This is a genomic window from Ignavibacteriales bacterium (assembly GCA_016709155.1).
Lineage (GTDB): Bacteria > Bacteroidota > Ignavibacteria > Ignavibacteriales > Ignavibacteriaceae > JADJEI01.
Map to the genome: position 1 here is coordinate 115,343 of JADJEI010000014.1, position 57,671 is coordinate 173,013.

Here is a 57,671-nt window from a genome sequence, read left to right on the forward strand (position 1 = left end):
AAATGGTTCAAATGTAGATTACTTTTTTGAGTATGGACTAACAACGAGTTATGGAAATGTTACCCCTACTCAATCAGGTGGTTCAGGAAATACAAATCTAATAGTATTGTCTAACATTAGTGGACTTCAGCAAAATACCCCCTATCATAATCGTCTTATAGCAGAGATGTGTGATGGAGCAAGGATATACGGTAACGATCTTCAATTTACAACCCTTCCCCTATCCAGCATTGAATTAACCTCACCAAATGGTGGTGAAAATTGGCAAGTTGGTAGTCAGGAAGATATTACCTGGTCAACCATCGGTATAGAAAATGTAAAAATTGAATATTCAATTGATGATGGAATATATTGGAATCCTGTAATCAATTCTACATCAGCAAATTCTGGTACCTATAGTTGGATGATCCCAAATACCCCTTCTACTCAATGTAAAGTAAGGATAAGTGATGTTTTAAATAGTTCGATTGCAGATACCAGTTCAAACACTTTCACTATTAGCGAAGCACCAATAATTACTGTTACAACACCTTCCACTGGTACAATTTGGGAAGCTCTCAGTCAACAAACTGTGACTTGGACTTCAGTAAATGTTTTGGGAAATGTTAATATAAAATTAGACACCGATGGAAGTTTAACATTTCCAATAACATTAAAAAGTAATACTACTAATGACAGTACTGAATTAATTACTGTCCCGGATAATCCTTCAAGTACTTGTAGAATTAGAGTAGAATCATTTGGCAATCCAACTAATATTTTTGGATTAAATAATGGCAACTTCACAATAACACCTCCAGTAGATGTTCATGACATATTAAATAATCAACCAACTGAATATTCTCTTCATCAGAATTTTCCAAACCCATTTAACCCAGTCACCAGGATCTACTATGCTGTTCCAACAGAAAGCCCGGTGACAATAAGACTTTATGATATTCTTGGAAAAGAGATCAAGTTATTGGTTGATGAAATAAAAACCACCGGTAATTATTGGATAGATTTGGATGCAAGCGAATTGCATAGTGGTGTTTACATTTATCAAATGAGATCGGTAAAATTTAATCAGAGTAAAAAACTGATACTAATGAAATGATTTTTGGCATCTTCAATTTTTAAAAATTATTATTCTCAAATACTTTTAAGGTGATCAAATGAAAATTAAAATTATTATGATTTTTGTTTTGTTGTTATCAGGATTTTCTTATTCACAATTACTTTTAACTTCATCGGAAGTATTAAACTCTCCAGATAAGTATGAAGGAAAATTTTTAGGTATGATTGGAACTGTCAGATATCTTGAGACCTTCATAAATGGCACAGGAAATAGAGCAATGAAATTTCAGTTGTCTGAAGATAACGGAGATTTTGTGACTGTCAGACTTGCATTTGAAGAAGCCTGGATTACAGAAGGTGAAAAAGTCCAGATTAGCGGAATATTTCATAAGGATTACGGGCTTGGCTTGGAACAAAATCTAGTAATAATAAATCAAGGTAATTACGGTGAAAGTATCATTCCATATGAGGAAGACAAAACAACAAAATTTTTAGATGGGCTATTGAGGAAACTAATAAAATAATCACCTCATTCTTGAAATACTGATTTATAGAATATTAACGAAGGAGTTAAAATGAGATATATTCACATTTGTATTTTTTTTGTACTTCTTGCCATACTTTTTAATGGGTGTGGTAGTCCATTAGCCCGTTTGTTAACCACTGGAAATCCAAGCATACCGGATTCTGAGATTATGGACGACGGCTACTATTTTGTAAGTGAGCATTACTACGGAATATTCGGTCCAGTTAAATATTACAAAAATACTCCATATGGCAAGATTCAAAGTAGTTATTTAAGTGCTGTGTATAATACTTATAGCTTGGAATTGTCCAGTAGTGTGGCTGTGGTAAATGGTCCTTATCTTAGTGAAGATTATGCTAATAGAGAAAGAAAGACTAAAATTGATTACATAAAATGGCAAGGTAGTGGGAATTACCGTGAAATCTCTTACCAGTAGATTTTATTCAGTTTTTATTCGTTTATTGTTGAAAGTGTTTAATTAGGATATTAGCATAATTTAATCACAGGTTTTGGATAGGATTAGTAGGCTGATCTTCTGTAATTACAATAACAGTTAGATCATCATAATTTATAAATGGATGAAAATTTAGGAATATAGGTTTTAACTAATTATAGAGGTCAAAAAATGAAGAATTATTTCATTGAGATTTTAATATTATTCTTAATGGGAATAACTTTCTTAAAAGCCCAAGATATTCAGGTTGGTATATCATCAGGCAGTAACTTTTATGGTTCAACTAGCTGGAGAAACTGGGATTTGAATTATGAGATTTATATTGCAGATATTAATGGCGATGGTAAAGCTGATTTCATTGGTAGAAATAGAAGAACTAGTATGATTAAAGTAGGAATTTCCAATGGAAATGGATTTTCAATTTCAAGCGGATCTTGGAATGAAAACTACTGGGACCTGAATTACGATATTCATATTGCCGACGTTAATGGAGACGGTATGGCAGATATAATCGGAAGGAGTGAAATCGATGGAGATATTCAGGTTGGTATATCATCAGGCAGTAACTTTTATGGTTCAACTAGCTGGAGAAACTGGGATTTGAATTATGAGATTTATATTGCAGATATTAATGGCGATGGTAAAGCTGATTTCATTGGTAGAAATAGAAGAACTAGTATGATTAAAGTAGGAATTTCCAATGGAAATGGATTTTCAATTTCAAGCGGATCTTGGAATGAAAACTACTGGGACCTGAATTACGATATTCATATTGCCGACGTTAATGGAGACGGTGTGGCAGATATAATCGGAAGGAGTGAAATCGATGGAGATATTCAGGTTGGTATATCATCAGGCAGTAACTTTTATGGTTCAACTAGCTGGGGAAACTGGGATTTGAATTACGATATTCATATTGCAGATGTTAATGGTGATGGTAAAGCTGATTTCATTGGTAGAAATAGAAGAACTAGTATGATTAAAGTAGGAATTTCCAATGGAAATGGATTATCAACTTCAAGAGGATCTTGGAATGAAAACTACTGGGACCTGAATTACGATATTCATATTGCTGACGTTAATGGAGACGGTATGGCAGATATAATCGGAAGGAAATAATTTTTTAACATTCATCTGGAGGCTGTCGCGGTGAAAACTGCGGCAGCTTTTATTATTAATCCAGTTCAGTTTGTTTAACCCGCTTGCCTTTCCTTCTACTTCCGTAAGGAAACAAATTTTTTCATTATGTCAAAGAACATTATGTCTTTTATTGTACTTTAAACATACAAGGTTTTTTACAATGCCTTATTGGATGGAAAGAGTTTTACCAAACACCACCAGCTAATATTATTTTGTTTCTGTATATGGAATGATTATGCTACCATATCGTAGATAAGTGGTTTTATTTGTAATTGTTTTAAGATATATTTACAAAAAAAAAGGAAAATGTTTGTGGAAATTCTAAATGCTGTTTATAAAAATGGCGTGCTTGTATTATTAGATAAGCCTGACATGGAAACTCTAAAGAGTAAAAGACTGAGCGTTAATATTGTTGATGAGGATCAGTATAGAAAATCACAATCAGATAAACTTAAAAGTATTTATAAGTATCTCCATAAGTCTAATCCATTTGCAGAAATTAAAGATGTTGTAAAATGGCAGAAGCAAATAAGGATTGATCGTGAAGTACTTAATTGATAGTAATATCATTATTTATTCATGCATACCTGATTACAAGTTTATTTCTGATTTTATAATCGAAAATCTTCCCGCTGTTTCTATAATATCCAAAATCGAAGTGCTTGGATACAGCAAAATTACTTCTAATGAAAAATTAAGAATTGAAAATATATTTAATATACTTGAGGTTATCGGATTTTCGGAAGAGATCGTTTCTAAAACTATTGAACTAAAGAGTAAGTATAATCTTAAACTGGCTGATGCAATTATTGCAGCAACATCAATCGTTAATGAACTTGTTTTATGTACAAGAAATTTAAAAGATTTTAATAAAATTAAAAAGATTAAACTCTATAATCCATTTGATGATTAGACTATATGTATGTCAGGATTTTTACTATTCATTCCATCTCTTCCTTCTTCACCCATATGCCATTTTTCCAATAAAGGATATTGTTCTTGAGGATATTTTCATATTCCTTTGTATCGGAATACGGTAGGTTAAGGATCCCTTTTGCTACAAGTGAATCTCTTTTAACACGGAATTGATTATCAACCGATATATTAAAATCAATAAGATTTTGGGTTAACTTATACCAAATACCTGAAAATGAATTCTTCATATCTGAGTCTATTATAAAAAAATATTCTTTTGTATTGCTTAAATAATTAAGAGTTCCCATATGAATTGATTGAAATCGATTTTGTACTGCAAAATCATAATCAGTCTTAGGTATTCTAATTAAACAAATAAAATCTGAGACTGGATAATTTTTTATTTGATAATTATCTGTTGTTGGTCTTATACAATTGACACCTGTTAAATTAAATCCAAAAAATATAGCATCTTCAAAACCATTGTCTAAACCAATACATAAAATATCCTTTTTACCATCATTGTTTATATCTCTAATTTTACCATCGTAAGTATGGCCTGAAGACCATAGAATACCAGTATTAATTTTCTGGGTAGTAAGATCAATTGCAAATACTGCGGAACTAAAAGAATTCCCATTATTAGCAAACAAAAAAAGTGAATTGTTCTTTCCGATCATAAGAGTATCAATCATATAAATTGTATACATTGATTCTAAATCCTCTCGCAAAGAACTTACTTTCTCTTGAAAAGAAAATTTCCAAAGCAAGTTCTGATATTTATCATAACATCTTAACGCGCAGGTAGTGTTAAATTCACCATTTTTCCCAATTTGTTCATTTGCAATTAATACTTCTGATGTACCATCAGAATTCACATCAATCAGTTTACTGAACTTGGATAAATAATTTTCATTTCCCACAGAAAGTTCATCCAATCTCAAATGTCTTTTCCAAAGCAACTTTCCATTATTGTTTTTAACAAAAATGTATTGTCCATCAGCTGAAACCGAAGCTGGGTTATCATCAAAATCAAGTACGAAGAAATAAGAAAGCAGCACTGTCAATAATATTGCAGTAAGAATTCCTGCCCAGTTGTGTTTTACAAATCTGCCGCTTCGCTGTACGGGTGTTAGTTTTTTAATCTCTACTATGTTCCTTCGGTTCAGTATGTCTTCAAGGTTTGTTACGGGAATTAGTTCTAAGTTTCGATTGGGATAAAGTGTTTTTAATTCGTCAAGTTTTTGTTTTGCGGCTGGGTAATCATCAAACGGTACAACAAACATTTTTGCACGTGAGTAAAATACTGCTGCAGTTTTTGCTTTTATTATTTCCGCTGAAACAGAGTTTATCTTTCCTGCCCCATCCATTGGACCGGTGAAAACCATACTGTTTGCTGTACGCGCAACTGTGTTGGAGTTATAAAACTTTAATAGTTCTTCAATAAAACATAAAGTTAAAACCACTCCAAGTGAACTGCCGCGGTAAACTCCATAGCTTCCGTTAAAGTGAATGAACACTTCAAAATTCTGGTTATCTTTTTTTACTTTGCTTTGTACAAAACTCTTTGCTGCCTGCCAGGAATTATTTAGTTGTGTAGTTAACAGTTCATCTTTTTCAATTTCATCGGGAATAGTAAAAAACTTTTGTGAAGTGTTTACTGGTTTTAAGTGAAGGGTGATTGTGTCTAAATAGCCATCAATATTATTCTCGTTGTCATTGTTTTTGGAGAGCAGAGGAAAAATAAAACGCTTTCGTGTACTGTCATCACTTTCAATTCCATCAAGAGCATTTTTTATAATCAAAGTTTTTTCTTGAAGTGAATGAAGAGAATTTTCTAAATCGCTGGTGATATTTTTTAATGATTGAATTTGAAGTATCGTTTTTATCTGTTCGATTATAGAATCAGTAATCTTAATGTCAATTCCTTCGGGTAAGAATAGATCGAGAAGTCTTTTATAAGCATCTATAAATTCGGGAAGATAACTTTCGACCAGAAGTGAATTGTTTGAGGCAAATAGAAGTTTAATAAAATTTTGAAGAGCAAATACTTTGTGGCGGGCAGATGTGTTTCTGCTTAATTCCGAATGCAGAGATAGTCTTGAAGACTCTATTGTAAGCAGGATATCAGTATTCAAAAATATTCCTTTGGCATAACAAAGTTAGTTCATTTAGAAAAAAGAAAAATCTCCGCCACTAATTACACTAATTTTCACGAATTATTAAAAAAAATTAGTGGTAATTCGTGAAATTAGTGTCAGTTGATTTTAGAAATAAGGTTCTCCATATTATTCTGTGCCTGCCGAAGTTTGAGTTTTTGAAGAATGCTCGTTACATTTCGACAAGCTCAATGTGCCAATTGAATGGCAGAAAAAAGAATCTAATAGTGATCTTAAAAAATATATCCTTAAATACTCCTATAATTTCTTAATTCTAAATTGTAAATTCAGGTGTAAATATTTTATTACTTGTTGTGAGTTGATGAGCTAAAAATATAAACCGTTAAAACGGTTATTGATTAAATTTTTGTTTTTCTTTTTCAATGGGATAGATCCCATTGAGAACTTAATAATGCGCCCGTAGCTCAACCCCGCTTTGCGGAGCAAGTTATTGATATTTAAAATTATTGATCAAATAGATTTTATCGTTCTCGAAATTAATGCGCCCGTAGCTCAACTGGATAGAGCATTTGACTTCGGATCAAAGGGTTGAGGGTTCGAATCCTTCCGGGCGTACTAGTTCAATTAACAATTAAAAATGTACAATGTACAATTCTCCAAAACAGGCTCGTACATTTTGAAGGGTGATTAGATTGCTATTCTCTGAAGATAAATATCGGTTTATGTTTGCAGCACTTCAGGAAGCTGAAAAAGCATTTGAAGATGATGAAGTGCCCGTTGGTGCAGTAGTTGTAAAAGACAATAGAATCATCGGTAGGGGTTATAATCAAGTAGAAAAACTTAGCGACCCAACAGCACACGATGAAATGATTGCGATCACTGCAGCCGCAAATCATCTATCCAATTGGCGATTGACTGAGTGCGATATATTTGTTACTCTCGAACCATGCATTATGTGTACCGGTGCTCTCCTTTCGGCAAGAATTAACTCAATTTATTTTTCTTCATTCGATTCAAAATTTGGAGCTTGTGGTTCTATTTACAATATTGCCGAAGAAAATAAAATGAATCATAATATTTCTGTTTATTCAGGTCTTTATTCAGAAGAAAGCAATTTATTACTCACACAGTTTTTCAAAAAAAAGCGTTCACAAAAAACTAATCACTAAAATTTATTCACAAAATCTGGAACTATCATGAGAATAATTTTATTTGGACTCCCCGGCGTAGGCAAAGGAACACAAGCAAAAATCCTTTCCTCAAATTTGAACATACCTCATATTTCCACTGGTGATATTTTAAGAAAGGCAGTAAAAGACAAGACAGAACTTGGTTTGAAGGCTCAATCCATAATGAGCAAAGGTGAACTTGTTCCTGATGATTTGATGATCGGATTAATAAAAGATACTTTTCAACAAGACGATTGTAATAATGGATTTATACTTGACGGTTTTCCAAGAACTGTGAAACAGGCTAATGCCTTTGACAATCTATTAAGCGAGATGAATATTTCAAATGTTGTGTTATTATATCTTACTGCAGATGAAAATGAAATTGTAAAAAGACTAACCAACAGAAGAGCATGTAAATCCTGTCAAACAATCTTTACTCTACAGGAAATTAAAGGAGTCACGAACTGTCCAATTTGCAATGCTGAAAACAGTTTTTATCAGCGGGAAGATGATCAGGAAGAAGTTATCCGAAATAGAATTGCTGTTTTTAATTCATCAACCAAACCTGTGTTTGATCACTATCAACAACAGAATAAAGTTCTGACAATTAATGGAATTGGTTCAGTACAATTAGTCAATGATTCGATTGTGGCTGCATTGATGAGCAGAAAAAAATAATTATTCGGCTTCCGCTTTTTGTTTGATGACAGCTTTGAAAGCTTTGCCGTTTTCGAGTTTGTAAATTTTCGAATTTACTTTTTTTACAATTTCGTAGTTGTGAGTTGCAAACAAAATTGCTGTGCCTCGTGAATTTATTTTCATAAGTATTTCAAGAATTTCGGAAGAAGTTTCTGGATCAAGATTGCCTGTTGGTTCATCGGCAAGTATTAGCATTGGTTCATTAAGTATAGCACGCGCAATTGCTACACGCTGCTGTTCGCCTCCGGAAAGTTCATTTGGTTTGCTGCTGCGGCGGTGCGAAAGTCCAACATCAGCGAGTGCATTTGTTACCTTTCTTGTTATCTCGCTTCGAGGTGTGTTTAGGACTTCAAGTACAAAAGAAAGATTGTCATAGATATTTCTATCTTTTAATAATTTAAAATCCTGAAACACAATTCCTAACTTTCGTCTGAGTAAAGGGAGCATTTTTGGTTTGATCGTTTTAGAATCAAACTCGCCGACTCTAACGATCCCGGAGTCGGGAAAAATATTCATGTAAATCATTTGCATAAGAGTACTCTTCCCCACCCCGCTTTTGCCTATTAAAAAACAAAATTCGCCTGGAACAACTTCTATATTTAGATCATCAAAAAGAGGGTGATTCCCATATTTAAAAACTATATCAGTAAGAGAGAGCATCTTGCTTCCTTTTTTTTAGAATAAATTGCAGCCGATCCGAATTAGGACTTCCTTTTGTAAATGTGAATGCACGGTAACATTCAGCAACATATAAATTTGTTTTTCTATCACTTCAAAATAAAAATTAAACGGGTAAATTTTTTGTTTATGTTTCTCGATGATCTGTTTGCCATCCTTAAATTTTAATACAAAGATATTTTTGTGAATTCTTGTTTTAGGATTGAAGTTAGTCTGATGATCGTATTGAATATTTTTAATACTCCCGCTATGGTTTGAGTACTTAATAAACTTGTAACTATTCTTTTCGAGACTAACATCAAAAGTAAATATACCATCGTCGGCTAATATGCTTTCTACATCTTTCAGCATGCTAAAAAACTTTTTTTTTGAAGTGAGATAATTAACACTATCGAATAATGAAATCACAAGATTAAATTTTTTCTTTAATGGAATAGCAGACATATCAAAACAAATTTTTTTCAGTTTTTATCATTTGATTGAAAAAGCATGCTCGAAGAAATATCAGAAGCCACAATTGATTTTACATTCCTTCTTAAAATATTTGCAAAGTTGCAAGTACCGCTTCCAAGTTCAAGAGCAAAGATTTCCCCATCAATATTTGCTGCAGCAATTGTCCAGATATACTCCGCCCATTTTTCATAGTTTACTTTACGCATTATTCTATTGTAAACAATTGAAAGATTTTCGTAAGGCTTAGAAATATTTTTCTCAGTCATTGTACAAGCGATTAATTGAAATCCTATTCGCATAATTAAATGCTTGCAGCATACTGTTTTCACTTGCGATGTTTTTACCGGCAATGTTAAAAGCCGTACCATGATCAGGTGAAGTTCGGATGATTGGAAGTCCGGCGGTATAATTAACCCCATCGTTAAAGTTCAGCATCTTGAATGGAATAAGTGCCTGGTCGTGATACATCGCAAAGACTAAATCGTAATTTTTATAATTATGGTTTGCAAAAAATGCATCAGCTGGAAAAGGACCAAACAAATTCTTTTTTAACGCTGATGATTTAATGAATGGCGTGATGATATTTACTTCTTCTTTCCCGAGAATACCATTTTCACCAGCGTGCGGGTTCAAACCAAGTATTGCGATTTTGGATTAGAAATATTAAAATCTTCCTTTAATGATTTTACAATTGTTTCAAGTTTTGACGAAAGCAATTCCTTTGTAATTACAGAGGGAACTTTTGAGAGCGGGATATGAATTGTTAACAGTGCTGCTTTCATCTTTTGAGATAAGAACATCATTACGAAATTCTTTTGCTTTGTAATTTCAGCAAGCAATTCTGTATGCCCGGGATAATTAATCCCTGCTTTATTGAAACTTTCCTTTGAAATTGGGGCGGTAATCATCGCAGAAAATTTATTAGAGAGACATGCATTAGCCGCAATGGCTATTGCACTGAATGCAATTCTTCCGGAAGATTTTGTTGGCTTAGCAAGTGTGATTTTTACGTTGCCGAGATCAAATATATTCACTGATTTATTTTTAAGTGCATTTATATCATAGGAATAATAAAAGTCGAATTTGGGGGGTGTAATTTTTGAATACAACTCAAATACATTTCGCGGGCAAATAAAGGTAAAAGCTGAATCTTTTCTTTTATAAATTTTGTTAAGAGTTTTAATAACAACTTCGGGACCGATGCCATTTATATCGCCGCAAGTAAAAACGAATCTCTTCATTCTTCACTCAAAAGTTGAAAATCCCCGGTTCCGGTTTTATCAATAAATGAAAAAACATTGTTTGCATCTTCATAAAACCATTTTTCTATAATGTAGCCATCGTCGTTTGATATTCTATCAATTTTAGCCGGGTGTCCAAATTTAACAAATACTTTTCCCCGATCTGTATTCACACCGCTTTTACCTGAGATTGGTCTAAAATTCAAATTGGCATAATCTATCCTTAAATAGTATTCAGCCATAAGCTCGTTGTAGCTTGTATTCGGTGAAGGATCATATTTCCCCCAATATTTGTTCAGTGCACTAACGTAATCTTTTTCATCATTGGAAAGAAGCGTTTTAACAACCTCCTCCTTTTCTATTATTTTCAGATAAGAAATAGCCTCCTCAGGGTCTGCAAGTGAAACCGGTTTGTTGATCCACAAAGATTTGAAGATGAACTCTTCTGTAGTCTTTTGATCCTTATTATAATTGATTTTGAATACCACATCCCCCTCCAATAACTTTGAGGAAATATCTTTAATGATAAAACATTTTATTTTTTTCTCATGAGAACTTTTTAGGACGATTTGATTCTCACACGAAATCTATGTTTAACGAATTGAAAATGTAAGAATTCGTACTCGACATCATTACAGTATCTCTGTTATTTAACATCGAATAATTAATTTGGCTAATTGAAGTATCAATTACAGGGATTAAAAGAGAAAAAGTTTCCTGGCTGAACGGAATAAACCCATTGAAGTTAGATAACTGAAGCACCTCCTCCCCATCACAAGTAATTTTCTTTGAATTTATAATGATAGGCTTGATCAAATCGTTCTGCACCATTACTTCTTTATTTAATTCATCAGCCTTTATCAAATACTCCCGCTTTGAATTTACATCCGTCAATATTGCTCTCAACTTAAATGTTTTCTTTGCACTAAATAGATAAATTACATCTTGATCGAAAGTGTTATTATCAATAGACTTGTTAAAATCGAGGGTAAGAATTTTTTTTTGTTTTATTTGCCGCGCAACAAAGACGGAATCATCATCAAACAATTCAACATTTATTTGATATGCAGCGCTATAAGTATCCATATCCTTTTCAAACACAAGCGAACTGTAGGGAATTCTAAAAGAATAAGTTATTGATATACCTGAGTCACGGAACAAGAATACTTTCAGCAAAGAAAGGGATTGTGCGGGGCTGTGAGTAAATTAATGTGAGACTACAAAGTGTAAATACTAAATAAAAAAATTTATAATTCATGAATTACTTTCAAATAAATTAACACGAATAAGACACTTTTAAAAATAAAAAGGCTTTTCAAAAGTTGAATCTAAATTTCATTCAAACATTTGAAAAGCCCAAAATAAAAGGACAAAGAAATCAGCTATTCATATTGTTCAGGAATTCTTTGTTGTTCTTAGTGCCGCGCATTTTATCAAGCAGAAACTCCATAGCTTCAACTGGAGAAAAATCACTAATGATTTTTCGAAGTATCCACATTTTTTGGAGATCATCTTCTTTCAACAAGAGATCTTCTCTTCTTGTGCCGGAACGATTAACATCAAGAGCAGGAAAGATTCTTCTATCACTGAGATCACGATTTAGCACCAGTTCCATATTACCGGTACCTTTGAATTCTTCAAAGATAACATCATCCATTCTGCTGCCGGTATCTATAAGCGCTGTAGCAATGATGGTTAAACTGCCGCCATCCTCTGTGTTACGAGCGGCTCCAAAAAATCTTTTTGGTTTTTGAAGAGCATTGGAATCAACACCCCCGGAAAGTATTCTTCCGCTGTGAGGAACTACGATGTTGTGTGCACGCGCTAATCTTGTAATACTGTCAAGAAGAATTACCACATCCTCTTTTGCTTCGACAAGTCGTTTTGCTTTTTCAATAACCATATCGGCGACCTGCACATGTCTTTCAGCAGGTTCATCAAATGTAGAACTGATAACTTCAGCTTTAACTGTGCGCTCCATATCAGTAACTTCTTCAGGTCTCTCATCAATAAGAAGAATTATAAGTTTAATTTCGGGATGATTTCTTGTAATTGAATTTGCGATTTTTTGAAGTAGTACTGTTTTACCGCTCTTGGGAGGGGATACGATCAAACCACGCTGTCCTTTGCCAATCGGGGCAAGAATATCCATAATGCGCATAGAATATTCGCCCGGAGCAGTTTCGAGTGATATTTTTTTTGTCGGATAAACTGGAACTAAATTATCAAAGAGCGTACGATCTCTGATTGCCGCAGGATCTAAGTTATTTACTGCCTCAACCCGAAGGAGAGCAAAAAACCTTTCACCATCCTTTGGAGGTCTAACCTGTCCACTAACAAAATCACCTGTTCTTAGATTAAACTTTTTTATCTGGGAGGGAGAAACATAAATATCATCGGGCGATGGCAGGTAGTTGTAATCAGAGGAACGCAGGAAGCCGTATTGATCGGTCAATACTTCGAGCACACCCTTTGAAAATGTTAACCCATCCTTAGAAGACTGCGCTTCTAAAATTTTGAAAATTAGTTCTTGTTTTCGTAAGTCGCTGTATCCTGCAATTTCAAGTTGTTTTGCAAGTTCATTTAATTCAACGATTTTCTTCGACTTAAGCTCGGAAATGTCCATAGGCATGATAGAATCCCATTAGATTTGTTAGTGGAAATGAAAAAGATTATAGAATATAGATTTTAAAAAAATATTGGTTTTCAAAAATTATCCGGAAATGTTCAGTGGAATTTTGCACCCGGTTTGTTCTTATTTCATGATTGGAATAAGATACGCCTCAAACTTAATGCTAATTAAAAATAATGTCAAGTGCTTTTATTGAATTAAGTTAGATTTTATTTCGCCCAATAAATACATACTGCCGAGCACTACGAGACAATCGTTTTTGTTAGATTGAATAAAGTCATTAATAAATTTCACAGGTTGTGGTTCTAAATTTACATTTATATTTTGATTATTTGCAACATTCTGTAAATCTTTAATAGACATTGCTCGCTCGTAATTTACAGTAGTAATTCTGATTTCATCAAAGAACTGATTTAGCATCAGCAGCATTTTCTCTACTGCTTTATCTTTCATAGCAGCAAAAATTAAAATTTTTTTGCCTTTAATTACTGACGCTTCTTTTTTAAACTCGGATAGAAAATTCTCCACCCCTTCGGGGTTATGTGCTGAATCAAAAATGACTAATGGTTTGGTTGAATAATATTCATACCTGCCTTGCAATTTAGTATTATTAACAACGTTTCTAATACCCTGTAAAATTATGCGCTGGTTATCTATATTAAAAGTTTTTGCGATCACTAACCCGGCAAGCGCAGCATTATATTTTTGGTAATCACCTTTTAAAGGCATAGTCCAATCATCAAGTTCAATCTCTTCTGTATAAAGTTCAATGACTCCCCCGCTGAAGTTTGTATATTCATCAATTGCAAATAGCTCGCTCTCAGTTTCTCTGCACTTATTTTCAATAACAGCAACAGCCTCTTCAGGCAATTTGCCGATGAATACTTTTGATTTATTTTTAATTATTCCGGCTTTTTCAAAGGTGATTTCTTTAAGTGAATTTCCAAGAATGTTAGTGTGTTCCTGGCTAATGGAAGTTATCACGATAGCTAAAGGGTTCAAAACATTAGTTGCATCCAGCCTTCCGCCCAATCCGGTTTCGATTACCGCATAATCTACTTTTTGATTTTTAAAATACTGAAACGCCATCGCGGTGGTAACTTCAAAAAAAGTGAGAGATTTATCAAGTATTATTTTCTCATAATTCGCATAAAACTCTGCGATAGCTGAATCCGGAATTTCTTGACTATTAATTCTGATCCGTTCATTAAATCGAACGAAATGAGGGGAGGTGTATAAACCAACCTTGTACCCGGCTTCCATTAAAGAACTGGCAATAAAAGAGGCAGTACTGCCTTTCCCGTTTGATCCCGCAATATGTATAGTTTTTAATTCCGCTTGGGGATTCCCAATCTCGTTCAAAAATGAAACTATATTTTCCAAACCAAGTTTGACACCAAATGTATGCAGTGCAAAAAGCTTATCTAATGTTTCTTTAATATTCATTGCAGCTATATTAAAAATGATCCGGTTAGTTCTGATAATTTGTTGAGGTTTTGTTTAATGCAAAAATCTTCAAGCGATGATAAAATTTCTTTAGCAGCAGAGGGATTAATGAAATTCAAAGTTCCAATTTGAACTGCCGACGCACCGGCTATCATAAATTCTACCACATCCTGCCAGTTCATTATTCCGCCAATTCCGATTATAGGAATTTCAACATTTCTTTTTATCTCCAATACTTTAGCCAATGCAACGGGTTTAATTGCCGGACCAGAAAGTCCGCCTGTTACAGAAAATATTTTTGGTTTACGAGTAAATATATTAAATGAAGTTCCTACAAGTGTATTGATTGCGGAAACTGCATCACCACCTTCCTGTTTAACAACTTTAGCAAAATCGGCGATGTATGAAACATTTGGTGAAAGCTTTATGATTATCGGTTTTTTGGTCGCTGCACGAACTTTTGCAGTAACTTTACCAACAGCAGCTAAATCATTACCAAATTGAAGTCCCCCTTCCTTAACATTCGGGCAGGACACATTTATCTCAAATGCTTTGATTGAATTTTCATCAGTTAATAGATTAACACATTCGGCATATTCATCTATATTACTTGCGGCAACGTTGCAAACTATCGGCACATCATATTTTTGCAGAAACGGAATTTTGGTTTTTATAAATTCTTCCACACCAACATTTGCCAGACCGATAGAATTTAACATACCTGCTGGAGTTTCTACAATACGCTGCGGTGGGTTGCCTTTTCGCGGTTTCAGGCTTAATGATTTTGTTACGATTGCTCCAATAGTATTGAGATCAATAAACTCAGCCATTTCATTTCCGTACCCAACCGTCCCTGATGCAAGCATGATTGGATTTCTTAATTGCAGTGTCCCAATTGAAACGGAGAGATCAACCTTATTCATAATTCGACATCCTTGATATTAAATACAGGTCCGTCTTTGCAGACCAGTAAATATTTATCTTTATGATTAGTTGATTCTATCGGACAGCCCTGACAAATTCCGAAACCACAAGCCATTGCACATTCAGTTGAAACTTCACAGTCAAAATCGTTTTCAAGAGAAAATTCTTTTAATGGTATTTTGATCTTGCTTTTTTTCAGTTCTGAAATTTTATGTTTTAGCAGCGCAACAACGTTGCCTTTGAACCCGGTAGTTCCATCATCAGTGGATGTAAAAAGATTTTTCATTCCATAAGTGATAACATCGTGAATTGATCTTCCACCAATAAAAGTCATTACTTCTTTTTTATCTGTCAATCGTTTTATTAAAAATGGAAATGGAGCTGCACCTAAACCACCGCCAACGATTACGGCAGTATTGTAATCACCTTCGCTAGTAAAGCCATTACCGAGTGGTCCAAGGATATCAACCGGTTCATTTATTTTTTTTGCGGCAAGTAGCTTTGTACCTTCCCCGAGAATATTAAACATCAAATAGATGTAATCACCTTCCACATCACAAACACTGAATGGTCGGCGAAGCAATGGATAATACGAATTAGAAACTTTAACATTAAGAAATTGTCCGGGCTGAACAATCGAAGCTATTTCGGGGCAATAAATTTTTTGTAAAAATATTTTATGATCAAGTTCGATTAATTCTTTTACAGGAGCATTAACTGTGAACAATATAAAATCCTATTTAATATTTTTATTTATCATAGAATAAAACAAATCAAATCAGGGATGTTCTTCCATTTGATTCAATGTCAGATAGTGAACAACGTTTTTAACATCCTGACAATTGTCAGGACGGCAAATTAGTAGAGCTTCATCTGTATTGATAATGATTAAGTTTTCAACACCTATAAATTCATTAAATTTATTTGGTAAATAAATGTATGAGTCAACAGACATATCTGAATAAACTTGCACGGAGATAGAATTGCCATTGTTATCCTTCTCGGAGAGCTGATAAACTTCTTCCCAGCTTCCCACATCACTCCAATTGAATGAACCTTTCGTAAGATATACTTTGTTAGATTTTTCCATAACGCCGTAATCAATTGAAATTTTTTTGAGTTGTCCATACAAATTGGTTAAAACAGATTCAAAGTCGCTTTTGCCAAATGACTTCTTTATAGATTCCAAACTTTCAAATAAATCTGGCATGTGTACTTTCATCTCTTCAAGAATTGAATCTGTCCGCCATATAAACATACCGCTGTTCCACATAAAATCACCGCTCTCAAGAAATCTAACAGCAGTTGCATAATTTGGTTTTTCGGCGAAAGTAAAAACCTTATAAATATTTTGAGCGACTTCCTTATCGTCTATTTGAATATACCCGTAACCGGTTTCAGGTCGGGTGGGTGTAATACCAATTGTCAAAAGTCCGCCGGATTTATAAGCAAATTCAATTGCATTTTTTAGAACTTTGTGGAAGGCTTCTTTGTCACGAATAATATGATCTGCAGGCAGAACAATCATCACTGCATCTTTATCTCTTTTTTCAATTATAATAGATGCCAGCCCGATGCAAGCAGCGGTGTTTCTGCCGAATGGTTCCTCAATAACATTGTCAGATGGAATTTGAGGAAGCTGTTCACAGATACCCTCCTTTTGGAGTTTATTTGTGATTACTAAAATATTTTGAGTATCCACAAGACCATTTAACCTGCTAACAGTATCCTGAATCATAGTGTTCTCACCAAAGATTTGAAGCATCTGTTTGGGAGTTTTTTTCTTACTTCTTGGCCAAAATCTTGAACCAACTCCCCCAGCCATGATTACAGCATAAATTTTCATTACTAATTATTCCTCATTTTTAAATTGCTGATTGTGAAAAAAAGATTTTAGAATTTTATCCGACTTGAAAAAGTGACACAATTTAGTGAAGGTTGTTTATTAAACATTTTTTTTACTTGATCGTATTCCCGAATTTCTCTGCACGGTTTAAATATCCTGTTATGTCAACATCTTTGCCGCGTACAATTGCGACAATAACAATCAAGCAGGCACGAATGGACTCAATAACTTCCTTACCGGGCATTAATTTTCTATCCTTAATCTGCGTGAGGGCATTTGAAATTATGAAGTGCATAGCTGAGATAATCTCAGAACCAATTTTAGCAGAAAGTTCACCATTGGTATTCATCAGTTCGGCGAAAATTCCAATTTGCTCATAGTCAAATTCATCCTGGGATAATTTTTTCAGAAGTTGATCTAAGGGTTTTATCTGATCAAGAATCGTATTCTCATAATTTTGGATTAGAAAATCATCATCTGGTTTTTCATCATTAAGTATTATATTTTCTTTTAGTTCTTCAGTTTCATTCTTTTCAAAAACGTGCTCATCAACTACTCGTCTGGATAAATCCACACTGATTGATTTGGAAGCTACAGCTTCTGAATTATTAAATCCATTCTTCATTCGAACACACATCTCTTTGAATGTAACCGGAGTTACATTATTTAAGAGAGTATTAATTTCATTGATGAGCAGACTGCTGTGTTCCTTAAACCTCTCACTTAGCTTTAACATATCAACCTGAGATTGACTAAGAAAATTATAAATTTCACCAAGCTTGATAGCAAATTTCGAAAGCTCGGTAATCTTCTTCATTAATTTAATATCCTCTTCGAGGTTCGTTGATTTGATAATTAAATCTCTAATTTGTGAAACAACCTCGATTTGCTGTGTGGTTAATCGCAAATTATTAGAAGCCACCGTAATACTCTGTACTATGTATTGTTTTTGAAGATCCACTTTGAATAATTTTCAAAACTTCGTTAGAAAGAAGAAAAAGGATTGTTATCAAATTTTTGAAGTTTACAAAATAAAGATAACTACAATTCAAAAATATGAATTGCTAAAGCATTATAATAATTTTCTCAAAAATAAAAATTAATAACCAACCGATTCTTAAAAGTGAAAAAAAATTATTAAGTTCGTGTGTCAAATTTAATATTTCTTTGATGATTAGCCTATTTATTCGATGGCATATATGTTGTAACGGTTTGGAAACTCAGAATAATTACTGAGAATTTTATGTATTTTATGCTTGAACTAAACTAAATAATTTTCTAATGCTGACTGAATTCGGGAAAATTTTTATCTTCATATTAATAGCTGTCCTATTTGTTGTGATAGCATTAATCGCTGCAAAATTAATTCGCCCTGCCCGACCTACTCAAGAAAAAAATATGACTTACGAATGTGGTGAGACACCCGAAGGATCCCCATGGGTTAAATTTAATATCAGATTTTATGTGGTGGCTTTAATCTTTTTAATATTTGATGTAGAAGTAGTTTTACTTTTACCCTGGGCATTGGTTTACAAAGAATTTGGAATGTTCGGGTTTTTAACCGGAGCCATTTTTCTGGTTCTTTTAGGATTAGGAATGGTTTACGAATGGCGTAAAGGCGATCTTGAATGGGCACGACCGAAAGTGGTCCCTCCGAAACTTGACCTAAATAAAAATGAAATTGATACTAAATTATCTACTGAGAATTAAATGGGTCTATTAGATCAGCAGTTTAAAGACGAAAACATAGTGATAACATCAGTTGAAGATTTATTAAACTGGGCTCGACTGTCTTCGTTGTGGCAGATGGGTTTTGGATTAGCCTGTTGTGCTATTGAAATGATGGCAACTTCAGCTTCACATTATGACTTTGATAGATTTGGAGTAATCCCCCGCCCTTCTCCCCGGCAATCCGATGTGATAATTATTTCGGGTACGGTAACTTTAAAAATGGCAACACGAATCAAAAGACTTTATGAGCAAATGCCTGATCCCAAATATGTTATCTCGATGGAAAGCTGTTCCAACTGCGGCGGTCCCTATTGGGAACACGGCTACCACGTACTAAAAGGTGTTGATCGTGTAATTCCTGTTGATGTTTATGTGCCTGGGTGTCCTCCACGCCCTGAAGCTCTGTTAGAGGGCTTGCTTAAGCTGCAGGAAAAAATTAGAAACGAATCATTAGTTAAAAAGCCTGCATGAAAACTACTGAAGAAATATTTGTAATTCTTAAACAAAAATTCTCTGATGATATTTTAAATCATATAAAAGGACAACTGGTTGAAGAATATATTGAAGTTGGTCCTTCAGCAATAGATCAGGTATGTTTATTTCTTCGCGATACCGAAGATTTGATGTTTGACAATCTTATGAATCTTTCTGCTGTTGATGATTTTAATGGAAAAAAAATTAAAGACGAAACTGAAAAAGAAATAATGACCGGCGGAACTCTTTCAGTTTTCTATCATCTTGAATCAATGAAGCTCAACCAAAAAGTCACACTCAAAATTTCAACAAATCGGGACAACCCGGAGGTTAATTCAGTTGATGCCGTTTGGCATTCGGCAAACTGGCATGAGCGCGAAGCATTTGATTTATTAGGAATAAAATTTTTAAACCATCCTGACTTAAGTAGAATATTGATGCCTTATGATTGGGAATTTGGTTACCCTTTAAGAAAAGATTATGAAAATCCGGAATTTTATAACGGTATGAAAGTTCCCTATTAAATTTATGGCATTAAAAACTGAAGAAATGATATTGAATATGGGTCCGCAGCACCCCTCAACCCATGGTGTATTGCGTTTGGAACTTGAGCTAGATGGTGAACTCATCAATAAAGTTAAACCCCATATCGGATATCTTCACCGCTGCTTCGAAAAGCATGCTGAAGCAATGACTTATCCTCAAGTTATTCCATACACAGATAGAATGGATTATCTTGCTTCTATGGGAAATGAATTAGGTTATGTAATTGCTGTAGAAAAACTTTTAGGAATTCAGATTCCTGAAAGAGTTGAATATATCCGTGTAATTATGGCAGAACTTCAGCGAATTGCCTCCCACCTTGTGGCGCTTGGAACTTACGGCGCTGATATTGGTGCAATGACTCCTTTCTTGTTTTGCTTTAGAGACAGAGAAAAAATTCTCAGCTTATTCGAGATGACTTGCGGCGCACGCCTGCTTTACAATTATATATGGATAGGTGGAGTTTCCCACGACCTGCATCCTGATTTTATTAGACTTGCAAAGGATTTTGTCGTTTATTTCCGTCCCAAGATTAAAGAGTTGAATGATCTACTTACCAATAATAAAATTTTTATCGAGCGAACCGCTAATGTTGGTATTCTTCCAGCCGAGACTGCAATCAATTATGGAATTACCGGACCGAATTTGCGCGGCAGCGGTGTAAAATGGGATTTACGTAAAAATGATACCTACTCTATTTATAACAAATTTGATTTTGATATTCCTGTCGGCAAAGGTTTATTCGGAACAACAGGAGATTGCTGGGATAGGTATAATGTAAGAGTACTTGAGATGGAAGAGAGTTTGAAAATTATTGAACAAGCACTTGATCAAATTCCCGATGGTGATGTTTCCTCGGCGATTCCGAAAAGAATAAAACCTCCCGTTGGACAAGTATATTCAAGAGTTGAAAACCCGCGTGGTGATCTTGGCTATTTTATAATCAGTAATGGATCTTTGAATCCATTCAGAGTAAAAGTTCGCGCCCCTTCCTTTGTCTCATTGCAGGCTATGGACATTTTATGCCGGGGTCATCTTGTTGCTGATATAATTGCAATACTTGGAAGCATTGATATAGTTTTGGGAGAAATTGATAGATGATTTACGACAGTTTTGTAGATTTGTTTGGCAACGAAATTCTTGCAATGTTTCTTTCGGGAGCGCTGCCGTTAACTTTCATTTTGCTGTTTGTACTTTTTGCAGTTTTATTCGAGCGAAAAGTTTCTGCCCACATGCAGGATCGGCTTGGTCCAATGCGTGTTGGTTATCATGGGATACTTCAAACGGTCGCAGATTTATTAAAGCTTATTCAAAAAGAAGATATTATCGCAAGAGACAATGATAAAATTTTATTCAATGTTGCCCCTGTACTTGTCTTCGCCGGAAGTTATGCAGCCTTCGCCGCTATTCCATTTACTAGCACATATATCGGTTCAAATATTGATCTTGGATTATTTTACATTGTTGCTGCATCAAGTTTAGTTGTAGCAGGAATTTTAATGGCTGGCTGGGCTTCAAATAATAAGTACTCATTACTTGGTTCTATGCGGGCAGCGGCTCAGATAGTCAGTTATGAAATACCAACGATGCTTGTAATACTTGCTATCGTAATGATCACCGGAACCTTAAACCTGAGTACACTTAGCGAAATGCAAACAGGATACTTCTGGAACTGGATAATATTCGGCGGACCTGATTTCGGAATTGATAAGATAATTCTCATTCCGTTGATGATTGTCAGTTTTATTATTATTTATACAAGTTCGCTTGCCGAAGTAAATAGAACTCCATTTGATATTCCCGAAGCAGAGTCAGAATTAGTTTCCGGTTACCACACAGAATATTCAGGGATGAAATTCGCAATGTTCTTTCTTGCTGAATACGCAAATATGTTTGCAGTTTCTGCAATTGTTTCAGTATTATTTTTTGGAGGTTATCAGTCTCCTTTCGGCTATCTCGGCAATACTTTAGGCGTAGCCTGGCTGATTCCATTTGAACAACTATTTTGGTTTACTGCAAAAGGAATTTTCTTCGTCTTTGTTCAAATGTGGTTAAGATGGACTTTACCCCGATTACGTGTTGATCAACTTATGACTGCATGCTGGAAATATCTTATACCGATTGCGTTTGTCAATTTATTAGTTATTGGAATTATAACGATTTTATAGAATGAAAGAATACTTCCAAAATATCTATACTGCTCTAAGCACTATTTTAATAGGAATGAAAGTTACATTCAAACATCTGTTTGTTCCTGCCGTAACCATTCAATATCCGGATGTTCGATTAAAATTACCGGAAAGGGAGCGTAACCGCCTTTATGTAAATATGGATGACTGTATTGGCTGTGATCAATGCGCTAGAGCTTGTCCTGTAAGTTGTATAGAAATTGAAACGGTAAAATCTTTACCCACAGAAGATTTGGGCAAAACATCAAATGGAAAGAAGAAAGCTCTCTGGGTTACAAAATTTAATATTGATATTGCTAAATGCTGCTACTGTCAGCTGTGTGTATTCCCCTGTCCTACCGAATGTATTTATATGACAGATGTCTTTGAGTTTTCTGAATATGACAGGAACAATTTGATTTATAATTTCTCAACATTAACGCATGATGAATCATTGCAGAAAAAAAATAATTTCGCACAATTTGAATTAGTAAAAGCAGCCGAAAAAGAAGCCGCAGCAAAAAAGGCAGCGGAAGAGAAAATGCTAAAAGAAAAATTATCAACAGAAATCAAACCTGAATCTGAAAATAAGGCACAAAATTAAATGAGTGTTTTTGATATTATATTTTATTTATTCGCCGCTGTTACTGTAGTTTCAGCTTTCTTTGTTGTAACCACCAGAAATATTGTTCACTCTGCATTTTATCTCTTGTTTACTTTTTTCGGAGTAGCAGGACTTTATGTTTTACTCGGTTCCGATTTTTTAGCCATTGTACAATTAGTCATTTATGTTGGCGGTATTTTAATATTGTTAATATTTGGAGTGATGTTAACAAATAAGATAACAAATGTTGAAATCAAAACCGGAACCATGCAAATTCTGCCAGCCGCAGTTGGTGTCGGTTTATTTGCTGGAATCGTTGCCGCAGCTTTACTTAAAACGAACTGGATAACAATTAATAATGATGTCCCTTCTTCATCAGCCCGCTTCATTGGATCAATGCTTATTATTGATTACGTAGTGATTTTCGAATTACTCGGCATTGTTCTATTAGTAGCGCTGATCGGCGCGGCATCCATTGCGAGAAAATAAAATGGAAGTTGGATTAACACACTATCTTATCGTTAGCTTATGCCTTTTCTCACTTGGCATTTTTGGAATTCTTACCAGAAAAAATGCAATAATGGTTTTGATGGGAATTGAACTGATATTGAATTCTGCAAATATTAATTTTGTTGCTTTTTCAAGATTCGGCAATTTCGGATTTAACGGACAGGTGATGGCATTATTCGTTATTGTACTTGCAGCCGCTGAAGCCGCTATTGCACTGGCGATTGTATTAAATATTTATAAAACTTTCTCAACTGTAAACGTTGATGAAATTGACACACTCAAAGATTAAAAATTAAAGTATGAATCAAAGTACATTGCTAAATCTTTCTGTCCTGGTTTTATTTTTACCTCTTCTCGGGTTTGTAATTACTCTTTTGCTGGGTAAAAAGTTCAAAGCAATTTATTTATTTGAGATATTAATTCTGATTTCAGCATTCGCAATTTCCTCTGTAATTGCCTTTACGAAACTGAATTATTTTACCGATATCAATTTGGTTGAAGAATTTGAGTGGATAAATCTTAACAACATGCCGATCATCGGAAATGTTCCTATTGTGCTCGGGATAATGCTTGATAATATTTCCGTGCTTATGCTATTTGTTGTGTCACTTATCAGTATGCTTGTTCACGTTTTCTCAATCGCTTATATGAAAGGCGATTTACGCTACAACAGATATTTTGCCTACCTTGGAATTTTTACCTTCTCAATGAATGGAATAGTTCTTACACATAACATTTTAATGATGTACATTTTTTGGGAACTCGTTGGTCTTTCATCCTACTTATTAATAGGTTTCTGGTACGAAAAGAAATCCGCTTCCGATGCTGGTAAAAAAGCTTTTATCGTTAATCGTGTTGGAGATCTTGGGATGTTTGCAGGGATTTTAATTTTATTTACAACATATAAAACATTTACGTTCGATCAGATTTTTTATCAAATTTCACAAGGCAATCTTCCATTTGACAGCGGGTTCTGGTTAACAGTTACAGGAATATTAATATTCAGTGGAGCTATCGGCAAGTCAGCTCAGTTTCCACTTCACGTTTGGCTGCCCGATGCAATGGAAGGTCCGACGCCTGTCAGCGCATTGATTCATGCAGCAACAATGGTTGCAGCCGGTGTTTATCTTGTTGTGCGTGTCTTCCCCATCCTCACCGGCGATGCTCTCACATTTATTGCAATCATCGGTGCTTTATCTGCTTTTATTCCTGCTACAATTGCTTTAACGCAAAATGATATTAAAAAAGTTTTGGCTTACTCCACTGTAAGTCAGCTCGGATACATGATTATGGCGCTTGGAGTTGGTGCGTACTCTTTTGCATTCTTTCATCTTATTACGCATGCTTTCTTTAAAGCCTGCTTATTTCTTGGATCAGGTTCAGTTATTCATGCAATGCACCACGAACAGGATATTAGAAACATGGGCGGGTTAAGGAAAAAACTTCCGCTGACTTATGCTACATTTCTAATTTCTACGCTTGCAATTTCAGGTGTTCCACTAACTTCTGGATTTTTAAGTAAGGATGGAATCCTTGCAGGCACATTTGCATTTGGAAATTTAACAGGCAATTGGATATTTGCATTTGTTGGATTTTTCGTTGCACTGTTAACAGCGTTTTATATGTTCAGATTAGTCATTCTAACTTTTCATGGCGAGCCGCGTGATCAACATAAATATGATCACGCAAAAGAATCACCATTCGTAATGGCAATGCCGCTGGTTGTGCTTTCTGCATTGTCAATTTTTTTCTGGTACACGCCAAATCCAATTAATGCCGTGCAATGTTGATTTCACTTTTAGTTGCGGCATTTGGAATATTACTCGCTTTTACAATGTATCAATGGAAAAAAATTAGTGCCGATAAGTTAGCTGATCGAATTAAACCGCTTTATAATATTTCTTTGAATAAATGGTACTTTGATGAATTTTATAATGCCGTATTTGTCGGCGGCACATTATTGTTTGCAAAATTTCTTGCGTGGTTTGATGCTGCTATTGTTGATGGCGTTGTAAACGGTTCGGCAGCTTTGACAAGAGGATTTTCCAAATTTAGTGGAAAGTTTGACAGCTTTGTTGTGGATGGGCTTGTCAATTTTATGGCTTATCTCAGTGGTTTTATCGGGCTTTTGTTCAGAAGATTTCAAACAGGCAAAGTACAGACTTACTTAATGCTTGTTGTTTTTTCAATTGTAATTTTATTGTTTTTGTTTAAATCATTTTAATGAAATTTAGGTAAATAGATGGAACACTTTCCAATACTATCGTTTATAACTTTTCTTCCAATACTTGGGATGATATTAATTCTTTTCATTCCTAAATCCCTGGAAAAGTTAATAAAACCTTTTACGCTTTTAATCACCGGGATTCAGGTTGTAGTGGCGGGATTCATTCTCTACTATTATAACTATTCATTGGGTGGGGTGAATGATCCGTCATCATTTCAATTTATAGAAAAATTCAGATGGATTGATATTTCCGGCTTTTCCTGGATCGGTAAAATTAAAATTGATTATTATCTCGGAATTGATGGTTTAAGCATTCCATTAGTGCTTTTAACCGCTATTGTTACTTTTATTGCTACACTATCTTCGTGGACAATAAATAAATCAATCAAAGGTTACTTTGCTCTATTCTTATTATTAGATACAGGAATGATGGGAGTATTTGTAGCTTTAGATTTTTTCCTGTTTTATATTTTTTGGGAATTGATGCTTCTTCCAATGTATTTCTTAATTGGAATTTGGGGCGGTCCAAGACGTGAATATGCAGCAATTAAATTCTTTCTTTACACTTTACTCGGAAGTATTTTTATACTGCTTGTGATGATTGGGCTTTATTTCAGTACTATGGAAACGCTCGCTGACGGCAGTAAAGTTTTCTCTTTCAATTTGCTGACAATGATGAATCCAGACAACTTTACCGCTGACGGTATTTTATCGCCTCTTAATCCTTCGAACCTGCGTTTTATCGCTTACATAGCCCTGTTCATTGGATTCGCAATTAAAATTCCTATGTTTCCTTTTCACACCTGGCTTCCGGATGCTCACGTAGAGGCTCCAACAGCAATCAGCGTTATACTTGCAGGCGTACTTTTGAAGATGGGAACTTATGGAATACTTAGAATCAGTTATCCAATTTTCCCTGAGGTCACGCAGCAGCTTGTTGGGTACATTGCACTTTTTGAAATGATAAATAGTGTTTATGGCGCACTTACTGCAATGGCGCAAAAGGATTTTAAAAAACTTATTGCTTACTCTTCCGTTTCTCACATGGGATTTGTACTTCTTGGAATGGCTTCTATGAATACCTTTGGAATTTCCGGTGCAGTGCTGCAGATGTTCAATCACGGAACAATTACAGCAATGCTCTTCCTTATCGTGGGAGTAATTTATGACCGCGCTCATACTCGTGAGATAGATGCTTTTGGCGGATTAGCGACTCAGATGCCGATTTATTCAGGATTTGTATCTGTTGCTTTTTTTGCAGCGATTGGATTACCCGGCTTAAGCGGTTTTGTTTCTGAAGCATTTGTTTTTATAGGTGCATTCGGTAATTCATCAATTAGAATTATAACTATTATTGCAACTCTGGGGATTTTGCTCGGTGCCGGATATATGTTGTGGACCCTTCAGAGAGTATTTTTAGGACAGCTAAAAGATAAATGGACTGACCTGAAAGATCTAACAGCACGCGAATATTTCATGTTGGTACCGCTTGCTTTGATAGTTTTATTTCTCGGAGTTTACCCTTCCTTTATGCTTGATATGATGAATTCATCAGTCAATGCAATGGTAAAGTTTATGAATGATGCTCAATCGGTTTATGGTTCATTTTCATTATTTAATTGATAATTGGTATTAAAGTGGAATCTCTAATCAGCTCTATAATTTCAAGTATAGGTTTTATAAAACCAGAAATATCAATTTCAATCGGACTGGTTTTAATAGTTTTGATTGATTTAATTTTTCCAAAGAAGAAATTCTTACTGCCCATTGCTTCAATAATATTTTTCGCTGCAGCATCATATTTTATTGTCGAGCAATTTTCAATGAACAATTTTGCTTTTGGAAAAGAAGACTCACTTGGTATGATTTCCACTGATTCATTTGGAGCATTCTTTAAATTAATTGTAATAGTTGCATCATTAATAATCATCGCTTTTTCTGTTGCTTCAAAAGAATTAATTGCAAGCAGCGAGAGGCTTGGAGAATATTACACATTAATATTTGGAATGATACTGGGAATGTTTTTTATGATCTCAGCCTCCGATTTAATTCTAATCTACGTTTCAGTTGAATTGCTTTCACTTTCCTCTTACGTGCTTTCAGGTTTCACTAAAAATTCTTTACGAAACAGCGAGGCTTCTCTAAAGTATTTAATTTACGGTGGAGTATCTTCCGGAGTTATGCTTTTTGGAATATCACTGATTTATGGATTAACCGGTTCAACAAATCTTTATCAAATCAATTCCCTAATTCAGATGGCTCAATTCAATAGCTTAACCTTCTTACTTGCTGGCGTACTTGTGTTTGTTGGAATTGGATTTAAGATTTCTGTTGCACCATTTCATTTTTGGACACCGGACGTGTATGAAGGCGCACCTATTTCAATCACAGCGTTTTTATCTGTTGCAAGTAAAGCAGCAGGATTTGCTTTACTAATTAGATTTATTAAAATTACATTTATTCAATCTGTAGATCAGCAAGGTTTTTGGCACCTCGTAAATTTAATTGATTGGAAATCTTTTTTGATTTTGCTCTCAATTTTAACTATGACTTTAGGAAACTTTACTGCTCTGTGGCAGGATAATCTGAAACGTATGCTCGCCTATTCAAGTATTGCTCACGCCGGATATATTCTTTTGGGAGTTGCAGTTCTATCTAATGAAGGAATAGCTGCTGTTCTTATTTATTTCGCGATTTATGCATTTATGAATTTGGGCGCATTCTTAGTAGTAATGTTAATTGCGAATAAAATTGGCAGTGAAAATATTGATCAATACCGCGGTCTGGGATATGCTAATCCTTTCCTGGGAGTTTCGCTTGGTATATTTTTAGTCTCGCTGACGGGGTTGCCACCTACAGCAGGTTTTATTGCAAAACTTTATTTGTTCATTGCCTTAGTTGATGCTAAGATGATAGTGGTTGCCGTAATCGCTTTACTGAACACTGTAGTTTCACTTTACTATTACATCCGCGTGTTAAAAAATATGTTTTTAGTACAGCCTGAACTTCATGCTCAATCCTGGAAATGTTCAACTGCAAATGCGATCTTTGTTATTTTTATGCTTATACCTGTTTTGGTTCTTGGGATTTATTTCACTCCTTAATTAATCTTGCTAAAACATCCGTTAAACTACTTGGTTTCTAATTTTTAACTTTTATTATTTGCGAGTTTTACTTAGGTTTAAACACGACAATTAAAGTCGTATTTAACAATGCTAAAATTTACGAAAAGAACCGAATACGCTTTGATGGCTATGCGAGAGATTGCATTAGTAAAGAATGGTTCGATAATTTCAGCAAAAGAAATTGCAGAAAGAAATAAAATTCCTTTTGAGCTTTTGTCAAAGATTTTACAAAATCTGAACCGCTCGAATATTATTTTTTCAACACAAGGAATAAAAGGTGGTTACACACTATTAAAAGATCCGGAAATAATTTCTCTGTTAGAGATTATTAAGGCTGTTGAACCTAACTATCAGATCGTTGAGTGTTTTGATGACAATAGTAACAAGTATGAATGCTCATTATTAAACTGCTGCCAGATTAGAAATCCTGTGGCGAAACTGCAAAAAGAAATTGATAAACTTTTAAAAGCAACAACACTAAGACATATTATCTAAAAATATTTTAATAGAAGTATAAATGAAATTGAAAACTGATAAAATAAACTCGCTCGTTAAATCAATTGAATCGGATCATTCACAGTTAATGAAATATTTAAAATCACGTTATCCCCTGTTTCATAATTCAAATTTTTTCCTGAAGGATTTTCAATATGGAATTAAAAGATTTCTTGAGAGCAAAAATATAGAAGTAAATGAAGCAGAAGCTCGACAATTGTCTGCAAGCATTTCTCATTCATTTGAAACACGTGGAATTTTTATTAAAACAAATTCATTAGGATGGAAAATTAATTATCCTGATTTCGTAACTACAACTCCCGGTGATCCACTATAAATAAATTTTAATAAAGGAATAGAATATGCAGGACATACAATCAGAAACTGAAATTAAAGTAACTGAAAAAGCAGCTAAAGAAATAAAAAGAATTATGACAGGAAATCAGATTGCCGAAGGGTATGGTTTACGTGTCGGAGTTAAAGGTGGTGGCTGCAGTGGATTAACTTATTCTTTGGGATTCGATGTGGAGAAAAGAGAAGGTGATTCAATTATAGAAATGAATGGTGTTAAACTTTTCATTGATGGAAAAAGTCTTTTTTATCTTTCCGGAACTGAGCTTGATTTTAGTGATGGACTTAATGGGCGCGGATTCATTTTCAATAACCCAAATGCAAAAAAGACATGCGGCTGCGGCGAATCTTTTGGAGTCTAATTTAGAAACAATAAAATGACCAGAAAAATATTTTTAAAGACTGTTGGAGCAATATCATTTTTGCCTGCTGCTAATTCACTTTCAAAGCAATTAAATAATTTTTATAAAAATAATGAAGGAACAAAACTCATGTCAAAATTTGAACTACCCTCACTTCCCTACTCGTACGATGCGTTGGAACCATATATAGATAAACTGACTATGGAAATTCATCATACAAAACATCACAATGCTTATGTTACTAATCTCAACAAAGCCCTTGAAGGCATGGATTTAGAAGGAAAAACGCTAGAAGATTTAATGGCTTCAATTTCAAAATATCCAATGGCGGTAAGAAATAACGGCGGCGGACATTATAACCACTCACTTTTTTGGACTGTAATGAAAGGTGGTGGACAAACACAACCTTCAGGCGCTCTTGCAGAAGCTATTAAAAGCTCTTTCACATCTTTCGATGAATTCAAAAAGACCTTTGCAAATGCTGGCGCAACAAGATTCGGATCAGGCTGGGCTTGGCTTGTGATACAAAATGGAAAATTGGCAGTTGGCTCAACCCCGAACCAGGACAATCCATTGATGGATATATCAGAATTAAAAGGTACGCCTATTCTTGGTTTGGATGTTTGGGAACATGCTTATTATTTAAAGTATCAGAATAAGCGTCCTGATTATATCGAAAATTGGTGGAACGTTGTTAATTGGGATGAAGTAGCACGAAGATTTTCTCTCGCAAAATAATAGTTTAGACATAGACAACAAAAAAGGGTCTCTGAAGACCCTTTTTTTTGAATTTTTCTAATTCTCGGTTGAATGTTTTGACACTAACTTGATTCGATTCAATGCTCTTGCCATTGCAGCTTCAGCCCTTGCAACATCAATTTTTTCCTGACTACTAATATTACTTAATCTTTCTTTAGCTCGCTTTAACGCTGATTCGGCTCGAGTAAAATCAATCTCATCAATTGCTTCCAAGGAATCGGCAAGAACTTGAATTCTATTATTCAAGACTTCAATAGTGCCGCCCCCCGTTGCATAGTATTTTTTACCTGTAACAGTTTCGATTTTTAATACACCAATTTCAAAGGTGCTGATAATCGGAGCATGGTTTTTTAATACTTGAAAACTCCCGTTTGTACCCGGAACAATAATAGAATTAATATCGCCGGAGAAAATAGTTTTTGAAGGAGTAACGATGTCGAGAAATAAACCAGACATTATTTCATCGCCTTTGCTTTTTCGACGGCTTCTTCTATAGTTCCAACATACATAAACGCACTCTCAGGCAGGTCATCGTACTCACCATCAATAATCCCTTTGAATCCGCGAATTGTGTCGGCAAGCTTAACGTACTTACCTTTGTATCCCGTGAATTGTTCAGCAACATGGAATGGCTGGCTGAAAAATCTTTGTATTCTTCTTGCCCGGCGAACAACAATTTTATCTTCATCAGAAAGCTCATCCATTCCAAGGATATTTATAATATCCTGAAGATCTTTATAGTGCTGTAGAATTTCTTTACAGTTTTTTGCAACGTCATAATGTTCTTGACCAAGAATGCCTGGTTCAAGAATTCTTGATGTAGAATCGAGAGGATCAACTGCCGGGTAAATACCAAGTTCTGAAATTTGACGACTAAGTACCGTAGTAGCATCAAGGTGTGCAAAAGCCGCAGCAGGGGCAGGATCAGTTAAGTCATCCGCCGGAACGTAAATAGCTTGAACTGAAGTGATTGAGCCTTTATCTGTTGAAGTAATTCTTTCCTGTAATGCGCCCATTTCTGTGGCAAGATTAGGCTGATAACCAACTGCAGAAGGCATACGCCCAAGCAATGCGCTTACTTCAGAACCAGCTTGCGTAAAACGGAAAATATTATCAATGAATAATAATACGTCTCTACCTTCTTCATCACGGAAATATTCTGCAACAGTTAAACCTGTTAATGCCACTCTAAGTCTCGCTCCGGGTGGTTCATTCATTTGACCAAAAACCAAAGCAGTTTTGTTTATTACACCGGATTCTTTCATTTCAAGCCAGAGATCGTTTCCTTCGCGGGTTCTTTCCCCTACCCCGGCAAAAACTGAATATCCACCATGTTCTTGTGCAATATTGTTTATTAATTCCTGAATGATAACTGTCTTACCTACACCCGCACCGCCAAACAATCCGGTCTTTCCACCTTTTGAGTAAGGCTCTATAAGATCAATAACTTTGATTCCCGTTTCAAACATTTCAGATTTTGTTGAAAGGTTTTTAAATGCAGGTGATGGGCGGTGAATAGGATAAGATTTTTTTGTATTGATAGCGCCAAGTCCATCAATCGGATTTCCGATAACATTTATTAATCTGCCAAGTGTTTCCGGTCCGACAGGAACAGAAATTGGTCTGCCGTTATCAAAAGCATCCATTCCTCTAACCAAACCGTCGGTAGAATCCATTGCTACAGTTCGAACTCTATCTTCACCGAGATGCTGTTGAACTTCGGCGATCAGTTCATCCTTTACACCTTCGGTTGAAACTCTTGGAATTCTTACGGAGTTATAAATTTTAGGAAGCTTGCCTGCTTCAAATTCGATGTCAATAACAGGTCCAATAACCTGTATAATTTTGCCTTGTAATTCGCTCATTCTTAACCTTATGAATTGAAAATTTGAGTTGTAAATTTAGCTATTGAATGTCGTTTATACAAACAAATTGTAGTCTTAAAATCTAAATTTGAGGATTAAAAATAATCTCTACATCGAACGATACTGAATCATTTTAAAAAAATAAGTTTTTTTACATCCGTAAATGAATTTGTTTGAATTTTATAGAAATAAACTCCGCTTGATAAATCTTTTCCATCGAAATCCACTGTAATGATTCCTTGAGGTGCTACATCATCAAAAAGAATTTTGACTTCCCTTCCAAGTATATCAAAGACGGATAGTTTAATTTTTTGTGCATAAGGAATTTCAAACCTTATCGTTGTGATTGGATTAAATGGATTGGGATAATTCTGATAAAGATGATAACCAAACTCTGATATTTGATTATCGTAAACGTCTGTAACATAAACAAAATCTGTGATGCCGCCGGATTCATTATATCTGTTTTTATATTCCTGAAGATAGAGATTTGCAATCTTAAAATCATGAATGATCAAAACATTTTCGTCATTATCATTCTCTGCAGAAGAAGACCAGTTGTGCGAACCAGTTTCAACAATCGGATCGCTGCTTTCGATTAAAGCATCTATAATAGAATATTTGTGATGAAGTGTAGCTCCCGTGCTTTCAAGCATCTCGGCATAAGGCTGAAGAGTTGCAAATTCAGAACCATCTGTTGTGGGTTGATCAATCACTCCGCGAATGTCGTCAACGCCGCTGAGATTTCTTGCGATAATTGCAGAGGCAATATCATCACGAGTAATCACATACAGAGCCATAAAAATATCATCATCTGCCGAGTTGATGATATTAATTATTTTATTCGTTGTGCCGTCAGAGGGACTGAAGTATAAATAAATTGGAACTCCCCCAATTATAAATTCGTGTTGAGTGTTGTCTGATTTAAATCTGCCGAACTTAGCATTTGCTTCATTAGGAGTATCGGTTGAACTTCCCCACATTTCTTCAAATTCAATTTTATATGCTGCTGCAATCGCCGGATCATTTATTTCAACTACGTTGTTTTTCCAGGTTGATTCGGTTAGTGTGACATTCCATGAACCTGTCCATATCCAATCGTTATTTGATATTGCATCTCTGGCATCAAAGACGAAAAATTTATTGTGCATAATTCCATCGGGATCGTTTCTTTTTAAAACAGAGATTCCTGCATCAATTAAACTTTGCATACTATTTTGTGTTGTACGATCATCATAAACAACACGGATTTTTACACCGCGATTTTTAGCAAGAATAATTGCATTAGCAACATCAGGCATATCTGAAAAACTATAAAGAGCCATATCAATCGAATATTCAGCAGCATTGATTCTCTCGATCAGTTTATCTTTAAAAACCACATTGCCTTTAGCTACATTTCCCGGTAACGATATGGAGCTATCAATACTAAAATTAAAATATACATTTATAGTTCCTGTTGTGGAGTCGGTTGAATTTGTTGTTACTGAGTATAAATTACTACTGCTCTCACCAACATAGTTACTGGAATATGCACGGAAATAATAAAGAGTCCCCGGAGTTAATCCTTCGATAGGAACAACGTGATAAGTTGTATCATCATCTATCACGACTGAATCCTGTTCAAGTTCTGTTGTCAAGCCATATTTTACTTTGCCGTTTCCATTTCGTGCTGTGTTAAAATATACAGTAAAGGAGGATGTATCAATATTTGAAGCGAACACCGGTTCAAGAATTAATGGAGTTCCATCGTAAGCAATATCTAAAATGAATCTTGGCAGAATTTGGTAGCCGGAATTATACGGAGCCGCCTGATCGAACTGTCCGAGAATGCCAATGAGATCAACAGGAATAGTCGGAATTTGAGTGCCAATAATTGAGGTTACATCTCCATCAATGCGAAGTTCCATATTTCCAGTTCCATCGGATATTGGATAATTCATACTGCCGGTAAAACTTCCTGAACCGGTGATTGTAACATTATTTATTCTGATTAATCTGCCTTCGTAAATTTCAAGTCCGTTCCATTCCTGATTAATTACTTGAGAAATAGTAACGATAGTAGTATCAAACAGAGAAGCTTGACCATGATTTATGAAACTCGATCCGGCTGCATTAAAATCAAATTCAGTCAATCCATTATAATGCGAAAGAGTGCTCGTAACGGTAACCGAATCGCCGATGGATACTTGTCCAGCAAAGCCATTACCAAAGACAGATATTCCAGCCGATTCATCATGAATTGAACCAGGTCCGCTTGAACCAAACTGATTGCTTGACCCCACCACTCCCGATACGGTAAATATTTCGCCAAGATGAATTGGAACGCCGTTAGCATCGTTCTCTCTGATCTCCGCAATGGGAACGCTTTGTGAATAAATTAGAGAATTAAAAAATAGAAAGATGATGGTTAGTATTTTTTTCATTGAATGTCCGTTGAAAGTATGAATCGAATTATTCTGTTATTTTCTGTATCAGCTATATAAAGTGTTTTATCGAAATGCGCCGCAGCATGCGGATGATTAAAAAGATTTTGCCCGCCAAAGGAGAGAAGTTGATCTCCGAAAGAATTGAATTTGTAAATGCTGTCCTTTTCAGAATCAACTACATAAATATTTCCGGCTGCATCAATAGTTAATCCTTCCGGATCTGAAAATCTATTTGGCAGCATAAAATCATTTTCGGATAAAGTGAACTTTGATACGTAACCGGTAAATTCACGCGAGTCAATATATTCTAACCATTGTGCTTTAAATGCATTTGATCCTGTAAGAGTAAAAATCAAATCAAAAGTATTCCCGCTGAAAGATTTTATCGAACTAATGCCATAGGCAGAAGGTATGCCCCCACCAAGCGGATCAAGCCCGGGAATACGACCGGTTAATGAGTCTCTCTCTGCACCGTTATTATCTATTTGCTTTTTAAAAAGAAGCAAAGAATTATCAGGATCACTTAAAGAAGAATTTTTTGGTCCTGTTCTGGCGATTACAAAACTATTATCATAAAAAACAGTAACGCCTTTATATTCGCGATCCGGATTGCTCAAATCAGAAGTAGATTTTGGAAGCAGTCTGTTAATTGGAGCCATTTCTATTTGATGATTCACCGAAGCAAGATCTATTTTATAAATTGCATTGTACGTTTGGGAAATTCCATTAACAATCGTATCAAACTTAGCAGATACGATCAGGTTCAGTTGAAAATCCTGAGCTAAAGCGATTGGTTTTTCGATTGTACGTGTACCCAGAATTCGTCCATCAAGGTTTAGCATAACGATCCTGTCGTTCTCCGTGTCGGCGACATAAATAAAAGGTTCGTTGCCGACAATGATGTCCTGTGGTTTATTAAATCCTTCCCAGACAGGGTTTAGCTGAATATAAACAGTATCACCTCCAATATTTGGATTTCCATCACTAAGATTGAACTCATTCAAATCAAATTTTTCACCGCAACTATAAACAAGAATAGCAAGTGAAATGAGTAATAATATTTTTTTATAATTTATTTTCATAAACCAAGTATTATTGAAAACCGATGTGCCGAGCCAAGCCGATTAAAATTGGCATAAGAATAGTCGAGATTAAAATTTGCTATGGTTAAAGGGAAAAAAATACCGGCGCCAAAAGAATAGTTTTGTTCATCCACATTGAATTTGTAGCCGGCTCTGGCGTAAAAGGTTTTTGTCCAGCTATATTCAAATCCAAGTGAAAGATTTTCACTGTTATCATTCGGATGGTTCAATTGAATGGAGGAGGTAATAGAATTTTCTTCATCGGTATATGGTTCGAAAGCAAAACCGATTCTGAAAATTGTAGGTGGAGAGAATGCCTGCCATTCGGATTCTTTTCTGTTCCCAATAAGTATAACTTCACCATCAGGCGCTAACTGATTTCCAAAATTTGATACAGCAACAGCAAACCTTGTTGAACCAAGTCCAGTCCAATAAAAAGTTCCGAGGTCAATCATTACACCACGCATTTTTAATTTGTCGAGAGTTTCTTCGATATATCTTAGAGTTCCGCCAAAACTAAATTGATCAGTCATTTTTCTTGCATAAGAAACTGCAATAGCAAGATCACTAAACCCAAAATACTCCCCCGTTCCAAAAGGCGCAAACTCGGTAGTTACTTTCATGTCCTGCATAGATAAAGAAGTGAAGGCAATTCCAAAAGTATTTGTTTCATCAAGGTGATAAACCCCGCCTATAAAATCATGATTTATATCCACCACCCATTGATTATGAGAAAAGATAATTTGATTATCAGCGAATTGCACCAGACCGGCTGGATTCCAGTAGAGAGCGCTTGCATCATTTGCAACTGCCACAAATGCATCTCCAAGAGATGTTGCTCTGCCTCCTACACCAATTTTGAGAAATGTTGCAGTCGAAATACCTGCTCGTTGTTCTCCAAGAACCGGGAAAAGTTGTCCGAACGAATTCGCTGTAATAAAAAATAAAAATAATATGGTGATAATTTTATTCATCAAAAACGCAGGCTGATTCCAAATTTAATATTTCTTCTTGTTAGATAGCGGGCAGGATTCAAAGGATACGGGGTAATCGGTGCTTGCAAATCAGGGAAACGCGGATCATTCCATGAATTTGGGACTGCATCACCAAACTCATAAGCGCTGCCGGTAACAGGGTTAATTATTGCAGAGTTTTTTGTATCAAGTAAATTATTTACTTCAATGTTGAATGAAATTTTTATTCCATTAAAAGAAAAATATTTTTCAAAATTAAGATCAATCCAGAACCAGTCATCACCAAGTTTACTATTTCGGTCACTAACAAGAAATTCATACTCAGGTCTTCCCTGTGTGTCATAAGCACCTGTAAAAACGGCGGGGGTGTATCTTTTACCTGACTGATAAAACGCACGAATGTAAATATTATAGTCATCAAGAAAGCCAGGGGCAAACTCAAAAATGGGTTTATCTTTTTCGACGTAGAAATTAGTTGAAATTGATGCTGTGATTGGTCTATCCCACGCAAGAAATTCTTCTTTAATAGATTCAGTTAAATCACCGCGAAGTACAAGTACGCCTTCATCAACGGAGGAGCTTTTACCTGTAACAATTGCATAAGCAAAATTTGCAGAGCCGTTAAACCATCTGCCGATTCTTTTTCTGTATTCAATTTCTAAACCGCGCGATCGGGCATAATCAGAATTCACATAAGTGATAAAGCTTTCTGTTGCAAATCGTGCCGAAGTAATGATTGCGTTTCGTGTACTTACGTAATCAAAAATGTCTTTATAGTAAGTCGTAATAGTAAGTACATCGTCATTGGAAAATTGAGTCTTCAAGCCGAGTTCATAAGCAACAGTAGTTTCGGGATTTAGATTGGGATTTCCAAATTTCTGAAAAGATGATTGAGCATTCAGAGGATCTAATTTAGCATAAACAAACTGCGGGCGGGGCCATTTACTAAAATGACCATAAGAGAAAAATAGTGTTTGATTATCCGATACAGGATGCGATATTCCAAGGCGGGGGCTTAATCTTGCTTTCCATTTTCTGTTACCGAACCAGCTAAATGTATCATCTAAATAATTTTGTCTCGTCTCATCAGGAATCGTGACAACATCAGGATTGTTAATCGCATCGTCAACATATTTTCCGGGGAACCAATAATCTAATCTTAAACCAAAGTTGAGTATCATCCCTGAAAAATTAATATTGTCTTGAGCATAGAAAGCTCCGAGAGCAGGATATGTTTTGTAAATATCATTATTCAAACCAAGTTCACCTATCCAGGGTTTGTAAATATCAATAACCTGCATTTCCTGAAATTGAAAATTGAAGCCGGCTTTGAATTTATTTTTTTCATCAAAGAAACTCGTTATGTCGCCGCGTAAAGAATATTCTTCGAGGTAGTGATCACGCCAGGTAAATGGAGAGCCAACATCCCAGAATCCATCGCCGGGAATAACGCCTATTGTATCACCGTCGATATTATAATATTGAATTGGAAAACTTGTAATGTCTTTTGGTTCAATGAAATCGTACCAGTTTTTACCATTTGCATCCGCGCGAAGATTCGTGTAATAATATCCAAATTTTAATTCATAAAATGTCTGCGAATTTAATGTATGCGTTAAGTTTAATGTGTGATAAATATTATTGTGAGTAAAAGTATTCGCTTCATCTAAAATATTTTGAAATGAATAGTGATAGCCGGGGGTTGGTTCAATATATTCAAGATTTGATTGAAGTGACTGAGAATTTTGATTTATGTTAACTGACTGATTAAATGAATAATTAAATTTAATTGTCGGTGAATATTTGTAAGTTAATTTCGCAAGCCAGAACCAATTGTTTTCAGCACGTGGGGCGAAGGTTGTTCCGCCAAAAGTTGTGCTTACAATCTGACTTGCGACGGGTTTAAAATACCCTTGAGTAATTCCATCAGTAATGCCGCCATAAAAGCTTGCAAAAAAAGAAACCTCGCCGGGAATATTTAATCCAAGTGAAGGTAATAATAAAGTTGTGAACGGTTCTGGACCGCTGATATTTCCTTCAGCAATATCCGTGTTGAATATATTGTACGAATTTCTTTCTCCAAAATTATCCCGCTTATAGGAAAAATAACCTGAGAACTTATTTCCACCCTCCCGTGTTCTTACATTCACAACACCTGAAGTTGCTTGCCCAAACTCAGCATTAAAACCGCCGGTGATAACCTCAACCTCTTCGATCGAACTCGCACTTAATTGTAATCCAAACCCGGTTCCAGCAAGAGGATCCTGTACAGAAACACCATCGAGAAGAAAAGCATTTTCATAACTTCTGCCGCCGCGAATGTGTATTGAGTTATCTGTGTTCACCACCCCGGATTGTTGAGTGACTAAATCAGAGATATTTTCAACGATAGAAACATCAATATCCTCTTTTGAAATCGTTCGCTTGCTCTGTGTTTCTTCAACGTCCATCAAGGGTTTTTCACCAATAATAACAACTTCCTGTCCAAGTGATAGAACAGACTCTTCCATTTCAATATCAAAGTGTTTTGTTTTATTCGGAAGTATCTCAACACCTGTAAACTGTACTGTTTTATAGCCGATGAATGATATTTCAAGTGTGTAATTCCCAGCTGAAACTCCTTCAATTTTGAATGAACCATTTATGTCAGTCGCGGCACCGTAGTAAGTACCTTTTAATATTACATTCACTCCCGGCAAAGATTCACCATTTGCTTTATCCATAATTTTACCCGAAAGATTTCCCCTCTCCTGTGCAATGATTGAAACAGAAATGAAGACGAACAATATGGTAAGTAAACTTTTCACGGCGTTAACCCAAAATCCTCAATAAAAATTTTTTCGAGTAATGGGATTACATTACTATCCCCGCCGTCAGCTTGAAAAAGCGGAATACCTATAAAAAATAAATTATCATCATTCGTTTTAAAACCAATATTACCGTTCAAGTTTGAAGCAGAAATATCGTAAACTTTTTGAGCAGTGATGGGATTTGGATAATAAGTTCGCAATGAAGAAACAGTACTAGAAATTGTTAACGATGGATAATCTAAGTTTGGAGAGGATGGAAATACTGTTCCACTAAAAACAAATCCGACAGGCCTATCCTGACCAAGTGAATCAATTGGTAAAAAGCCTTGTATCGTTGGGACATCAAATTGAAAAACGGAAGTGGAGTCTTCAAAAGTTAATGACATAGCAATCTTGCCGCCCCCATCAACAAATTTATTTGTAGTTAAACTAAGTAAATCCATACGAGGTTTTGAATTAGAATACCAGAAAACGTAATTAAATAATTTTATTGTTTCAGGAAAAGTCACACTCTCATAAGGAAGTGTGCTTCCTGCAATATCAAGTGTATTAAGTTTGCCGGTAAGTAACCCGCTTCCAATTTGATTGAATGCATTGTTATAAAAATTTTTGACTGAAATATCATTATTCAAATCCGATACTTCATAATTATCTACAATTAAAAATTCGCTTGTTGGCTTTTTTACAAACCAGGTACTATTAGAATCAGGCAGAGAAATAAAAGCAGACTTTGCCCCGGAAATATCTTCAGCCTGAATATAAATTTTATTATCATTGTTTAAATTAATTCCAGGCAAATCATCAGGATTTATATTTAACTCCGAGCCGTTGATAAGAATTTCCATCATCGGATTCAAAGCATTGTAATCAACTATCCGTAAAGTTATTAATCGTGTTGAGCCGCTGAGCGAAATAAAATTATTAGTATCATTAAGCGCGATGTTGATATTTGTAATCGAACTTTCGCCATCAAGATCGCTTGCCGTCCAGCCGAATGTCATAACAGGAAATGATGTGTCAGGCAGAAATGACAGATCACTCCAGAAAATTTGGGGAGTGGAATTTTTTATTGGAAATTTCGTAGAAGCAGGGGTGGGGTCTATCAACCCAATATCAAAATATTTTTCGTTTGGATCATAGAATCCATTACCGTTTGAATCTGAGTAAGGTTCAGCTCCATAATCAATCTGATTTTGAATGATGTCCTCATCATAAAATCCATTGCCATAATTATCCACTGCTGATACTTGAAAATCGAAAGTTGTGTCAATAGTGCCAATGGGTAAAGAGAATGTACTGTCACGGCTTGTGGTGAATGTCCAGAGAGAATCAATGCCAACCCATTTGAAATAATATCCGATTATCAATCCGTCAGGATCATCCCCCCACCAACTTACAGTTAGCTGGCTTGTTTGTCCGCTGATTGAACTATCCGGATACAAAAACACAAATGTTTCAGGTGAGTTATTCGTATTTGGATTATTAACTAACTCATCATAACAACCGGTGCTTACGATCGCCGCTGTTATACCAAGTATGTAGAACAAGTATGTAGTAATTTTAGAATTCAATAACAAACCAAAGAAATATTTTTTAATCACTACTTCAATTTAATAATTCTGTTTCAATGAACATCTTTAGTTATAAAATATTTAAGTTAAGTTTTTATTAAGATAATTAAATATTTATGAAGGCAGCCGCTAAGACTGCCTTTAATATCAAGTGTGAATTTTTCTTTAGACATATCACATTTGATGTCTGACTTTACTTCAGCAACATTAATTTTTTCGAAGCAGTAAAATCATTTGATTTGATTGTGTAGATATAAACTCCGCTTGCAAGTTTGCTTGCGTTGAAAGTTATTTCGTAAGTGCCTGCGGGTTTTGTTTCGTTTAGGAGTTGTTTTACTTTTCTGCCGAGTATGTCGTAAATAATTAGTTCAACATTTCCTGCTTGTGGAAGATCAAATTTTATTGAAGTTGTTGGGTTGAATGGGTTGGGGTAGTTTTGATATAAATAATATTGTTCAGGTATTATTTTTTCTTCTTCGGGTAAAGTTGGTTTGCCAAATTTTTGTTTCATTTTATCATTTAGCATTGAATGGTAGTCTGAGCTGCTCTTTACTAAATAATTTGTGTTTGCTGTTTTCCCCAATGTTTGACCTGAAAGACTTAACAGATATGATGTGGTCAATGCGTCTATCTCAGCAAAGAATGCTTCGTTTGTGTTAGGGTTGTTTTGAACTATATCATCAAACTCATTTATTGCTTCATTGTACTTCTCCACTCCTACCAAACATAAGTTTGAAAGATGACTTATTGTTCTGATAAGAGTTGTGTCGGTTACTTGCGTGAGCCTTTCATTATAAACTTCCCGCAGATCATTCAAAACTGTGCTGTCTGCATTCTGAGTTTTATTGATTTTGTATAATGCTATGTATGCATAAATACTTCTTGAATCATCCGGGTAATCTGTTATGATCTGATTGTATAATACAATTGCTTCAGTGAACTTTGCCGTAAAGTATAATTCATCTGCTTGTGCATAAAGTAAATCTATTTCCTCGACATCTGATACAACTTCTCCGGTGGAATAAACCGTATCTATAACCTCACCGGATGCAGTCTGTGTGATTATCATCAGTCCACCGCCCTGCGGAATTATGCACGGCTCTGTCAAGTAAGGAATATACTGCACATTCAATATTCCAAATCTTCCTGCAGGATCTCCTACGTTAGTCGTTCCCCAGGAGTTGGTGTCTGCTTTAACCTGTGTAGTGGTATCTCCATTCATAAGTGTAAATGTTGTATCAAGAAAAGCGAAGTCCGGTAAACGGTCATCCATTATTTGGTTACAGCCATCGGCAAGTTTTATTTTGCCCGTTATTGAAAGATATATCTCCGATCCATCATCTTCATTGTTCCCAAGTGCATTATACCCACCATTGTTGAAAATTTCATTATGACCGGATATAGGATATTGATTGGGAGGGTTGCCTCCCAACATCGCTCTTAAATCTGGATTTGAATTTGCCCCGACATAAATTCCATTGATCAGATGTCCGGTGATTGTGTTATCGCCAATCTTTTGACTTGAGCCGCCAAGTAATAATCCTGTACTGTGACCGGAGATAGTGTTTAACCTTATTGTTCCTCCGGAACTGATCATTTCGATTCCGGGCAGTTCATTTTGAGAGGAAGAAATGCTATTGCCCACTACATTAATGTTTGATGATTGGTTTAGTATTATACCGCACTCCGAGTTATTAATGAAGTTTGATTGTATAGTGCCTTTGTTCAGGTTAGTCAATGAAACAGCAGTTTGTGAATTTGTGATTGAACACTGTTTAATCTTTAGATCAACAACCACGTTACCTGTTATAGCAATTCCCGAATTGCAATTATCGAAAGTTGTGTTATTAATGTTTAGATTTTCGAACTGATGTGGTAATAAATCAGCTAAACCATTTACACTTATCTCGGCGTTTTTAACTATGCAGTTTGAAAGTGTAAAATCGCTGCCTGACTTAACTAAAATACCGTTTTCGTTTTCCGGTGATACAAAATCAAGCGTCAGCTTGTTTGTTATTGTTCCTTTAACTGTAGCCAGACCTTCTATGATTAGCTGTTTCCCGTTATAAAAAATTATGCTTCCGCCATCAACTGTTTTTATTGAGCCGCCTGCTTTAACTGTTATGTTTGCGTTGGAAGAATATGTCCCGGTGACAGTTAAAGTAGCGCCGTTCTCTATTATCATATCGTCATTTAATGTCCAGCCCCCATCAACGGTTTCGTTATAAAGAAGTCTGCCGCCGTAAAGTACAACAGGTGCAACTTGAAAGAGGTAACCTTCGCCGGCGGGGAAAGTGTAAGTAACAGTAGTATCATCATAAAATGTTATATCAAAATTATTCTCCGGTTCTATGTTTCTTAGTCTTGTATTCTTATATCTGCCTTCAACACCTTCAGCGCTTTGCACATTCATCTCTGCTACCCGGCTGCCATCAGTAATTAAGTTTGACAATAAAAAGTAATTGTTTTGAGAATGCCCGGCTGTATCCAAATCTGTAGCAAAAAAGTTTAAGGTTGAGTTGATTGGATTGTTAACGGGATTATTTGTTAGACTGAGGTAAGGAATATTAGTGTAATAAGAATCTTCTATGAACGGATGAGTTACATCTCTTAGCATTAGATCATTTCCAGAATATGACAAGTTCATTAGTGTTAAGCCCAATACTCCATTAATTCTTGGAGAGAGATCGTTTTTTATATAACTATATAAAGGTTCGTTAGGTAAATAATTTTCGTCTAGAATATTTTTGTACCATACGTTGTTATTACAATTTACTTCATATTTTAAATCGGTGGATGTCAACATCCAAAAAACACCCCTTAGCACCAAATGATAGTGAAAGCATAATTGAAGCATTTAACTTTTCTGGGGCGGTGAATATAACCAGCACTTGCTTCCATCTGGTAAGGTCGGTTCGGCTATTAATGATTCGTGCCAAAAGACGGGATTAACATCCGATAGTTCTGTTAATAGGTACCTCTGGTATTCGTACATCTCTTCCATTTGTTTACCATCAACGAAAGTTATGAACTCCATCATTATTTTTTCAGGATTTGCCATCTCTTTGAATTTATAGATTGTCCTATCCCCATTTCTCCACCCATTCCATTGAGGAAAAAATTCTGCAATACCTTTTGGCTTATTCATAGCTTCAAGAATATCATCTACGATTTTCATCGGAGTGTATCGGTCAATTGTCTGCGGTTCACTTACATTAAAAAAATATTTTATATTATCCCAGTCATTATATTTATTTGCAAATGACGTTATATCGAAAACTACCTGTGGGTAAAGGTCAACAATTCTGCTTCCGATACGCTCATCAAAAACCTGGAAGTTATCAACATATAACTGCTTATTTCCAAACCAGGTAACCTTGAACTGAATTCCTGTACCTGGGTATGTATCATCATAATCCAGCAGTTCATATTGATTTAATCCCTCCATTTTCGAATTATATTGTTCAAATTCCGGAGGGTAGGAATAAACTATTTCAAAAGGCTCAAATGATTCACCGGTAAATGAACTCACATATAATGTTAACTCTGCTCCCTCAATGGGTAATCAATCGTTATCCCTTGATCATTTATGTAGGTAAATATCACTGATACTTTACACACGGGATCGGTAGGCTCGGGTGTTATACCGTTTATCGTTGAAACTGCAACATTAAATCGTAGATTATACTGCAGAAGTTCATCCATATACCATGGTGAGTATTTTTTATCCTGCCTGTATTGAGGTCCTCTGAGCATAATATTATTTGTATTATCTAAGTCTGTTCCACTTGTCCAACAAGCAGTATTGGAATAGTTCGTAGCAGAACCAAAATCAGCTTTTATTCCTGTTTCAAGTTCATTCTTTGTTGTATCCTCGGCTTCCCATTTTGTGTAATACCCCGCTGAATAATAAGCAACTGCGTCGTTTTGAGAGTCATTCTTTATTGCAACCAGGTTATATTTATTCAGTACATCCTTAAGCGCAGCGTTATCTCCATTTGCGTATTGAATTACTGTATTCATACCAAGATCATCCACGTACTCGTACGTTACCTGATTTAATGAATCTCCTTTAGAAAGATAAACACCATAAGGGAATTGAGTTGGCGGTGTTATTACCTGCGCAAGGAACCCATTAAACGGAATGTAAAAGAAAAAGATTAAAAGGAACAAGAATTGTTTAACTCGTTTCATTTTATACCTCCGAATGATTTTTAATTTAATATTTATTAGTTATTATTTATTATTCCCAATCCGTATTTCTGCGGGATGGGGGTTTTATTGTCAAATTGCTAAACTGCTTAATTGTTAATTTGTTGAATCGCTTCATTTTTTTTTGAGTTTTTAATTCAGGTTCTTGCTTCTTGTCTTCCACGTTTCACGTTTTTCTTCTTTCGTCTCACTTGATTAACAGCATTTTTTTCATATCCGTGAACACAGGAATATCTTTTTCATTCCGTACCATTATTTGATAAATGTAAATGCCGCTTGCCAAATCACTTTGGACATTTGACGTTTGACCTTTGACGTTAAAATCTACTTCGTAATATCCTGCTTCTTGTGTTTGATTAACCAAGACAGAAACAAGCTCTCCTTTGATATCATATACATAAAGTTTTACGTATCCTCTCTCTTTTAGTCTGTAACTTATCTTTGTTGATGGATTAAATGGGTTAGGGTAGTTTTGGTAAAGTCGGTAGTCTGAGATTGTTTGTTTGTTGTCGGTGATGGATGTTAGGATAAACCCAACTTCTTCGCTGGGTTCTGATTCGTTGCCTTGATTATCTATTGCTGTTAGTTTGTAGTAAATCTTTTCCAAGTAATCGGGAAGAAAATCAATTAAGTTATTTCTGTCTGTTGAAACAAAAAGGTTTGTGGAATCTATTATAAAGTTTTTTGTCGTATCCCTGTACACATTGTAGTGATTAAAATCTGCTTCTGTGTTTTTGTTCCAGGTTATCCCTACTGTTAAACTGTCAAGTGTTGCGTTTAAATTGACAGGAACACGTGGGGCTAAATCTAAATAGCTATAACTTTCTCCGTAAGGACCTCCGTAAAAACCGATGTCGCTTCTTGTTCCATCTTTATCGAAAATTAAAGGATCGCCTGCATCAATCATAGGAGAATATTTCTGAAGATGAAAATCTAAACTATCCTCGTTTACTAACATTGGATCTACTTCAAGATTTGTACTATCGGGTGTAAAATTATAATACCCATAATCGCAATTCCAAGCATTGTTAAAATAAATATTTTGTATCCCATCAGATAAATAATAGCCATTCTGTACTCCCAACACTATATTATTATTTACAATACTTTGTTCCGAGAACCAAATGCCGTAACCAAGATTGTTCGATACAATATTACAAACTGCTTGATCCGGAACTGCCCCAACAGAAATACCAACGTATGAATCTAATACGAAATTGTTATAAACTTGGCTTGTCCCCGAACTACCAGTAGATATGCCTTGGTTTATAGTAGAAGTCATTTCTATTAAATTATTAAAAATAATACCTCGACCTGCAAGGGCTGTGCTTATGCCGCTAGTTTTTATTTGAAATAAATAATTATTATAGATAGTATCGAGCACTGAAGTATCTAACCCAAATACGTCTATTCCATAACTAACATCTTCAATTATATTATTTTTAATTGTTAAAAAAGAATTATCACTGCTAATGCCATAACCAGCCATACTTATTTTGTTATTCATAATTTTCCCCTGAAAGTCTAAGGAATCTTCTGGTCCTGGTATTGACAAAATACCTGTATTCCCACCAATACTACTTCTAACTATTATATGGAAACCTTCGACTATACACTCATCTTTCATAGTAATAGCATTAAAATCACTAAATTGTGATATCGTTCTGGTATCTATAATGCAGCTATCAATTCCTGCTCCAATCATTGTTAAGCCGTGTATCATAGTAACTTTCTCGATGTAAGTGCCGTTGGCAACGTAAATGGTATCTCCAAACACGGAGATGTTAATGCACTCCATAATGCTATCGGCTGCGGTTTCCCAGGAGGTGTAGGGTGGGGTGCTGCTGCCGGTTGGGCTAACGTACCTGACGGTGGCGAGAGTAATGTACAATGTACAATTTACAATGTACAATGAAAGCAGGAGAAGAAGGAATATTTTTGTTTTCATAGAAGACCTCATTGTATTGAATTTATCCATTATCAAATTATAAAATATTTACAAAAATTACTTCAGTAATATCATCTTCTTCATATCTGAGAAAACGGGAATGTCTCCTTCGCCTTTTACCATTATTTGATAAATGTAAATGCCTGTGGCTATGTCACTGTAATATGGTCCCATCGGTACTTCATAACTATTTGCTCTTTCTCTTTCTTCTGTGTTGGGTTGAAATACTACTTCATAGTAGCCTTTATTCTGCCACTGATTTACAAGGGTTTTTACTAATTCTCCTTTTACATCATACACATAGAGTTTTACATATCCCGGCTCTTTTAATCTGTATGGAATTATTGTTGAGGGATTAAATGGGTTTGGATAATTACTTAACAGCCTAAATCCATCATCGCCTATTGGGGGATGTTCAGTCAATCCTGTTATTGTTACAGTTACTTCTTCACTCGGCTCTGATTGATTATTCTGATTGTCAAATGCTGTGAGTAAATAATAGTATTTTTTCTCTGTGTTTGTTATTGTGAGATTATCATAAAATAAAGTGTCGCTTGTAATTCCAACTATCTTTGTTGTGTCGTAAATAAAATTAGTTACCGTATCGCGGTAGATTCTGTAATGTGAAAAATCTGCTTCAGTGTTTTTATTCCACGTTAATTTTATTAACCCGTCTTCAACAACAGCAGTAAGATTATGCGGAGGACGGGGTGCTAAATCATTATAAGTGTAACTCCATCCGTAGGGACCTCCGTAGAGACCAATATCACTTCTGCTTCCATCCCGGTCAAGAATGTTTGGATCACCGGTGTCAATTAAAGGAGAAAACTTCTGTAAATGAAAGTTGTTACTGTCCGCACTTACTACCATTGGGTCAACGGAGAGGTTTGTGCTATCTGGAGTAAATCCACTATAATTGACGGGATTATTCCAGGAGTTGTTATATCTAAATATAGGATTTTGCTCGGGTTGAACAGTAAATCCTTTTAAACTGTTCATAACATTGTTATTTACAACCATATTGTAGTTTCCAGCAGTAATACCTGCAAAACTAAAATTACCAATTGTAAAATTATTATAATTAAAAGCTGGATCTACGAAATTGCTTATTCCAGTTCTAGCATATTCAGTAGTAACAGTGTTATTCTGAATCCATACTGTGTCAATATTGCCGCCGATAATACCGTATGAAGTTTGACCGTCAATAAAGATTGTATTATTATTTATTGTAGCCTTAGTTCCAAATACCATAGCTATCCCCTGCAATCCTGCCACAATATAATTAGAGTCAATAAGAGGTGTATATGTTGAGAAAAATGCACCAATGTTTATTCCCCTAAATTCCATATCAGTAAAAATACTATTACCTCTTATGATTGCACTTGAATTGAACAATTCTACACCAGTGTGAACATTTTCGAAAATATTCTTGTAAACAACAGGAACCTGCTCTCCTGTATACCCTACATAAGCCCCATACCTTGCATTTGTTATTCTGTTAAGAGCCACCAAACTATTTCCGCTACCAGCAAAACCATAACCCATTTCAGTATCGTAGTAAACCAATATCTGAAATCCCTTAAAGAGACAGCTATCTTTAACTTCAACAGAAATAAATCCTGTACTCGTTACAAGTTCCCTCGTATCAATCACGCAGCTATCCATACCTGCGCCAATTAGAGATAAACCGGGAATCATAACTACCTGCTCTTTGTAAGTGCCGTTGGCTACGTAAACAGTATCACCAAAGACGGAGATGTTAATGCACTCCATAATGCTGTCGGCGGCGGTCTCCCAGCTTGTGTAGGGCGGGGTGCTGCTGCCGGTAGGGCTTATGTAACGGACAGTCGCTTGCGCGTCAATGTACAATGTACAATTTAGAATGTAGAATGAAAGCAGGAGAGGAAGGAATATTTTTGGTTTCATAATTGCACCTCAAAGTAATAAAAATTTACAGGAAGAATTTAGGAATAAGATTCGTTAAATGCATTAATCATAAAAATTTTATTAGAGGTATTTCAATTTTATATCACCAACCAAAACATTTATTTCATAAAATAAAAAGGCAGCCAAATTTGACTGCCTTTAATTTAATTATAATTTATTGTTGCTTTTTTACTTATCATATTTTAGAAATCACTTCAATAAAATCATTTTACGTACTTGATTAAAGTCACCGGCAGATAGACTGTAAAAATAAATTCCGGTAGAAATACCTGAAGCATCAAATGAAACTGAATATTTACCAGCAGTTTTCACATCATTCACCAACGTTTTAATTTCTTCACCAAGAATGTTAAAGATTTTCAGAATTACATTGCTTTCTTTAGGAATTGAAAATGAAATTATAGTTGATGGATTAAACGGATTTGGGTAGTTCTGACTTAACTCAAATCTTTCCGGTACAGTATTATTTTGGTTTTCAACCGCAACGGGGATGTAGCCAGAAAAGTCATCATCACTGCGGGGGTCAAGTTTGTAATTTCCAAAAGTATAAAGAAGTATTCCGCTTAAACTTTCAAACTGATCGCCAACAAGCAAGCGAACGGGTTGATCAACTAAACTTGAATCGTAAAAATTATGATAAGATAATTGTGAATCATCAAGATTTACACGGGTATTTATTCCACTTGCGTCTGCAATAAATATTTCACCAAAATTGCTGCTGCCGTTTCCAGTTGGGCCAGGATCACCTTCGGCATTTTCATCAGTAATAGTAATGTTGGAGTACTTAACAAGTACACCCTCCCATTGCTCCGCCGAGATTGTTCCCGAACCAAATGTACCAGTTTCAGAAGTTGAAATCTCACTTGCATCAGGAAGTGCATTTCCGGTTGAAATTAAATTAAATTGTGAAGGATCATCAATCCCGGATATTTGAGTCATACTAAATGACTCGCCAACTGTGCCTGTAACTTCGACTAAATCCCCCTTCCTTAATACAAGAGTCTCTGTTCCATTTACTCTAATTCCACTCCAGGGACCATTTCCATTTTGAATAAAAATATAGCTCGCAAAATCTGTTGTATCACAAGTTACAATTCCATTCACTGTAACTTCAAATCCATTATAAGCACTGAAGCCGCTTCCATAAGGGCTGAACTGAACATGCTGAATAGTTATTAGATGATCAAGCACAAAATAAAAATATCTATTGCTCGAAGTATCGGAAGGGTTTTGCGATTCATTATTTTCATTATCAATCGCCCAAATAAAATAGTCAATAATTGATGAATCGCTTTGAGCGGGGATAACTGCTGTAAAAGTGGAGTCACTAATATTTGTCATATCAACTTCCTGAACTGCACTGCTGTTCACTCTATATTTTAATTTTGCTGATATAACTGTGCCGTCAACATCGCGAATAAAGGATGTGACAGTAACAGGCTGCCCATAGCCAACTTCAACAATATCCCTTGTAATATTCGAGATTACAGGAGGGAAAGTTCCAACTTCAATATCGTCAGGATAAGCTGGATTGATAGTAATTCCGCCGGAGCCTGCGCTGCGTGTTTCAATATAACCGCGAATGTAATTTAGTATTGATCCGTCGGTAGGGGGAACAAATCCGGATACAGGAGAATAAAAATAATCTGATTTAGTTCCCATTGATAGCTTTGTTCCATTACCATCTTGTATTCTGAAACTTCCAGTCCCGGAATTTCTATCAAATGTAGAAACATTTCGAATGATAACATAAACCCCCTCCCATTTTTCAGAAATAGCTAAGTTATCATCAGTGCCTGTTACCTTTAATGAATCTAATGTCAATTCTACAGCTTGAGGTCGTTCTTGAATTCCTAGTACATCATCAGCAGAAAAATTTATTACATTAAATTGTGTTGTCTTTTGCGTTGAAGTGCTGTATTCATTAACCACACCTGTAACTTTAACAACAAATCCTGAATCAAGATCGCTGAATGGAGGTCCGAGTGATGGATCCTGACGCAACAAAATTCCGGACCAATCTGTCAGACTTGTATCCTGCAAATAAAATCCTGCTGCTCCAGTGCCGACAAACATGATCACACTATCAGGGCTAAAAAATCTACTTTTGTATGGCGCACACATCACAACACCGGTTACTGTTACCGTATCACCTTCGTAAGGTGAGACCTGATCATCGGTAAAATAATTAATTAAGGTTGTAGGATCCTGGTATTGAATATCACGAATAGAAATTTCCGGATATTGCGCAAAAGAGACTGATGTAAACAAACCGATCAGAATTACCAAGTAAATTATTTTCATTTTTATTACTCCTATTTTATTTAACAATTAAAAATTTTCCTGTTTGAATATTTCCAGTGGAATTATTTTTCACTGAAAAAAGATAAAGCCCGGTTGCAATTGCCTGGTCGTTTTCACTGATTAAATCCCACGCATGTTCTCCCCCTGCCATAATCTGTTTGTCATCACTTGCATAAGTCTCAAACCATCGTAAATCAGAGCCGTTGCTTTGTTGATCGTGATAAATTCTTTTAACAACATCACCTGCAAGGGTGTAAATAGTAATTTCACACTCAGCAGGTAAATTAAAGAAATAAATTTTTCTTAACCTTTCAGAACTTCCATCCCAGATAGCATTTCCGTAGTATGGATTGGGATAGACTCCAACTTCAAGATTTGCATCAGTAGAAGCCAGCGTGCCGGGAATAATTCTTTGCAATGAAGCAAGCGAACTTGATTCCAAACTTTCAAGATTATTTTCCGAATCACCTTCATCAAATGCTGAAACAGCAAATAAATACTGCCAGCCATTAAGTAAATTCGCAAATTCAAATTTGTAAAAATACTTTGTGGTGTCGCCTGAAAAAGTAACAGGTTCATCAAGCATAATAAATTGGAATCCAGTGTTGAAACCTATATCATTATCAGTACTGTCAAACTCACCTGCAAGTGAAAGCGATGAAAGAATATCACTCTGAAGATTCAAATCGAATCCACTTTGTGTGCGATAAATTCTGTAGCCCTCGAAATCTTTTTTACCGGAAATAGGATCAATAGATGTTTCAGCACTTTTATCCCAATACAGAATTGCAGAGTTACTCGTCGGAACAACTTTAACTTTAGGAACGACGGGGGGTGAAGGAAGAACAAACCTTGTAATAATCCCATCGGCATTTAAATCCTCACCGGCATCAAGAATATTGTTTCTATTTCTATCTTCGCCAAAATATGCTCTTAAAGCCCAGTCGGCATTTGAGAATAAATTTTTCTTTTGCTCTTCCGTGTCAAGTGAAGCAGCATCGTCTCCAAATTTTTTAGCGCAGAGAATTGCAAACACAACATTGATAGAATCACCCGGAGCGATTGACTGGAAAGCACCTTTTGAGATAAGCATTGATCTATTGGAAGGAAGTTTCAAATCATTCGGATTTATTCCGTCGTTGTACCTGTTGCTTCCGCCAAAATATCCACGAAGTTTTTTATCATACCTTTGAAAGTCATCTTGCGGCGCAAAGAAATTTGGGTCATCAGTATTTCTGAATTGCCAGCTCACAAAGTTTACAGTTGATAATGTATCCGAGCCATTAAAAATAAAATCATTTCCGGCAGGAGTTGAACCGAGGTATTGAATTCCAATATAGCTGTCCGTAAAACCAATGTCACCTGTAGCATCAAATTCATAAGCGATTTTTAATGAGTCGTTGTAACCGTTTCCTCCTTTATTAAAAAATGCAGAGCCGCGAGGCGAACTGATATTTGTATTGCGAACAACTGCATCAGTCCATAAACCTACATAAACACTATCAATAAATTTAGCAGTCACATTTTTAATTGTATAATTCATTATAACAAAAAAATCAGCGAATGGAAAATTCCAAGCATAACTTTCTTGGTGAACTTTTACTCCAAGCGGAGTATGATCAATAATCAATTCACCGTTTGAAAGAGTTTCGTTTGTATCTACAAAGTCCATCACAAAATCCTGATGCGAAATTGCAAAAGGATCGAAAAATCTTGAGTCAAGCAGAGTTGATCTTTCGAGAACTAAAATGCCTGGATCATTAGTAAATTCAAACCCACCACCCCGAGCTGAAACAGATGCTGCATCCACTGCGCCTGTTGTAACAAATGGTCCTACTCTTCCATTGCTAAGTGAATCATTACTGATAAAACCGCCAATCCAGAGACCTCCGTCAAAGATATGTTCTATGCCGCTGCCTGAAGGATACTCGCACGAAGGCTGCTGAGGCCAGAGTGAGAAACCGTGTCCGTAAGTTCCAAAATTTGTAACAGTTAGTCCAATATTTCCAACATTTGTGAATTTGGAATTATCATCATCGGTTATTTTAACTAAAAAATTATTTTGATCCTGGCTTTGTAATTTAGAAGTGATAAGAATCAGAGAAAGGAATATTACTGTGGATAACTTCATTCTTTAAATATTGAATTCAATTAAAATAATTACTCATAAATATTTCATTTGTAAAATACGATTTTCTTTAGCTATGCATAAAATAGTTTTGTTATTTTATTATTAATAAAACGCCTGCTGATTATTTTTAATATGAATTAAAATTTTAGAATTCATCGCGGGCATGCTTATCAGCATGATAGGAACTTCGAACCAAAGGAGCTGATTCGACAGCCTTAAATCCTAATTTGAATCCTTCTTCTTTATAAAATAGAAACTCTTCGGGAGTAACAAAACGATCAACCGGCAAGTGCATTTTAGTTGGCTGCAAATACTGCCCGATTGTAAGTATCTGACATCCGTGCACAACAAGATCATTCATCAGCTCAATTACCTCCTCCTTATTTTCACCGATACCAACCATTATTCCGCTCTTTGTTCTCAATCCTTTATCTCTGAACCACCGAATCAGATCCAAGCTTCTTTGATATTTTGCCTGCGGTCGAACGGCGTGATACAATCTTTTTACAGTTTCGAGATTATGATTCAAAATATCAGGCGGATTTTGCATTATTATATTGAAAGATTCTTCAAATCCCCGAAAATCCGGTATTAATATTTCAATTGTGCAATCGGACTTGTCACGTCTAATAAGTTTGACAGTTTCACTAAAGATGGAAGCTCCACCATCCTTTAGTTCATCTCTGTCAACCGAAGTGATAACTACATGTCTTAGATTTAATTCAACGACAGATTCTGCGACACGTGCAGGCTCATTTAAATCAAGCTCGTTGGGAATTCCAACTTTGATATTACAAAAACCACAGCTTCTTGTACAAGTATCGCCAAGAATCATGAAGGTAGCAGTGCGGTTATTCCAACACTCTGCTATGTTCGGACACTTTGCTTCCTCGCAAACTGTATTGAGTTTATTTTTTCTCATCAAAGTGCGAACATCACTGTAATTATTTCCTGTCGGTAATTTCACTTTTAACCATTCGGGACGTTTCCCGAGCGGCTCTTTGTCAGCTTCCACTGCTTCCTTAAATGCTCTTTGATGTTGATTGATTATCATTAAAAACTTTCTGTCAGAAATAATATTTACAAATTTGCAGGATCAAAATTTTCAAGTGTATCTTTTATATATTTCAAGAACATACCGCCGAGCATTCCATCTATAATTCGATGATCGTGCGAGATAGTTAATGACATAATCGGTTTAATGGCTATTGTATCCATCCCATCTGCTTCGATAACTACAGGTCGTTTAATCACAGCCCCCACCCCAATAATAGCAACTTCAGGCTGATTGATAATCGGTGTTCCGAAAATAGTACCGAACACACCGTAATTAGTAATTGTAAAAGTGCCGCCGGAAATATCATCAGGAGTTAATTTTTTATTCCTCGATCTAAAAGCTAAATCGTTGATTGCTTTTGCAAGTCCAATTGTATTAAGATTTTCTGCGCCTTTAATGTTAGGAACAATCAATCCGTTCGGTTCAATTGCTACCGCAATGCCAAGATTCACAAATTTCTTTTTCAAAATATTTGTCCCGTCAATCGAGGAATTAACTAACGGATAAGCTGTCAAAGCTCTAACGCTGGCATTAGCAATGAAAGCCATGTAAGTTAGTTTTACCCCATCCCTTTTTTGATATTCATCTTTATTTTTTTGAATGAAATTATGAATTTTAGTCATATCAACTTCAAGCATAGCTGAAACGTGAACCGAAGTATCACGGCTTGAAACCATATGCTGCATAATTTTCTGCCGGATATTATCCATCGGGATTTTTTCAACACCATCACCAAACGATTGACTACTTACGGCTGGTACGAAGGAAGGGGCAGGCATTGCAGAGGGTTTGGGTAATTCTGTTTTTAACTCGTGAGCAACATGGTGTGACTCAGAGGTCTTTCGTGATTGAATAAAAGCAAGAATATCTTTCTTCGTGATTCTGCCTTCTTGTCCACTTCCTTTAATTCTTTTCAATTCAGCTTGAGAAACATTTTCTTTTGAAGCAATACTCAAAACAAGTGGCGATAGAAATCCTGTTTCTTCATTAATTTCTTCAGTAAGTTGAAAAGAATTTTGAAAGTTATCGTGCATTTGTAAAGGCTCAACAGTCTTCCGAGCACTCTGTTCCTGTACTGAAGTAGTGGCGGATTCAACAACCCTTGTACTTGATCCTACACTTGAACCTGAACTTGATCTTATACTCAGCCTTGCGACCACTGTACCAACAGAAACGGTTTCCTGTTCTTTCACCATTATTTCTGCAAGTATTCCCTCTTCGGGTGAAGGAATTTCAGTATCAACTTTATCTGTACTTATTTCAAAAATGACTTCATCTTTTTTTATTGGGTCACCAACTTTTTTATGCCACTTAATTACAGTTCCTTCCATAACCGACTCACCCATTTTAGGCATGGCTATATCAATAATAGAATTGGAAATTGTATTTTCAATTTTAGCTTCAGTTGGTTGTGATTTTTATCGAGGCGATTGAAGGTTCTTCAATTATCTTTTGTGATGATTTGGCAATTGATTCAGCTTCACTCTCAACACTCAAAATGGCAACAACAGTCCCGACCTCAACTGTTTCACCCTCCTTAACATTAATATTTGTTAAAATACCATCTGCCGAAGCAGGTATTTCAGTATCAACTTTATCTGTGCTAATTTCAAAAATTATTTCATCGCGTTTAACTTTGTCTCCAACTTTTTTATGCCATTTTATGATTGTGCCTTCACTGACACTTTCGCCCATCTTCGGCATTACAATTTCCATTTTATCCTCAATCAATAAATTAAAAATTTAATAAACTTTTTATACCATTATAGATAACATCTCTCGAAGGAAGTACGGCAGATTCAAGAATCGGAGAATAAGGGATATGTGAATCAAGAGCTGCAATTCTTCTTACAGGCCCATCCAGATATTGAAAACAAGTATCTGCTACTCTTGCAGCGATCTCCCCGCCAAATCCTCCGGTCAAAGTATCCTCGTGAACGATAATACATTTATTAGTTTTTTTAACAGACTTAAAAATCATTTCTTCATCAATGGGAATGATGGTTCGCAAATCAATTACTTCAACCGAATGCCCTTCATCCTCAAGTTTTTTTGCAGCAGTAACGCAATCCCATAAAGCTGCACCGTAAGAAATAACAGTTAAGTCGCTTCCTTCTTTTACTACTTTCGCTTTGCCAAAAGGAACCAAATAATTTTCGTTTGGTTCAGGAGTGATTGCATAACTTTGTCTATAAAGTCCTTTGTGCTCGCAAAATAAAACGGGGTCGTTAATTCGTATTGCAGTTTTGAGTAGTCCCTTTGCATCTGCGGCATTGGAAGGATAAGCAATAAAAATTCCCGGGACGTGTGCAAAAAACGATTCTATATTTTGACTATGATACAGCCCACCATGAATATATCCGCCAACAGCAACTCTCACAACAACAGGTGATATCCAATTATTATTAGAGCGGTAACGCATCGTAGCGGTCTCATCTCTTAGCTGCATAAATGCGGGCCAGATATAATCGCCAAATTGAATTTCGACGACAGGTTTTAAACCGGCAAGAGCCATCCCAGTTGCAACGCCTGCAATACTTGCTTCGGCAAGCGGAGAATTAAAAACTCTTTCATTACCAAACTTTGTTGATAAACCTTTAGTAGCGGTGAATACACCTCCCTTTCCATCAGCAATGTCTTCGCCAAAAACATAAATCTTATCATTTATTTCCATTTCTTCGCGAAGAGCA

Annotated in this window: 53 protein-coding genes, 1 tRNA gene and 2 pseudogenes (1 of these 56 cut by a window edge); 24 read left to right on the forward strand and 32 right to left on the reverse strand. The window is 35.5% G+C overall.

The window, feature by feature from the left end; all coding sequences use genetic code 11:
- Nucleotides 1–106 precede the first annotated feature (106 nt).
- From IPH11_19290 to IPH11_19315, 6 genes are all read left to right on the forward strand, one after another.
- The gene (locus IPH11_19290; protein ID MBK6915696.1) at nt 107–1,096 is read left to right on the forward strand and encodes a T9SS type A sorting domain-containing protein; all 990 of its coding nucleotides are present in this window, start codon (nt 107–109) and stop codon (nt 1,094–1,096) included.
- A gap of 58 nt (nt 1,097–1,154) precedes the next feature.
- Nucleotides 1,155–1,580: a hypothetical protein gene (locus IPH11_19295; protein ID MBK6915697.1), complete on the forward strand. Its 426-nt coding sequence runs from the start codon at nt 1,155–1,157 to the stop codon at nt 1,578–1,580.
- A 51-nt stretch (nt 1,581–1,631) separates the two neighbouring features.
- On the forward strand, nt 1,632–2,018 hold the full coding sequence (locus IPH11_19300; protein ID MBK6915698.1) for a hypothetical protein: 387 nt from the start codon (nt 1,632–1,634) through the stop codon (nt 2,016–2,018).
- A 189-nt stretch (nt 2,019–2,207) separates the two neighbouring features.
- Nucleotides 2,208–3,155, forward strand: a complete 948-nt coding sequence (locus IPH11_19305) for a VCBS repeat-containing protein (protein ID MBK6915699.1) — start codon at nt 2,208–2,210, stop codon at nt 3,153–3,155.
- Nucleotides 3,156–3,488: 333 nt separating this feature from the next.
- Entirely contained in the window at nt 3,489–3,734 is a 246-nt protein-coding gene (locus tag IPH11_19310; protein ID MBK6915700.1) for a hypothetical protein, read from the forward strand.
- Complete coding sequence (locus IPH11_19315) at nt 3,718–4,089, forward strand: type II toxin-antitoxin system VapC family toxin (GenBank protein ID MBK6915701.1); 372 nt, start codon at nt 3,718–3,720, stop codon at nt 4,087–4,089. Before IPH11_19310 ends, IPH11_19315 begins: the two co-directional genes overlap by 17 nt.
- 28 nt (nt 4,090–4,117) lie before the next feature.
- Here the strand turns inward: IPH11_19315 and IPH11_19320 are convergent, their stop codons facing one another.
- The gene (locus tag IPH11_19320) at nt 4,118–6,229 is read right to left on the reverse strand and encodes a hypothetical protein (GenBank protein ID MBK6915702.1); all 2,112 of its coding nucleotides are present in this window, start codon (nt 6,227–6,229) and stop codon (nt 4,118–4,120) included.
- A gap of 523 nt (nt 6,230–6,752) precedes the next feature.
- Between IPH11_19320 and IPH11_19325 the strand changes: the two genes are divergently transcribed.
- The 3 genes from IPH11_19325 to IPH11_19335 all read left to right on the forward strand — a co-directional run bounded on the left by IPH11_19325 (nt 6,753) and on the right by IPH11_19335 (nt 8,061).
- Nucleotides 6,753–6,826 (forward strand) — tRNA-Arg (locus IPH11_19325).
- 107 nt (nt 6,827–6,933) lie between these two features.
- On the forward strand, nt 6,934–7,380 hold the full coding sequence (locus IPH11_19330) for a nucleoside deaminase (protein MBK6915703.1): 447 nt from the start codon (nt 6,934–6,936) through the stop codon (nt 7,378–7,380).
- A gap of 27 nt (nt 7,381–7,407) precedes the next feature.
- Complete coding sequence (locus IPH11_19335; protein ID MBK6915704.1) at nt 7,408–8,061, forward strand: adenylate kinase; 654 nt, start codon at nt 7,408–7,410, stop codon at nt 8,059–8,061.
- Here the strand turns inward: IPH11_19335 and IPH11_19340 are convergent, their stop codons facing one another.
- The 13 genes from IPH11_19340 to IPH11_19400 form a co-directional block, all read right to left on the reverse strand.
- The gene (locus IPH11_19340) at nt 8,062–8,742 is read right to left on the reverse strand and encodes an ATP-binding cassette domain-containing protein (protein ID MBK6915705.1); all 681 of its coding nucleotides are present in this window, start codon (nt 8,740–8,742) and stop codon (nt 8,062–8,064) included. It abuts the gene before it with no gap.
- Between the two features lie 15 nt (nt 8,743–8,757).
- Nucleotides 8,758–9,204, reverse strand: coding sequence for a hypothetical protein (locus tag IPH11_19345; GenBank protein MBK6915706.1), 447 nt, complete (start codon nt 9,202–9,204; stop codon nt 8,758–8,760).
- Nucleotides 9,205–9,221: 17 nt separating this feature from the next.
- Nucleotides 9,222–9,479 carry a hypothetical protein gene (locus IPH11_19350; protein ID MBK6915707.1) on the reverse strand — a complete coding sequence of 86 codons (258 nt, stop codon included), beginning with the start codon at nt 9,477–9,479 and terminating at the stop codon, nt 9,222–9,224.
- Nucleotides 9,472–9,846 (reverse strand): 4-hydroxythreonine-4-phosphate dehydrogenase PdxA, encoded by a 375-nt coding sequence (locus IPH11_19355; GenBank protein MBK6915708.1) that lies wholly within the window; start codon nt 9,844–9,846, stop codon nt 9,472–9,474. Before IPH11_19355 ends, IPH11_19350 begins: the two co-directional genes overlap by 8 nt.
- On the reverse strand, nt 9,843–10,454 hold the full coding sequence (locus IPH11_19360) for a 4-hydroxythreonine-4-phosphate dehydrogenase PdxA (protein ID MBK6915709.1): 612 nt from the start codon (nt 10,452–10,454) through the stop codon (nt 9,843–9,845). Before IPH11_19360 ends, IPH11_19355 begins: the two co-directional genes overlap by 4 nt.
- Nucleotides 10,451–10,942, reverse strand: a complete 492-nt coding sequence (locus tag IPH11_19365; GenBank protein ID MBK6915710.1) for a GWxTD domain-containing protein — start codon at nt 10,940–10,942, stop codon at nt 10,451–10,453. The genes IPH11_19360 and IPH11_19365 overlap by 4 nt, the downstream gene beginning before the upstream one ends.
- 88 nt (nt 10,943–11,030) lie before the next feature.
- Complete coding sequence (locus tag IPH11_19370) at nt 11,031–11,540, reverse strand: hypothetical protein (GenBank protein ID MBK6915711.1); 510 nt, start codon at nt 11,538–11,540, stop codon at nt 11,031–11,033.
- Between the two features lie 292 nt (nt 11,541–11,832).
- Nucleotides 11,833–13,080, reverse strand: a complete 1,248-nt coding sequence (gene rho, locus IPH11_19375; protein ID MBK6915712.1) for a transcription termination factor Rho — start codon at nt 13,078–13,080, stop codon at nt 11,833–11,835.
- Between the two features lie 195 nt (nt 13,081–13,275).
- Nucleotides 13,276–14,532: a bifunctional folylpolyglutamate synthase/dihydrofolate synthase gene (locus IPH11_19380; GenBank protein ID MBK6915713.1), complete on the reverse strand. Its 1,257-nt coding sequence runs from the start codon at nt 14,530–14,532 to the stop codon at nt 13,276–13,278.
- Nucleotides 14,533–14,537: 5 nt separating this feature from the next.
- Entirely contained in the window at nt 14,538–15,455 is a 918-nt protein-coding gene (locus IPH11_19385; protein MBK6915714.1) for a dihydroorotate dehydrogenase, read from the reverse strand.
- Nucleotides 15,452–16,183, reverse strand: a complete 732-nt coding sequence (locus IPH11_19390; GenBank protein ID MBK6915715.1) for a dihydroorotate dehydrogenase electron transfer subunit — start codon at nt 16,181–16,183, stop codon at nt 15,452–15,454. Before IPH11_19390 ends, IPH11_19385 begins: the two co-directional genes overlap by 4 nt.
- Before the next feature lie 51 nt (nt 16,184–16,234).
- The gene (locus tag IPH11_19395; GenBank protein MBK6915716.1) at nt 16,235–17,302 is read right to left on the reverse strand and encodes a mannose-1-phosphate guanylyltransferase; all 1,068 of its coding nucleotides are present in this window, start codon (nt 17,300–17,302) and stop codon (nt 16,235–16,237) included.
- Nucleotides 17,303–17,414: 112 nt separating this feature from the next.
- On the reverse strand, nt 17,415–18,224 hold the full coding sequence (locus IPH11_19400) for a hypothetical protein (protein ID MBK6915717.1): 810 nt from the start codon (nt 18,222–18,224) through the stop codon (nt 17,415–17,417).
- A 359-nt stretch (nt 18,225–18,583) separates the two neighbouring features.
- Here IPH11_19400 and IPH11_19405 point away from each other — a divergent pair, with 359 nt between their 5' ends.
- The 15 genes and pseudogenes from IPH11_19405 to IPH11_19475 all read left to right on the forward strand — a co-directional run bounded on the left by IPH11_19405 (nt 18,584) and on the right by IPH11_19475 (nt 30,630).
- Nucleotides 18,584–19,012 (forward strand): NADH-quinone oxidoreductase subunit A, encoded by a 429-nt coding sequence (locus tag IPH11_19405; GenBank protein ID MBK6915718.1) that lies wholly within the window; start codon nt 18,584–18,586, stop codon nt 19,010–19,012.
- Nucleotides 19,013–19,504 carry an NADH-quinone oxidoreductase subunit NuoB gene (gene nuoB, locus IPH11_19410; GenBank protein ID MBK6915719.1) on the forward strand — a complete coding sequence of 164 codons (492 nt, stop codon included), beginning with the start codon at nt 19,013–19,015 and terminating at the stop codon, nt 19,502–19,504.
- On the forward strand, nt 19,501–20,031 hold the full coding sequence (locus tag IPH11_19415) for an NADH-quinone oxidoreductase subunit C (GenBank protein MBK6915720.1): 531 nt from the start codon (nt 19,501–19,503) through the stop codon (nt 20,029–20,031). The genes nuoB and IPH11_19415 overlap by 4 nt, the downstream gene beginning before the upstream one ends.
- A 4-nt stretch (nt 20,032–20,035) precedes the next feature.
- Nucleotides 20,036–21,151 carry an NADH-quinone oxidoreductase subunit D gene (locus tag IPH11_19420; GenBank protein ID MBK6915721.1) on the forward strand — a complete coding sequence of 372 codons (1,116 nt, stop codon included), beginning with the start codon at nt 20,036–20,038 and terminating at the stop codon, nt 21,149–21,151.
- Entirely contained in the window at nt 21,148–22,218 is a 1,071-nt protein-coding gene (nuoH, locus tag IPH11_19425) for an NADH-quinone oxidoreductase subunit NuoH (GenBank protein ID MBK6915722.1), read from the forward strand. Before IPH11_19420 ends, nuoH begins: the two co-directional genes overlap by 4 nt.
- Nucleotide 22,219: 1 nt before the next feature.
- Nucleotides 22,220–22,822, forward strand: coding sequence for an NADH-quinone oxidoreductase subunit I (locus IPH11_19430; protein ID MBK6915723.1), 603 nt, complete (start codon nt 22,220–22,222; stop codon nt 22,820–22,822).
- Nucleotides 22,823–23,311: an NADH-quinone oxidoreductase subunit J gene (locus IPH11_19435; GenBank protein MBK6915724.1), complete on the forward strand. Its 489-nt coding sequence runs from the start codon at nt 22,823–22,825 to the stop codon at nt 23,309–23,311.
- A 1-nt stretch (nt 23,312) separates the two neighbouring features.
- Nucleotides 23,313–23,621 (forward strand): NADH-quinone oxidoreductase subunit NuoK, encoded by a 309-nt coding sequence (nuoK, locus tag IPH11_19440; GenBank protein ID MBK6915725.1) that lies wholly within the window; start codon nt 23,313–23,315, stop codon nt 23,619–23,621.
- 10 nt (nt 23,622–23,631) lie between these two features.
- A pseudogene (nuoL, locus tag IPH11_19445) lies at nt 23,632–25,556 on the forward strand (NADH-quinone oxidoreductase subunit L).
- 18 nt (nt 25,557–25,574) lie between these two features.
- The gene (locus tag IPH11_19450) at nt 25,575–27,182 is read left to right on the forward strand and encodes an NADH-quinone oxidoreductase subunit M (protein MBK6915726.1); all 1,608 of its coding nucleotides are present in this window, start codon (nt 25,575–25,577) and stop codon (nt 27,180–27,182) included.
- 26 nt (nt 27,183–27,208) lie between these two features.
- A pseudogene (locus IPH11_19455) lies at nt 27,209–28,704 on the forward strand (NADH-quinone oxidoreductase subunit N).
- A 67-nt stretch (nt 28,705–28,771) separates the two neighbouring features.
- Entirely contained in the window at nt 28,772–29,179 is a 408-nt protein-coding gene (locus IPH11_19460; protein ID MBK6915727.1) for an Rrf2 family transcriptional regulator, read from the forward strand.
- A 22-nt stretch (nt 29,180–29,201) separates the two neighbouring features.
- Complete coding sequence (locus IPH11_19465) at nt 29,202–29,516, forward strand: hypothetical protein (protein ID MBK6915728.1); 315 nt, start codon at nt 29,202–29,204, stop codon at nt 29,514–29,516.
- A gap of 25 nt (nt 29,517–29,541) precedes the next feature.
- On the forward strand, nt 29,542–29,892 hold the full coding sequence (locus IPH11_19470) for an iron-sulfur cluster assembly accessory protein (GenBank protein ID MBK6915729.1): 351 nt from the start codon (nt 29,542–29,544) through the stop codon (nt 29,890–29,892).
- A gap of 129 nt (nt 29,893–30,021) precedes the next feature.
- Nucleotides 30,022–30,630 carry a superoxide dismutase gene (locus IPH11_19475; GenBank protein MBK6915730.1) on the forward strand — a complete coding sequence of 203 codons (609 nt, stop codon included), beginning with the start codon at nt 30,022–30,024 and terminating at the stop codon, nt 30,628–30,630.
- Between the two features lie 57 nt (nt 30,631–30,687).
- Here IPH11_19475 and IPH11_19480 read toward each other — a convergent pair whose 3' ends face one another.
- The 18 genes from IPH11_19480 to IPH11_19565 form a co-directional block, all read right to left on the reverse strand.
- Nucleotides 30,688–31,107 (reverse strand): F0F1 ATP synthase subunit epsilon, encoded by a 420-nt coding sequence (locus IPH11_19480; protein ID MBK6915731.1) that lies wholly within the window; start codon nt 31,105–31,107, stop codon nt 30,688–30,690.
- Nucleotides 31,107–32,516, reverse strand: coding sequence for a F0F1 ATP synthase subunit beta (atpD, locus tag IPH11_19485; protein MBK6915732.1), 1,410 nt, complete (start codon nt 32,514–32,516; stop codon nt 31,107–31,109). Before atpD ends, IPH11_19480 begins: the two co-directional genes overlap by 1 nt.
- A gap of 128 nt (nt 32,517–32,644) precedes the next feature.
- Nucleotides 32,645–34,942, reverse strand: coding sequence for a T9SS type A sorting domain-containing protein (locus IPH11_19490; GenBank protein ID MBK6915733.1), 2,298 nt, complete (start codon nt 34,940–34,942; stop codon nt 32,645–32,647).
- A complete protein-coding gene (locus tag IPH11_19495; GenBank protein MBK6915734.1) occupies nt 34,939–36,027 on the reverse strand; it encodes a hypothetical protein in 1,089 nt (362 codons plus the stop codon). Before IPH11_19495 ends, IPH11_19490 begins: the two co-directional genes overlap by 4 nt.
- Nucleotides 36,024–37,001 (reverse strand): PorV/PorQ family protein, encoded by a 978-nt coding sequence (locus IPH11_19500; protein ID MBK6915735.1) that lies wholly within the window; start codon nt 36,999–37,001, stop codon nt 36,024–36,026. Before IPH11_19500 ends, IPH11_19495 begins: the two co-directional genes overlap by 4 nt.
- Nucleotides 37,001–39,808 carry a TonB-dependent receptor gene (locus IPH11_19505; protein MBK6915736.1) on the reverse strand — a complete coding sequence of 936 codons (2,808 nt, stop codon included), beginning with the start codon at nt 39,806–39,808 and terminating at the stop codon, nt 37,001–37,003. Before IPH11_19505 ends, IPH11_19500 begins: the two co-directional genes overlap by 1 nt.
- Nucleotides 39,805–41,382 (reverse strand): hypothetical protein, encoded by a 1,578-nt coding sequence (locus IPH11_19510; GenBank protein MBK6915737.1) that lies wholly within the window; start codon nt 41,380–41,382, stop codon nt 39,805–39,807. Before IPH11_19510 ends, IPH11_19505 begins: the two co-directional genes overlap by 4 nt.
- Before the next feature lie 193 nt (nt 41,383–41,575).
- Nucleotides 41,576–44,188, reverse strand: coding sequence for a T9SS type A sorting domain-containing protein (locus tag IPH11_19515; protein MBK6915738.1), 2,613 nt, complete (start codon nt 44,186–44,188; stop codon nt 41,576–41,578).
- A 51-nt stretch (nt 44,189–44,239) separates the two neighbouring features.
- Complete coding sequence (locus IPH11_19520; GenBank protein MBK6915739.1) at nt 44,240–44,914, reverse strand: hypothetical protein; 675 nt, start codon at nt 44,912–44,914, stop codon at nt 44,240–44,242.
- Nucleotides 44,915–44,922: 8 nt separating this feature from the next.
- Nucleotides 44,923–45,576, reverse strand: a complete 654-nt coding sequence (locus IPH11_19525) for a hypothetical protein (GenBank protein MBK6915740.1) — start codon at nt 45,574–45,576, stop codon at nt 44,923–44,925.
- Nucleotides 45,577–45,781: 205 nt separating this feature from the next.
- Complete coding sequence (locus tag IPH11_19530; GenBank protein MBK6915741.1) at nt 45,782–47,542, reverse strand: T9SS type A sorting domain-containing protein; 1,761 nt, start codon at nt 47,540–47,542, stop codon at nt 45,782–45,784.
- Nucleotides 47,543–47,599: 57 nt separating this feature from the next.
- Complete coding sequence (locus IPH11_19535; GenBank protein MBK6915742.1) at nt 47,600–49,468, reverse strand: right-handed parallel beta-helix repeat-containing protein; 1,869 nt, start codon at nt 49,466–49,468, stop codon at nt 47,600–47,602.
- Nucleotides 49,469–49,678: 210 nt separating this feature from the next.
- Nucleotides 49,679–51,793, reverse strand: coding sequence for a T9SS type A sorting domain-containing protein (locus IPH11_19540; protein ID MBK6915743.1), 2,115 nt, complete (start codon nt 51,791–51,793; stop codon nt 49,679–49,681).
- A gap of 16 nt (nt 51,794–51,809) precedes the next feature.
- Entirely contained in the window at nt 51,810–53,924 is a 2,115-nt protein-coding gene (locus IPH11_19545) for a hypothetical protein (protein ID MBK6915744.1), read from the reverse strand.
- Between the two features lie 145 nt (nt 53,925–54,069).
- Nucleotides 54,070–54,978: a lipoyl synthase gene (gene lipA, locus IPH11_19550; protein MBK6915745.1), complete on the reverse strand. Its 909-nt coding sequence runs from the start codon at nt 54,976–54,978 to the stop codon at nt 54,070–54,072.
- Nucleotides 54,979–55,004: 26 nt separating this feature from the next.
- Nucleotides 55,005–56,336 (reverse strand): 2-oxo acid dehydrogenase subunit E2, encoded by a 1,332-nt coding sequence (locus IPH11_19555; GenBank protein MBK6915746.1) that lies wholly within the window; start codon nt 56,334–56,336, stop codon nt 55,005–55,007.
- 46 nt (nt 56,337–56,382) lie between these two features.
- On the reverse strand, nt 56,383–56,697 hold the full coding sequence (locus IPH11_19560; protein ID MBK6915747.1) for a hypothetical protein: 315 nt from the start codon (nt 56,695–56,697) through the stop codon (nt 56,383–56,385).
- A gap of 19 nt (nt 56,698–56,716) precedes the next feature.
- Nucleotides 56,717–57,671, reverse strand: the end of a protein-coding gene (locus tag IPH11_19565) for a dehydrogenase E1 component subunit alpha/beta (protein ID MBK6915748.1). 1,184 nt of this gene lie beyond the right edge of the window; 955 of the gene's 2,139 nt are visible here — the last part of the coding sequence; its start codon lies off the right edge, out of view — the gene reads right to left on this strand; its stop codon occupies nt 56,717–56,719.

Excerpts from the sequence above, each read along its gene's own strand:
- IPH11_19560 (MBK6915747.1), bottom strand. The coding sequence starts at position 56,697 with ATGGAAATTGTAATGCCGAAGATGGGCGAAAGTGTCAGTGAAGGCACA.
- IPH11_19415 (MBK6915720.1), top strand. The coding sequence starts at position 19,501 with ATGAAAACTACTGAAGAAATATTTGTAATTCTTAAACAAAAATTCTCT.
- IPH11_19470 (MBK6915729.1), top strand. The coding sequence starts at position 29,542 with ATGCAGGACATACAATCAGAAACTGAAATTAAAGTAACTGAAAAAGCA.
- nuoH (MBK6915722.1), top strand. The coding sequence starts at position 21,148 with ATGATTTACGACAGTTTTGTAGATTTGTTTGGCAACGAAATTCTTGCA.
- IPH11_19300 (MBK6915698.1), top strand. The coding sequence starts at position 1,632 with ATGAGATATATTCACATTTGTATTTTTTTTGTACTTCTTGCCATACTT.
- IPH11_19495 (MBK6915734.1), bottom strand. The coding sequence starts at position 36,027 with ATGAAAATAAATTATAAAAAAATATTATTACTCATTTCACTTGCTATT.
- IPH11_19345 (MBK6915706.1), bottom strand. The coding sequence starts at position 9,204 with ATGTCTGCTATTCCATTAAAGAAAAAATTTAATCTTGTGATTTCATTA.
- rho (MBK6915712.1), bottom strand. The coding sequence starts at position 13,080 with ATGGACATTTCCGAGCTTAAGTCGAAGAAAATCGTTGAATTAAATGAA.
- IPH11_19465 (MBK6915728.1), top strand. The coding sequence starts at position 29,202 with ATGAAATTGAAAACTGATAAAATAAACTCGCTCGTTAAATCAATTGAA.
- IPH11_19330 (MBK6915703.1), top strand. The coding sequence starts at position 6,934 with ATGTTTGCAGCACTTCAGGAAGCTGAAAAAGCATTTGAAGATGATGAA.
- IPH11_19540 (MBK6915743.1), bottom strand. The coding sequence starts at position 51,793 with ATGAAAATAATTTACTTGGTAATTCTGATCGGTTTGTTTACATCAGTC.
- IPH11_19360 (MBK6915709.1), bottom strand. The coding sequence starts at position 10,454 with ATGAAGAGATTCGTTTTTACTTGCGGCGATATAAATGGCATCGGTCCC.
- IPH11_19335 (MBK6915704.1), top strand. The coding sequence starts at position 7,408 with ATGAGAATAATTTTATTTGGACTCCCCGGCGTAGGCAAAGGAACACAA.
- IPH11_19530 (MBK6915741.1), bottom strand. The coding sequence starts at position 47,542 with ATGAAAACAAAAATATTCCTTCTTCTCCTGCTTTCATTGTACATTGTA.
- IPH11_19500 (MBK6915735.1), bottom strand. The coding sequence starts at position 37,001 with ATGAATAAAATTATCACCATATTATTTTTATTTTTTATTACAGCGAAT.
- IPH11_19535 (MBK6915742.1), bottom strand. The coding sequence starts at position 49,468 with ATGAAACCAAAAATATTCCTTCCTCTCCTGCTTTCATTCTACATTCTA.
- IPH11_19545 (MBK6915744.1), bottom strand. The coding sequence starts at position 53,924 with ATGAAGTTATCCACAGTAATATTCCTTTCTCTGATTCTTATCACTTCT.
- IPH11_19305 (MBK6915699.1), top strand. The coding sequence starts at position 2,208 with ATGAAGAATTATTTCATTGAGATTTTAATATTATTCTTAATGGGAATA.
- IPH11_19405 (MBK6915718.1), top strand. The coding sequence starts at position 18,584 with ATGCTGACTGAATTCGGGAAAATTTTTATCTTCATATTAATAGCTGTC.
- lipA (MBK6915745.1), bottom strand. The coding sequence starts at position 54,978 with ATGATAATCAATCAACATCAAAGAGCATTTAAGGAAGCAGTGGAAGCT.
- IPH11_19490 (MBK6915733.1), bottom strand. The coding sequence starts at position 34,942 with ATGAAAAAAATACTAACCATCATCTTTCTATTTTTTAATTCTCTAATT.
- IPH11_19295 (MBK6915697.1), top strand. The coding sequence starts at position 1,155 with ATGAAAATTAAAATTATTATGATTTTTGTTTTGTTGTTATCAGGATTT.
- IPH11_19435 (MBK6915724.1), top strand. The coding sequence starts at position 22,823 with ATGAGTGTTTTTGATATTATATTTTATTTATTCGCCGCTGTTACTGTA.
- IPH11_19385 (MBK6915714.1), bottom strand. The coding sequence starts at position 15,455 with ATGAATAAGGTTGATCTCTCCGTTTCAATTGGGACACTGCAATTAAGA.
- IPH11_19395 (MBK6915716.1), bottom strand. The coding sequence starts at position 17,302 with ATGAAAATTTATGCTGTAATCATGGCTGGGGGAGTTGGTTCAAGATTT.
- IPH11_19380 (MBK6915713.1), bottom strand. The coding sequence starts at position 14,532 with ATGAATATTAAAGAAACATTAGATAAGCTTTTTGCACTGCATACATTT.
- IPH11_19370 (MBK6915711.1), bottom strand. The coding sequence starts at position 11,540 with ATGGATACTTATAGCGCTGCATATCAAATAAATGTTGAATTGTTTGAT.
- IPH11_19555 (MBK6915746.1), bottom strand. The coding sequence starts at position 56,336 with ATGCCTAAAATGGGTGAGTCGGTTATGGAAGGAACTGTAATTAAGTGG.
- IPH11_19480 (MBK6915731.1), bottom strand. The coding sequence starts at position 31,107 with ATGTCTGGTTTATTTCTCGACATCGTTACTCCTTCAAAAACTATTTTC.
- IPH11_19430 (MBK6915723.1), top strand. The coding sequence starts at position 22,220 with ATGAAAGAATACTTCCAAAATATCTATACTGCTCTAAGCACTATTTTA.
- atpD (MBK6915732.1), bottom strand. The coding sequence starts at position 32,516 with ATGAGCGAATTACAAGGCAAAATTATACAGGTTATTGGACCTGTTATT.
- nuoK (MBK6915725.1), top strand. The coding sequence starts at position 23,313 with ATGGAAGTTGGATTAACACACTATCTTATCGTTAGCTTATGCCTTTTC.
- IPH11_19460 (MBK6915727.1), top strand. The coding sequence starts at position 28,772 with ATGCTAAAATTTACGAAAAGAACCGAATACGCTTTGATGGCTATGCGA.
- IPH11_19475 (MBK6915730.1), top strand. The coding sequence starts at position 30,022 with ATGTCAAAATTTGAACTACCCTCACTTCCCTACTCGTACGATGCGTTG.
- IPH11_19340 (MBK6915705.1), bottom strand. The coding sequence starts at position 8,742 with ATGCTCTCTCTTACTGATATAGTTTTTAAATATGGGAATCACCCTCTT.
- nuoB (MBK6915719.1), top strand. The coding sequence starts at position 19,013 with ATGGGTCTATTAGATCAGCAGTTTAAAGACGAAAACATAGTGATAACA.
- IPH11_19515 (MBK6915738.1), bottom strand. The coding sequence starts at position 44,188 with ATGTTGACATCCACCGATTTAAAATATGAAGTAAATTGTAATAACAAC.
- IPH11_19525 (MBK6915740.1), bottom strand. The coding sequence starts at position 45,576 with ATGAAACGAGTTAAACAATTCTTGTTCCTTTTAATCTTTTTCTTTTAC.
- IPH11_19420 (MBK6915721.1), top strand. The coding sequence starts at position 20,036 with ATGGCATTAAAAACTGAAGAAATGATATTGAATATGGGTCCGCAGCAC.
- IPH11_19350 (MBK6915707.1), bottom strand. The coding sequence starts at position 9,479 with ATGACTGAGAAAAATATTTCTAAGCCTTACGAAAATCTTTCAATTGTT.
- IPH11_19450 (MBK6915726.1), top strand. The coding sequence starts at position 25,575 with ATGGAACACTTTCCAATACTATCGTTTATAACTTTTCTTCCAATACTT.